The sequence below is a fragment of the Streptomyces sp. NRRL F-5123 genome, assembly GCF_000721495.1.
Taxonomy (GTDB): domain Bacteria; phylum Actinomycetota; class Actinomycetes; order Streptomycetales; family Streptomycetaceae; genus Actinacidiphila.
Genome location: NZ_JOHY01000016.1, coordinates 57,672 through 110,255, shown reverse-complemented (window position 1 = coordinate 110,255; position 52,584 = coordinate 57,672). Strand labels below are relative to the sequence as shown.

The 52,584-nt window shown below is 74.6% G+C and carries 46 protein-coding genes and 1 riboswitch; of the genes, 37 read left to right on the top strand and 9 right to left on the bottom strand.

Annotated elements, in window-relative coordinates:
- Positions 1-386: hypothetical protein (locus IH54_RS0117155; protein ID WP_031517654.1), on the bottom strand; the 386-nt coding region annotated here is incomplete at its 3' end.
- A 154-nt stretch (positions 387-540) separates the two neighbouring features.
- Between IH54_RS0117155 and def the strand changes: the two genes are divergently transcribed.
- The 11 genes from def (at position 541) to IH54_RS0117100 (ending at position 11,846) form a co-directional block, all read left to right on the top strand.
- The gene (gene def / locus IH54_RS0117150; protein ID WP_031517651.1) at positions 541-1,086 is read left to right on the top strand and encodes a peptide deformylase; all 546 of its coding nucleotides are present in this window, start codon (positions 541-543) and stop codon (positions 1,084-1,086) included.
- A gap of 22 nt (positions 1,087-1,108) precedes the next feature.
- On the top strand, positions 1,109-2,041 hold the full coding sequence (fmt, locus tag IH54_RS0117145; protein ID WP_031517649.1) for a methionyl-tRNA formyltransferase: 933 nt from the start codon (positions 1,109-1,111) through the stop codon (positions 2,039-2,041).
- Positions 2,042-2,103: 62 nt separating this feature from the next.
- Positions 2,104-3,546 carry an RsmB/NOP family class I SAM-dependent RNA methyltransferase gene (locus IH54_RS0117140; RefSeq protein ID WP_031517647.1) on the top strand — a complete coding sequence of 481 codons (1,443 nt, stop codon included), beginning with the start codon at positions 2,104-2,106 and terminating at the stop codon, positions 3,544-3,546.
- A 203-nt stretch (positions 3,547-3,749) separates the two neighbouring features.
- Positions 3,750-4,475, top strand: coding sequence for a ribulose-phosphate 3-epimerase (rpe, locus tag IH54_RS0117135; RefSeq protein WP_052397545.1), 726 nt, complete (start codon positions 3,750-3,752; stop codon positions 4,473-4,475).
- 177 nt (positions 4,476-4,652) lie between these two features.
- Positions 4,653-5,639 carry a sugar-binding transcriptional regulator gene (locus tag IH54_RS0117130; protein ID WP_031517643.1) on the top strand — a complete coding sequence of 329 codons (987 nt, stop codon included), beginning with the start codon at positions 4,653-4,655 and terminating at the stop codon, positions 5,637-5,639.
- A gap of 74 nt (positions 5,640-5,713) precedes the next feature.
- Entirely contained in the window at positions 5,714-6,049 is a 336-nt protein-coding gene (locus IH54_RS0117125; RefSeq protein ID WP_052397553.1) for a barstar family protein, read from the top strand.
- A gap of 25 nt (positions 6,050-6,074) precedes the next feature.
- Positions 6,075-7,523 (top strand): GuaB1 family IMP dehydrogenase-related protein, encoded by a 1,449-nt coding sequence (locus IH54_RS0117120; RefSeq protein WP_199923404.1) that lies wholly within the window; start codon positions 6,075-6,077, stop codon positions 7,521-7,523.
- A 21-nt stretch (positions 7,524-7,544) separates the two neighbouring features.
- Positions 7,545-8,000 (top strand): Lrp/AsnC family transcriptional regulator, encoded by a 456-nt coding sequence (locus IH54_RS0117115; RefSeq protein ID WP_031517638.1) that lies wholly within the window; start codon positions 7,545-7,547, stop codon positions 7,998-8,000.
- Positions 8,001-8,159: 159 nt separating this feature from the next.
- The gene (locus tag IH54_RS0117110; RefSeq protein ID WP_031517637.1) at positions 8,160-9,101 is read left to right on the top strand and encodes a PRC and DUF2382 domain-containing protein; all 942 of its coding nucleotides are present in this window, start codon (positions 8,160-8,162) and stop codon (positions 9,099-9,101) included.
- A gap of 253 nt (positions 9,102-9,354) precedes the next feature.
- Positions 9,355-10,143: a carbon-nitrogen hydrolase family protein gene (locus IH54_RS0117105; protein WP_031517636.1), complete on the top strand. Its 789-nt coding sequence runs from the start codon at positions 9,355-9,357 to the stop codon at positions 10,141-10,143.
- The gene (locus IH54_RS0117100) at positions 10,140-11,846 is read left to right on the top strand and encodes a flavin monoamine oxidase family protein (protein WP_031517635.1); all 1,707 of its coding nucleotides are present in this window, start codon (positions 10,140-10,142) and stop codon (positions 11,844-11,846) included. The genes IH54_RS0117105 and IH54_RS0117100 overlap by 4 nt, the downstream gene beginning before the upstream one ends.
- Here IH54_RS0117100 and IH54_RS0117095 read toward each other — a convergent pair.
- Together IH54_RS0117095 and IH54_RS0117090 are read right to left on the bottom strand one after the other, a co-directional pair.
- Positions 11,807-12,517: a DUF5995 family protein gene (locus IH54_RS0117095; RefSeq protein ID WP_052397552.1), complete on the bottom strand. Its 711-nt coding sequence runs from the start codon at positions 12,515-12,517 to the stop codon at positions 11,807-11,809. The two genes, IH54_RS0117100 and IH54_RS0117095, sit on opposite strands and share 40 nt — an antisense overlap.
- 84 nt (positions 12,518-12,601) lie before the next feature.
- A complete protein-coding gene (locus tag IH54_RS0117090; protein WP_031517630.1) occupies positions 12,602-13,465 on the bottom strand; it encodes an NAD-dependent epimerase/dehydratase family protein in 864 nt (287 codons plus the stop codon).
- Positions 13,466-13,615: 150 nt separating this feature from the next.
- Here IH54_RS0117090 and IH54_RS0117085 point away from each other — a divergent pair, with 150 nt between their 5' ends.
- Complete coding sequence (locus IH54_RS0117085) at positions 13,616-14,458, top strand: helix-turn-helix transcriptional regulator (RefSeq protein WP_031517629.1); 843 nt, start codon at positions 13,616-13,618, stop codon at positions 14,456-14,458.
- 374 nt (positions 14,459-14,832) lie between these two features.
- Positions 14,833-16,218: a uracil-xanthine permease family protein gene (locus tag IH54_RS0117080; protein ID WP_031517627.1), complete on the top strand. Its 1,386-nt coding sequence runs from the start codon at positions 14,833-14,835 to the stop codon at positions 16,216-16,218.
- Positions 16,219-16,266: 48 nt separating this feature from the next.
- Here the strand turns inward: IH54_RS0117080 and IH54_RS0117075 are convergent, their stop codons facing one another.
- Entirely contained in the window at positions 16,267-17,499 is a 1,233-nt protein-coding gene (locus IH54_RS0117075; RefSeq protein ID WP_031517625.1) for an MFS transporter, read from the bottom strand.
- A gap of 72 nt (positions 17,500-17,571) precedes the next feature.
- Here IH54_RS0117075 and IH54_RS0117070 point away from each other — a divergent pair, with 72 nt between their 5' ends.
- The 11 genes from IH54_RS0117070 (at position 17,572) to IH54_RS0117020 (ending at position 27,860) form a co-directional block, all read left to right on the top strand.
- Positions 17,572-18,750 (top strand): ROK family transcriptional regulator, encoded by a 1,179-nt coding sequence (locus IH54_RS0117070; RefSeq protein ID WP_031517623.1) that lies wholly within the window; start codon positions 17,572-17,574, stop codon positions 18,748-18,750.
- A 190-nt stretch (positions 18,751-18,940) separates the two neighbouring features.
- A riboswitch (FMN riboswitch) is annotated at positions 18,941-19,071 on the top strand.
- Between the two features lie 129 nt (positions 19,072-19,200).
- Complete coding sequence (ribD, locus tag IH54_RS0117065; protein WP_031517622.1) at positions 19,201-20,307, top strand: bifunctional diaminohydroxyphosphoribosylaminopyrimidine deaminase/5-amino-6-(5-phosphoribosylamino)uracil reductase RibD; 1,107 nt, start codon at positions 19,201-19,203, stop codon at positions 20,305-20,307.
- Position 20,308: 1 nt separating this feature from the next.
- On the top strand, positions 20,309-20,935 hold the full coding sequence (locus tag IH54_RS0117060; RefSeq protein WP_031517620.1) for a riboflavin synthase: 627 nt from the start codon (positions 20,309-20,311) through the stop codon (positions 20,933-20,935).
- On the top strand, positions 20,932-21,606 hold the full coding sequence (locus tag IH54_RS0117055) for a nicotinamide mononucleotide transporter family protein (RefSeq protein WP_031517618.1): 675 nt from the start codon (positions 20,932-20,934) through the stop codon (positions 21,604-21,606). The genes IH54_RS0117060 and IH54_RS0117055 overlap by 4 nt, the downstream gene beginning before the upstream one ends.
- Entirely contained in the window at positions 21,603-22,934 is a 1,332-nt protein-coding gene (locus IH54_RS0117050; protein WP_031517616.1) for a bifunctional 3,4-dihydroxy-2-butanone-4-phosphate synthase/GTP cyclohydrolase II, read from the top strand. Before IH54_RS0117055 ends, IH54_RS0117050 begins: the two co-directional genes overlap by 4 nt.
- Positions 22,931-23,416, top strand: a complete 486-nt coding sequence (gene ribH / locus IH54_RS0117045) for a 6,7-dimethyl-8-ribityllumazine synthase (RefSeq protein WP_031517614.1) — start codon at positions 22,931-22,933, stop codon at positions 23,414-23,416. Before IH54_RS0117050 ends, ribH begins: the two co-directional genes overlap by 4 nt.
- 33 nt (positions 23,417-23,449) lie before the next feature.
- Positions 23,450-23,722, top strand: a complete 273-nt coding sequence (locus IH54_RS0117040) for a phosphoribosyl-ATP diphosphatase (RefSeq protein ID WP_031517613.1) — start codon at positions 23,450-23,452, stop codon at positions 23,720-23,722.
- Positions 23,723-23,862: 140 nt separating this feature from the next.
- Entirely contained in the window at positions 23,863-24,711 is an 849-nt protein-coding gene (gene hisG, locus IH54_RS0117035) for an ATP phosphoribosyltransferase (protein ID WP_031517611.1), read from the top strand.
- Positions 24,708-25,229, top strand: a complete 522-nt coding sequence (locus IH54_RS0117030; RefSeq protein ID WP_078862283.1) for a PH domain-containing protein — start codon at positions 24,708-24,710, stop codon at positions 25,227-25,229. The genes hisG and IH54_RS0117030 overlap by 4 nt, the downstream gene beginning before the upstream one ends.
- Positions 25,230-25,458: 229 nt before the next feature.
- On the top strand, positions 25,459-26,802 hold the full coding sequence (locus IH54_RS0117025; RefSeq protein WP_031517609.1) for a hemolysin family protein: 1,344 nt from the start codon (positions 25,459-25,461) through the stop codon (positions 26,800-26,802).
- Positions 26,803-26,810: 8 nt separating this feature from the next.
- Positions 26,811-27,860, top strand: a complete 1,050-nt coding sequence (locus IH54_RS0117020; RefSeq protein ID WP_420711771.1) for a hemolysin family protein — start codon at positions 26,811-26,813, stop codon at positions 27,858-27,860.
- Between the two features lie 18 nt (positions 27,861-27,878).
- On the opposite strand, the gene IH54_RS0117015 is transcribed toward IH54_RS0117020, so the two are convergent.
- Together IH54_RS0117015 and IH54_RS0117010 are read right to left on the bottom strand one after the other, a co-directional pair.
- Complete coding sequence (locus IH54_RS0117015) at positions 27,879-29,792, bottom strand: AAA family ATPase (RefSeq protein WP_031517604.1); 1,914 nt, start codon at positions 29,790-29,792, stop codon at positions 27,879-27,881.
- Positions 29,793-30,625: 833 nt separating this feature from the next.
- Positions 30,626-31,234 carry a uridine kinase family protein gene (locus tag IH54_RS0117010; protein WP_031517602.1) on the bottom strand — a complete coding sequence of 203 codons (609 nt, stop codon included), beginning with the start codon at positions 31,232-31,234 and terminating at the stop codon, positions 30,626-30,628.
- Positions 31,235-31,337: 103 nt separating this feature from the next.
- Here IH54_RS0117010 and IH54_RS0117005 point away from each other — a divergent pair, with 103 nt between their 5' ends.
- The 6 genes from IH54_RS0117005 (at position 31,338) to IH54_RS0116980 (ending at position 40,209) form a co-directional block, all read left to right on the top strand.
- Positions 31,338-32,471 carry a M24 family metallopeptidase gene (locus IH54_RS0117005; RefSeq protein ID WP_031517600.1) on the top strand — a complete coding sequence of 378 codons (1,134 nt, stop codon included), beginning with the start codon at positions 31,338-31,340 and terminating at the stop codon, positions 32,469-32,471.
- Between the two features lie 187 nt (positions 32,472-32,658).
- Complete coding sequence (locus IH54_RS0117000; RefSeq protein WP_031517598.1) at positions 32,659-34,065, top strand: peptidase C39 family protein; 1,407 nt, start codon at positions 32,659-32,661, stop codon at positions 34,063-34,065.
- 206 nt (positions 34,066-34,271) lie between these two features.
- Positions 34,272-35,519: a carbohydrate-binding protein gene (locus IH54_RS0116995; protein WP_031517596.1), complete on the top strand. Its 1,248-nt coding sequence runs from the start codon at positions 34,272-34,274 to the stop codon at positions 35,517-35,519.
- 303 nt (positions 35,520-35,822) lie between these two features.
- Complete coding sequence (locus IH54_RS0116990; protein WP_031517594.1) at positions 35,823-36,638, top strand: SAM-dependent methyltransferase; 816 nt, start codon at positions 35,823-35,825, stop codon at positions 36,636-36,638.
- Between the two features lie 2 nt (positions 36,639-36,640).
- Positions 36,641-38,857, top strand: coding sequence for a putative bifunctional diguanylate cyclase/phosphodiesterase (locus IH54_RS0116985; protein WP_031517592.1), 2,217 nt, complete (start codon positions 36,641-36,643; stop codon positions 38,855-38,857).
- A gap of 95 nt (positions 38,858-38,952) precedes the next feature.
- Complete coding sequence (locus tag IH54_RS0116980; RefSeq protein WP_031517589.1) at positions 38,953-40,209, top strand: SLC13 family permease; 1,257 nt, start codon at positions 38,953-38,955, stop codon at positions 40,207-40,209.
- Positions 40,210-40,221: 12 nt separating this feature from the next.
- On the opposite strand, the gene IH54_RS47720 is transcribed toward IH54_RS0116980, so the two are convergent.
- A complete protein-coding gene (locus IH54_RS47720) occupies positions 40,222-41,895 on the bottom strand; it encodes a serine/threonine-protein kinase (RefSeq protein WP_052397543.1) in 1,674 nt (557 codons plus the stop codon).
- Between the two features lie 258 nt (positions 41,896-42,153).
- Here IH54_RS47720 and IH54_RS0116970 point away from each other — a divergent pair, with 258 nt between their 5' ends.
- Positions 42,154-43,329 (top strand): acyl-CoA dehydrogenase family protein, encoded by a 1,176-nt coding sequence (locus IH54_RS0116970; RefSeq protein ID WP_031517586.1) that lies wholly within the window; start codon positions 42,154-42,156, stop codon positions 43,327-43,329.
- A 75-nt stretch (positions 43,330-43,404) separates the two neighbouring features.
- Here the strand turns inward: IH54_RS0116970 and IH54_RS0116965 are convergent, their stop codons facing one another.
- Positions 43,405-43,899 carry a hypothetical protein gene (locus tag IH54_RS0116965; protein WP_078862280.1) on the bottom strand — a complete coding sequence of 165 codons (495 nt, stop codon included), beginning with the start codon at positions 43,897-43,899 and terminating at the stop codon, positions 43,405-43,407.
- 289 nt (positions 43,900-44,188) lie between these two features.
- Between IH54_RS0116965 and IH54_RS0116960 the strand changes: the two genes are divergently transcribed.
- The 5 genes from IH54_RS0116960 (at position 44,189) to IH54_RS0116940 (ending at position 50,898) form a co-directional block, all read left to right on the top strand.
- Positions 44,189-45,430: an FAD-binding protein gene (locus IH54_RS0116960; protein WP_031517582.1), complete on the top strand. Its 1,242-nt coding sequence runs from the start codon at positions 44,189-44,191 to the stop codon at positions 45,428-45,430.
- 35 nt (positions 45,431-45,465) lie between these two features.
- Entirely contained in the window at positions 45,466-45,906 is a 441-nt protein-coding gene (locus tag IH54_RS0116955) for an Lrp/AsnC family transcriptional regulator (protein ID WP_031517581.1), read from the top strand.
- A gap of 57 nt (positions 45,907-45,963) precedes the next feature.
- Entirely contained in the window at positions 45,964-47,616 is a 1,653-nt protein-coding gene (locus tag IH54_RS0116950; RefSeq protein ID WP_031517580.1) for an amidohydrolase, read from the top strand.
- A gap of 574 nt (positions 47,617-48,190) precedes the next feature.
- Positions 48,191-50,011 (top strand): apolipoprotein N-acyltransferase, encoded by a 1,821-nt coding sequence (lnt, locus tag IH54_RS0116945; RefSeq protein ID WP_043181244.1) that lies wholly within the window; start codon positions 48,191-48,193, stop codon positions 50,009-50,011.
- The gene (locus IH54_RS0116940) at positions 50,008-50,898 is read left to right on the top strand and encodes a polyprenol monophosphomannose synthase (RefSeq protein WP_052397542.1); all 891 of its coding nucleotides are present in this window, start codon (positions 50,008-50,010) and stop codon (positions 50,896-50,898) included. Before lnt ends, IH54_RS0116940 begins: the two co-directional genes overlap by 4 nt.
- A 50-nt stretch (positions 50,899-50,948) precedes the next feature.
- Here IH54_RS0116940 and IH54_RS0116935 read toward each other — a convergent pair whose 3' ends face one another.
- Positions 50,949-51,737: a DUF1345 domain-containing protein gene (locus IH54_RS0116935; protein ID WP_234343566.1), complete on the bottom strand. Its 789-nt coding sequence runs from the start codon at positions 51,735-51,737 to the stop codon at positions 50,949-50,951.
- Between the two features lie 90 nt (positions 51,738-51,827).
- Between IH54_RS0116935 and fxsA the strand changes: the two genes are divergently transcribed.
- Positions 51,828-52,430 carry an FxsA family membrane protein gene (gene fxsA / locus IH54_RS0116930; protein ID WP_078862278.1) on the top strand — a complete coding sequence of 201 codons (603 nt, stop codon included), beginning with the start codon at positions 51,828-51,830 and terminating at the stop codon, positions 52,428-52,430.
- Positions 52,431-52,584 lie beyond the last annotated feature (154 nt).

Sequence of the window (52,584 nt, the reverse complement as noted above, 5' to 3'; positions counted from 1 at the left end):
GGGAGGGGGGAGTCCTCCGGGAGCGGGGGAGGGGCGGGAGGGCGGCGGCCTCCGTAGCGGCGGTGGACCGCTTGTTTGGTCACCCCCAGGGCGGAGCCCACCGCGTCCCAGGAGAAGCCGAGGGAGCGGTCGAACTCGACCGCCGCGGTCACGAGGGTCTCGACGCTGTCCCGGAGCTCCTGCGCGAGCCGCACCGTGGGGGCGGGCGCGCGGCCGTAGACGACGAAGCCGGCGGTGGGGCCGCCGCGCCGCGGGCGGTAGACGTTGCCCAGCTGGGCGGTGAGCGTCCGCAGCGCGTCCGCCTGGCGGCGGACCCTCTCGATGTCCCGCACGAGCAGGTGCAGGCTGGCCCGCGCCTGGGCGTCAGGGGTTGCGTGGTCGGGCATCAACAGGCCTCTCCAACCGACGGTGACGGTTCGAACTCTCTTGACCAACGCGCCACCGGCCTCGGGAGTCACGCCCTGGGGGCGTGCGGTGGGTCGCGCACCCCCGGGGATCTAGAATTGGCAGCCGTTCCCCGTCCGGCAGGAGAGGCCCCGCGTGACCGTCAAGCCCATCCGCCTGTTCGGCGATCCGGTGCTGCGTCAGGTGGCGCAGCCGGTGACGGCGTTCGACGCGGAATTGCGCACTTTGGTGCGGGATCTGACCGAGACGATGCAGGCCGCGCCCGGCGCGGGGCTTGCGGCGCCGCAACTGGGCGTGCCGCTGCGGGTGTTCACGTACTTCGTGGACGGCGAGCTGGGGCATCTGGTCAATCCGGAGCTGTCGCTGGGCGAGGAGGTGCAGGACGGCCCGGAGGGCTGCCTGTCGATTCCCGGGCTCACGTACGACTGCCGGCGCGCCCTGGAGGTGGTGGCCCGGGGGCTGGACATGTACGGGGAGCCGCTGGAGATCCGCGGGACGCAGCGGCTCGCCCGCTGCATCCAGCACGAGACCGACCATCTGGACGGCATCCTGTTCGTCGACCGGCTGGACGCCGAGCAGCAGGCGGCGGCGATGCGGGCGATCCGCGAGGCCGAGTGGGCGGGGCAGATCCCGCCCGAGGTCAGGGTGTCGCCGCACGACACCTTCGGCCGAGGCCGGTAACCGAGAGAGGCACACCCGCACGATGAAGCTCGTCTTCGCCGGCACCCCCGAGGTCGCCGTACCCGCGCTCGACGCCCTGATCGCCGCCGGGCGGCACGAGGTCGCCGCCGTCGTGACACGGCCGGACGCGGTCGCCGGGCGCGGCCGCAAGCTCGTGGCCAGCCCGGTCGCGCAGCGCGCCGAGGAGGCCGGGATCGAGGTGCTCAAGCCCGGCAGGCCGCGGGAGCCCGAATTCCTGGAGCGGCTGCGGGAGATCGCCCCGGACTGCTGCCCGGTCGTCGCGTACGGGGCGCTGCTGCCCCGGGTCGCGCTGGACGTGCCGCGGCACGGCTGGGTCAACCTGCACTTCTCGCTGCTGCCGGCCTGGCGCGGCGCCGCTCCCGTGCAGCACGCGGTGATGGCCGGTGACGAGATGACCGGCGCCTCCACCTTCCTGATCGAGGAGGGCCTGGACTCCGGGCCGGTCTACGGGGTCGTCACGGAGGCCGTCCGCGCCAAGGACACCAGCGGGGATCTGCTGGGCCGGCTCGCGGTCAGCGGCGCCGGGCTGCTCGTCGCCACGATGGACGGCATCGAGGACGGCTCGCTCGTCGCGCGCGAGCAGCCCGCCGACGGGGTCACCCTCGCGCCGAAGCTCACCGTCGATAACGCCGAGGTGGACTGGTCCGCGCCCGCGCTGCGGGTCGACCGGCTCGTCAGGGGCTGCACCCCGGCCCCGGGCGCCTGGACGCTGATCGGCGGCGAGCGGCTCAAGCTCGGCCCCGTCACCCCCGCGCCCGAGCGCACCGACCTCGCGCCCGGCGAGCTGGCCGTCGCCAAGAACGCCGTGCACGTCGGGACGGGCAGCCACGCGGTCCAGCTGGGCGAGGTGCAGGCGCAGGGCAAGAAGCGGATGCCCGCCGCCGACTGGGCCCGCGGCGTCCAGCCGCCCGCCGGTACGGTCCTCGGCCGCTGACCGTACGGCGTAAGCTTGCGAGGTTCGACGACAAGACGACAAACGTGACGAAACAGAGCGCAGTGAACGGCAGACACCAGCAGCGCCGCCCGCAGGGCACCCCCCACCGGCGCCCGCAGCGCGACCCCGTACGGGTCCTCGCGTTCGAGGCGCTGCGCGCCGTCGACGAGCGGGACGCGTACGCCAACCTGGTCCTTCCGGGGCTGCTGCGCACCGCCGAGCGGGAGGCGGCCGACGAGGGCCGCTCCTTCGACCGGCGGGACGCCGCGCTGGCCACCGAGCTGGTCTACGGCACGCTGCGCAACCAGGGCACGTACGACGCCGTGATCGCCGCCTGTGTCGACCGGCCGCTGCGCGAGGTCGACCCGCCGGTGCTCGACGTGCTCTCGCTCGGCGCGCACCAGCTGCTCGCGACCCGCATCCCGCCGCACGCCGCGGTCTCCGCGACCGTCGACCTCGCCCGCGTCGTGCTGGGGGAGGGCCGCGCGCGGTTCGTCAACGCGGTGCTGCGCAAGGTCGCCGCGCACGACCTCGACGGCTGGCTGGAGCGCGTCGCGCCGCGTTACGAGGACGACGCCGAGGGGCACCTCGCCGTCGTCCACTCGCACCCGCGGTGGATCGTCTCCGCCCTGTGGGACGCGCTCGGCGGCGGCCGGACCGGTGTCGAGGAGCTGCTCGCCGCCGACAACGCGCGGCCCGAGGTCACCCTCGTCGCCCGCCCCGGCCGCGCCACCGCCGCGGACGTCGCCGCCTCGCTGCCGGACGGTTCCACCGAGCCCGGCCGCTGGTCCCCCTACGCCGTGCGCCTCACCGAGGGCGGCGACCCCGCCGCGGTGCCGGCCGTGGCCGAGGGCCGGGCCGGCGTCCAGGACGAGGGCAGCCAGCTCGTCGCCGCCGCCCTTGCCGCCGTGCCCGTCGAGGGGCGCGACGAGCGCTGGCTCGACGGCTGCGCGGGCCCCGGCGGCAAGGCCGCGCTGCTCGCGGGGCTCGCCGCGGGGCGCGGCGCGCGGCTCGTCGCCGTCGAGAAGCAGCCGCACCGCGCGCGGCTCGTCGGCCGCGCGCTGGCCGGCAACCCCGGGCCGTACCAGGTCCTCGTCGCCGACGGCACACGCCCGGTGTGGGCCCCCGGCTCCTTCGACCGGGTCCTCGTCGACGTCCCCTGCACCGGCCTCGGCGCCCTCCGCCGCCGCCCCGAGGCACGCTGGCGGCGCCGGGCGGAGGACGTCCGCGGCTTCGGCCCCCTCCAGCGCGGCCTCCTCACGGAGGCGGTGGCCGCCACCCGCACCGGCGGTGTCGTGGGCTACGCCACGTGCTCGCCGCATCTCGCGGAGACGCGGGAGGTCGTGGACGACGTCCTCGCCCGCGTCCCGGGCCTCGAACTCCTCGACGCCCGGCCCTTCCTCCCCGGCGTCCCCGACCTCGGGCCCGGCCCGACCGTGCAGCTGTGGCCGCACCTGCACGGCACGGACGCGATGTTCCTGGCACTGCTGCGCCGCACGTCCTGACCTTGCCCCCCGGGCACCGCCCTGCGCACAAGGGCGCCCCGGGCGGGAAGGCAGCCACGCGCGGTCGCCCCGGGCCGAGGGCCGGTTCGCGCACGGTACACCGGTGTTCGGACCGCGCCCGCCCGCCGAGGCGGAGGCGTGCCCCGCGCGGGCGGGCCCGTACCGGGTTTTCGCAGTGCTCGGCGATCTGGTTTGCTGGGGCCATGAGCGTGCAGATCAGCCCCAGCATCCTGTCCGCGGACTTCGCCCGGCTGGCCGACGAGGCCAAGGCGGTCGAGGGTGCCGACTGGCTCCATGTCGACGTGATGGACAACCACTTCGTGCCGAACCTGACGCTGGGTCTACCGGTGGTGGAGTCGCTGCGCAAGGCGACCGGGACCCCGCTGGACTGCCATCTGATGATCGAGGACCCGGACCGCTGGGCGCCCGCGTACGTCGAGGCCGGCGCCTCGTCGGTGACCTTCCACGTCGAGGCCGCGGCCGCGCCCGTCCGCATCGCCCGGGAGATCCGTGCCAAGGGCGCGCGGGCGTCGATGGCGCTGCGGCCCGCGACGCCGATCGAGCCGTACGAGGACCTGCTGCCGGAACTCGACATGCTGCTGGTCATGACCGTGGAGCCGGGCTTCGGCGGGCAGAGCTTCCTGGACATCATGCTGCCCAAGATCCGCCGCACCCGGCAGCTGATCGACAAGCACGGCCTGGAGATCTGGCTCCAGGTGGACGGCGGGGTGTCCGCCGAGACCATCGAGCGCTGCGCGGAGGCCGGCGCCGACAACTTCGTGGCGGGCAACGCGGTGTACGGCGCGGGCGACCCGGCGGCGGCGGTGCGGGCGCTGCGGGAGCAGGCCCGGAAGGCTGAGGCCCGGACTTCTGCGGTGGCCGGCCGAGGAGCGAGGCCGTCCGCGGAGGACGGGAGCACCTCCCGCTGAAGGCCGGGGGAGAGCAGGGGACCGACTGACGACGCCACCGGCGCACCGGCACCGATCCTCCGGCCGCCGGGTGCTACGCGCCCGTAACCCCCGGCGTCTGCGAGGATGGCGACGAAGCCGGACCGGCCGGGCGACTGGGGAGAGACGGACGTGAGCACAGGCCGCGCGCACGCGCGCATGGGCCCAGGGGAGATGGTCCAGGCGGCGGCGATGGCGCGTCGCTTCTACCTGGAGGGGAAGTCCAAGATCCAGATCGCCGAGGAGTTCGGCGTGAGCCGCTTCAAGGTGGCCCGGGTCCTGGAGACCGCGCTGGAACGCGAGCTGGTGCGGATCGAGATCCGGGTCCCGGCCGAGCTGGACGCCGAACGCTCCGACGCACTGCGCGCGCACTACGGGCTGCGGCACGCGGTCGTCGTGCAGACCCCGCCGGACCAGGCCGACGCCCCCGACCCGGAGAACCTGGGCGCGGTCGCCGCCGGCCTGCTCGGCGAGCTGGTCACCGACGGCGACGTGCTGGGCCTGGCCTGGGGCCGCTCCATCATCACCATGGCCAACGCGATCGACCGCCTCGCGCCCTGCACCGTCGTCCAGCTCACCGGCGTCTACGACGTCGGCACCGCCGAGCGCGGCTCGGTCGAGGCGGTACGCACCGCGGCGGCCGTCTCCGGCGGCGAGGCGCACCCGCTGTACGCGCCGATGGTGCTCGGTGACCCGGCCACCGCCGCCGCGCTGCGCGGCCAGAGCGGTATCGCCGCGGTCATGGGCCACTACGACAAGGTGACCGTCGCGGTGGTGTCCGTCGGCTCGTGGGAGGCGGGGGTCTCCACGGTCCACGACGCGCTCACCGACGCGGAGCGCGAGCACTACGCCGGGCTCGGGGTGGCCGCCGAGATGTCCTCGCACCTCTTCGACGCGGCCGGCCGCCGGGTGGGCCGCGACCTGGGGGAGCGCTGCATCACGATCGGCGCCGACCGGCTGCGCCGCATCCCCGAGGTGGTGGCCATCGCGGGCGGTACGCGCAAGGCCGCCGCGATCGACGCGGTGCTGCGCTCGGGCCTGGTCACCAGCCTGGTCACCGACATCGCCGCCGCCGACCGGCTGCTGGGCGGCACCCGCCCCGCGGAGCGCCCGGCACTGGAGCGGGCAGATCCCGACGAGCGCTGACGAGCGCCGACGACCGTACCCGACCGGCGCGCCGGTGCCGCGTGCACCGGCACCTGCTGTGGCAGCATCGGCGCATGCTCGTGCTCGACCTGACCGGCGTCGGCGACCGGCAGGCGTTCATGGACCGGTGCACCGCCGACCTGGGCCTGCCGGAGTGGTTCTGCCGTACCTGGGACTCGCTCGCCGACTGCCTCACCGACCTGTCGTGGTGGCCCGCCGGACCGGACGGGCGGCGGCTGGAGGTCCGCGGCTGGGCGGGCTTCGCGCAGGCGCTGCCGCGCGAGTGGCGGATCGTGCGGGACATCCTGCGGGACGCCGAGCTGTTCTGGCGGGACACCGACACCGAGCTGCGGGTGGTCCTGGAGGAAGACACGAAGGAGGACGGCCAAGAGCCGGACGTTCATCCGTAGGCGTTGCCACCCCGCGCATGCAAATATGAAGTACGTGCGTTTCCTCAATGATGTTCAGCCTCCGTACGACCTGACGTACGACGACGTCTTCATGGTGCCCAGCCGCAGCGCGGTGGGCTCCCGGCAGGGTGTGGACCTTCGGGCGCCCGACGGGACCGGTACCACGATTCCGCTGGTGGTCGCCAACATGACCGCCGTCGCCGGCCGCCGGATGGCCGAGACGATGGCCCGCCGCGGCGGGCTCGCGGTCATCCCGCAGGACATTCCGATCGACGTCGTCGCCGACGTGGTCGGCTACGTCAAACAGCGCCACCTGGTGCTGGACACCCCGATCACCCTGGCCCCCGGCCAGACCGTCGCCGATGCCCTGTCGCTGCTGCCCAAGCGGGCGCACGGCGCGGGCGTGGTCGTCGAGGACGGCCGCCCGGTCGGCGTCGTGACCGAGTCGGACCTGACGGGCGTGGACCGCTTCACCCAGCTGTCCGAGGTGATGTCCGCCGACCTGCTGGTGCTGGACGCCGGCATAGACCCGCGGGACGCCTTCAACCGGCTGGAGGAGGCCCACCGCAAGCTCGCGCCCGCCGTGGACGCCGACGGCCGGCTCGCCGGCATCCTCACCCGGACCGCGGCGCTGCGCGCCACGCTCTACCAGCCCGCCGTCGACGCCGAGGGCAGGCTGCGGATCGCCGCGGCCGTCGGCATCAACGGGGACGTGGCGGGCAAGGCCGCGCAGCTGCTCAAGGCGGGGGTGGACACCCTCGTGGTGGACACCGCGCACGGCCACCAGGAGTCGATGCTCGCCGCGGTCCGCGCGGTGCGCGCGCTCGACCCGCGGGTGCCGGTCGTCGCGGGCAACGTGGTGTCCGCCGAGGGCACCCGCGACCTCATCGAGGCGGGCGCCGACATCGTCAAGGTCGGCGTCGGCCCCGGCGCGATGTGCACCACCCGGATGATGACCGGGGTGGGCCGCCCGCAGTTCTCCGCCGTCCTGGAGTGCGCCGCCGAGGCGCGCCGGCACGGCAAGCACGTGTGGGCCGACGGCGGCGTGCGCCACCCGCGGGACGTCGCGATGGCGCTCGCGGCAGGTGCCTCCAACGTCATGGTCGGCTCCTGGTTCGCCGGGACGTACGAGTCGCCCGGCGACCTCCAGCAGGCCGCGGACGGCCGGCTCTACAAGGAGTCCTTCGGCATGGCCTCGGCCCGCGCGGTCCGTAACCGCACCGCCGAGGAGTCGGCGTACGACCGGGCGCGCAAGGGGCTGTTCGAGGAGGGCATCTCCACTTCGCGGATGTACCTCGACCCGGCGCGGCCCGGCGTGGAGGACCTGGTCGACTCGATCATCGCCGGGGTCCGCAGCGCGTGCACGTACGCGGGCGCGGCCTCGCTCGCGGAGTTCGGGCGCAACGCGATCGTCGGCATCCAGAGCGCCGCGGGATACGCCGAGGGCAAGCCCTTGCACGCCAGCTGGCAGTAGCCGGCGGTAGCGTCGGGCCTCGTGCCGCTGAACGAACTCGACGAACGCATCGTCCACGCGCTGGCCGCCGACGCCCGCCGCACCTACGCCGACATCGGCGCCGAGGTGGGCCTGTCGGCCCCCGCCGTCAAGCGCCGGGTCGACCGGCTGCGGGCGGCGGGGGCGATCACCGGCTTCACGGTGCGCGTGGACCCGGCCGCGCTCGGCTGGCAGACCGAGGCCCTCGTGGAGCTGTACTGCCGCCACAACACCTCGCCCGACGACATCCGGCGCGGCCTGTCCCGCTACCCGGAGGTGGCGTCCGCCTCGACCGTGACCGGCGAGGCGGACGCGGTCGTGCAGGTCTTCGCCGCCGACGTGCGGCATTTCGAGCAGGTGCTGGAGCGCATCGCCGGCGAGCCCTTCGTGACCAGGACCAAGTCGGTGCTGGTGCTCTCGCCGCTGCTGCGCCGCTACGGGGCGGGCAGCCCAGGCTGACCCGCCCCGCCCCGGTTCTGACCCGCCCGGTACGGACCGCCGCCGGGCCCGCCGCGCGGTCCGTTGTGGAAAATGTCTGGTTCGACAGGTTTTGCCGGATCCTCCCGGGTAATCCGTCCAGTGACCGTTCCCAGGTCACGGCAGCCCGTAGGAGGCGACATGATCACGCGCGAACAGATACCCCAGGTGGTGGGCCATCCGGTCCATGACGCCGAGGGCAAGAAGGTCGGCGACGCCAAGCACATGTACCTGGACGACAACACCGGAAGTCCCGAATGGGTGACGGTCAAGACCGGGTTCTTCGGCAGCAACGAGACCTTCGTACCGACCCGTTCCGCGCGGCTTGTCCAGGACCACCTGGAGGTGCCGTACACCCGGGAGAAGATCAAGGACGCACCCAACGTGGACGTCGACTCCGGCGGCCACCTGTCGGTGGAGGAGGAGCAGCACCTCTACCGCTACTACGGCATCGAGCGCGGCGGCGGCACGGGCGAGTCCGCCGGCACCTCGGGCAAGGCCGCTGCCGCCGGCGGGGCGGCGGGCGCCGCCGCGGGCACGAAGCGCTCCGCGCGGGACACCGGGGCCGACACCTCCGGCGGGATGGACCGTAAGTCCGCGGCCGCCGCCGGCGCGGGCGCCGGCACGGGCACCTCCGGGATGCCCGGCCGCACGGGCGCGCCGGAGCGCGGCACCGCGGCAGCTGCCGAGGGCGAGGCCATGACCCGCTCCGAGGAGGAGTTGCACGTCAAGGTCGAACGCCACGCCTCGGGCAAGGCCAGGCTGCGCAAGTTCGTCGAGGTCGAGGAGGTCGAGCAGACCGTCCCCGTACGCCACGAGGAGGTCAAGGTCGAGCGCGAGCCGCTGAGCGCCGCCGACCGTGAGGCCCTGCGCTCCGGCGCCGAGATCGGCGAGGCCGAACGCTACGTGACCCTGCACGAGGAGAGCCCCGTCGTCGAGACGGAGGTCGTCGCCAAGGAGCGGGTCAGGATGCGGGTCGAGGAGCACGTCGAGCAGAAGAAGGTGCACGGGCGCGTGCGGAAGGAAAAGATCGAGACGGACATGGAGTCCCCCTCGGATCCCCTCCCGGGCGACACCCGCTGACCGCCTTCCCTGCGGTCCCCCCGCCCGGTCTCCGGCCCCCGGAGGCCGGGCGCCCTGCTGCGTAGGGAGGGCCAACCACGCGCCCGTGGTGGTCCGGGCCCTCCGCAGGAGCACCGCGCAACAGATCACCGGCACCGCGGCGAAAGCCGCAACAGATCGTGCACCGGAGCGCAAGGGATAGCTCTTGAGTGCGCCGCAACCGCTGCGTAGCGTCAATGCATACGGGGTGACCTGCGGAAAGAAGGAGTGCGGGGTGCGGATCGCGCTGGCTCAGGGGGTGGGGCCCGGCGGGGCGGCGTTCGAGGCGGCGGCGCGCGAGGCGGCTCGCGGCGGGGCGCGGCTCATGGTCGCGCCCGAGCTGTCCTGGACCGGCTACGTGCTGGGCCCGCGGGCGGCGCAGCTGGCGGAGTCCGCGGACGGGCCCGCCGCGGAGTGCGCCGCCCGCGTCGCGGCGAGGTACGGCCTCGCCGTGGTGTACGGCTGGCCCGAGCGCGACGGGGACGCCGTCCGCAACACCGTCCGGCTCGTCGGGCCCGACGGCACCGCGCGGGCCACGTACCGCAAGACGCATCTGTACGGCGAGGGCGAGCGCGCCGCCTTCGCGCCCGGCGCGGAGCCGGTCGTGCAGGCCGAGCTGGACGGCCTCGTGATCGGCCTGCTCGTCTGCTACGACGTGGAATTCCCGGAAGCGGTGCGCGCGCACGCCCTGGCCGGCACCGACGTGCTGGCGGTGCCCACCGCGCTGATGCGCCCCTACGAGGCGGTGCCGCGGCTGCTCGTACCGGCGAGGGCGTACGAGAACGGGCTGTTCGTCGCGTACGCCAACCGCTGCGGCCCGGAGAGCGGGTACGACTTCGCCGGGCTGAGCTGCCTCGCCGGGCCCGACGGCGAGGTCGCCGCGCGGGCCGGGGCGGGGCCCGGCGTGCTGTTCGGCGACGCCGACCCGGCGCGGATCGCCGAGGCGCGGGCGGCCACGCCGTACCTCGACGACCGCCGGCCCGACCTCTACCGCACCCTCACCGCCAGGAGCCCCCGCACATGACGTCCGTGCCCACCGCCGTCCACGACGAGCAGCACATCGCGGCGCGGACCCAGCCGCCCGTCACGATGTCCGGCCCCGACTTCCCCTTCCCCTACGACGACTTCCTCGCCCACCCGGCGGGGATCGGCGCGGTGCCGCCCACCGAGCACGGCACCGAGGTCGCCGTCGTCGGCGGCGGGCTGTCCGGGATCGTGGCCGCGTACGAGCTGCTGGCCATGGGCCTGCGGCCGGTGGTCTACGAGGCCGACCGGATCGGCGGGCGGCTGCGCACGGTCGGCTTCGACGGCTGCGACCCTGGACTGACCGCGGAGATGGGCGCGATGCGCTTCCCGCCGTCCTCCACCGCCTTCTGGCACTACGCGGACCTGGCGGGCCTGAGCAGCTCGCCCTTCCCCAACCCGCTGGCGCCCGTGACCCCGTCGACCGTCGTCGACCTCAAGGGTGAGACGCACTACGCCACGTCGCCTGCGGACCTGCCCGAGGTCTACCACCAGGTGATGCACGCCTGGAACGCCTGCCTGGAGGAGGGCGCCGACTTCTCCGCGATGCAGCGCGCGCTGCGCGAGCGGGACGTCGCGGAGATCCGCCGGATATGGTCCGCGCTCGTGGAGCGGCTGGACAACCAGACCTTCTACGGCTTCCTGTGCGACTCGCCCGCCTTCCGCTCCTTCCGGCACCGGGAGATCTTCGGGCAGGTCGGCTTCGGCACCGGCGGCTGGGACACCGACTTCCCCAACTCGATCCTGGAGATCCTGCGGGTCGTCTACACCGGCGCCGACGACGACCACCGCAGCATCGACGGCGGCAGCAGGCAACTGCCGCTGCGGCTGTGGGAGAAGGCCCCCGACAAGGCCGTCCACTGGCCCCGCGGCACCTCGCTCGCCTCGCTGCACGACGGCGGGAACCCGCGCCCCGCGGTCACCGGGCTGCACCGCACGGCGGGCAACCGCATCACCGTCACCGACGCCACCGGCGACATCCGCTCGTACAAGGCGGTGGTCTTCACCGCGCAGAGCTGGATGCTGCTGTCCAAGATCGCCTGCGACGACGCGCTCTTCCCGATCGACCACTGGACGGCGATGGAGCGCACCCACTACATGGCGTCCAGCAAGCTCTTCGTCCCCGTGGACCGGCCGTTCTGGCGGGACAAGGACCCGCGCACCGGGCGGGACGTGATGTCGATGACGCTCACCGACCGGATGACCCGCGGCACCTATCTGCTGGAGCAGGGGCCGGACCGGCCGGCCGCGATCTGCCTGTCGTACACGTGGAGCGACGACAGCCTCAAGTGGCTGCCGCTGAGCGCGCACGAGCGCATGGAGGTCATGCTCGGCTCGCTCGCCGAGATCTACCCGGGCGTCGACATCAGGAAGCACGTCATCGGCAACCCGGTGACCGTCTCCTGGGAGAACGAGCCGTACTTCATGGGCGCCTTCAAGGCGAACCTGCCCGGCCACTACCGCTACCAGCGGCGGCTGTTCACGCACTTCGTGCAGGACGCGCTGCCCGCCGACCGGCGCGGCCTCTTCCTCGCGGGCGACGACATCTCGTGGACGGCCGGGTGGGCCGAGGGCGCTGTGCAGACCGCGCTCAACGCGGTGTGGGGCGTCATGCACCACCTCGGCGGCGGCACCGACCTGCTCAACCCCGGGCCCGGCGACCGCTACGACGAGCTGGCGCCGGTGCTGCTGCCCGAGGACTGACGCGGGCAGCCGACCGGTGTCAGCAGCAGCCGGCCGACCAGGCCCACGCCCGCGTCCAGCCGGCTCACGCACTCGTCGTACGCGGCCGGGGAGCCGCGCAGCGCCCACAGCAGCCGGGCCGCCGCCCAGGCCGCGTCCCTGGCACGGGCCAGCGACCAGGACCCCACGACGTGGGTGAGCGGGTCGGCGGCCTCCAGCAGGTCCGGGCCGGGCATCAGCTCCTCGCGGACGCGCTCCTCGATCGCGGTGAGCACCTCGCCGATCCGGTCGAAGTCCGCTTCGAGCGTGGCGAGTCCGGACCCGGTGGCGCGGCAGGTGTCCAGCACCGCGAGCGCCAGGTCGTGACCCACATGGGCGTTGACGCCGGCCAGCGCGAACTGCAGCGGCCGGACCCCGGGGTGGGCGCGCATCGCGAACAGCGGGCGCCAGCAGGCGGGCGGCCGGCGGCCCGCCGCGTCGTCCTCGACCGCCGCGAGGAAGCGCCCGGCGAACCGCACCGCGAGCCGGGCCGCCACCGCCCGGTCGGCGAAGTCGCCGCCCGCGAGCCGCCGTTCGACCTCCTCGGTCACGGAGGCGTAGACCCGGGTGAAGACGGCGACGCCGTCCCCGTACGGCAGGCCCGTGTCGGTGGCCCGCATACGCTCCAGCACGGCGGCTACGTCGGTCGTCATGCGCCCCAGTCTGTCCGCCGGCACCTCCCCCGCCGCGCGCCGCACCGCGGCACGGGCGCCCGCCACCCGTGCGGGTGGCACCCCCTACAGCACGCCCGCGTCGCGGGCGGTCCACACCGAGGGGAAGAGCGGGCGGTAGCCCAGCTCGTCGCGGATGCGGAGGGTGGAGACGACGCCCTCCCAGGGGTGCTCCAGCGGGCGGTCCGCGCTGCCCGCGGGGACGGGTAGGCCGTTCAGCCAGTGCAGTTCGGCCGCGGAGACCGGGGCGTCGTCGGCGACGTTGTAGACGCGGCCGGCGGCCCCTGGCGCGTACAGCACCCGCAGGATGCCCTGCGCCACGTCGGCGTGGTGGACCATCTGGAGCCGCATGTGCGCCGCCCAGCCGCCGGCCCAGCGCATCACGTCCGCCAGGTGCGGGTCGCCCTCGCCGTAGACGAAGGCGAGCCGTGCCACCCGCACGTCCAGGCCGCTCTCCCGGTGCAGCGCCAGCAGCCGGTCCTCGGCCTCCTTCTTCGCCGCCGGGTAGGCGCCCCACATCGGCCCGCCGGGGACCGTGCCGTCGTCCTCGACCGACGGCCTGCCGTGCCCCGTGCCGTACACCAGGTTGGTGCTGACCTGGACGAAGCGGGTCACGCCCGAGCCGGCCGCGGCCTCGCCCAGGGCGACCGCGGCGTCCCGGTTGACCGCCCAGCACTCGTCGTCCGGCACCCCGCGGAAGGCCGCGGCGACGTTCACGACCGCGTCGGCGCCCTCCAGCGCCCTGGCGAGGTCCGCGGGATCGCGCAGGTCGCCCGCCAGCAGCTCCGCGCCCGCCCGGGCCAGCGGCTCGGCCCGCGCCTCGTCGCGGACCAGCACGCGTACGGCGTCCTGCGGGCCGGTGCGCTGCAGCAGCCGCGGAACGAAGCGGCGGCCGACCTGGCCGGTGGCGCCGGTGACCAGAATCCTCATGACGTCCTCCTGGGATCGGTGCGCGGCGGGCAGGACGTGCCCGCCGGCGCCCTCCACCCTGCGGCGGCGCCCGCCGGACCGGCAGAGACCTGCTGATCCGGGGAGTGGCACTCCCTGGATAGCCCGCGCCGCCGGCCGCATGCTGGAGGGGTGGACCGACCAGAACTCGCCGACTTCCTGCGCCGCAGCCGCGCCCGCCTGACCCCCGCGGACGTGGGCCTCACCGGCGGCGCCCGCCGCCGCACCCCGGGACTGCGCCGGGAGGAGGTCGCCCAGCTGGCGTGCATGTCGGTGGACTACTACACCCGGCTGGAGCAGTCCCGTGGCCCGCATCCGTCGCGGCAGATGCTCACCACCCTGGCCCGCGCGCTGCGGCTGACCGCCGACGAGCGCGACCACCTGTTCCACCTGTGCGGGGAGGAGCCGCCGCGGGAGACCGCCGGCAGCGGGCACGTACGCCCCGGGCTGCTGCTGGTCCTGGACCGGCTGCACGACACGCCCGCCCAGGTCGTCAGCGACATCGGCGACGTCCTGGCGCAGAACGCGATGTCGGTCGCGCTCAGCGGCGACGCGTCGGCCCGGCCGCCCGCGATGCGCAACATGATGCGCCGGATGTTCACCGACCCGTCCGCCGCCGCGATCTTCCCGGCGGAGGACCGCGAGCCCCTCGCCCGCGCGAGCGTGGCCAACCTGCGCGCGGTGCTCGCCGCCCGCCCCGACGATCCGCGCGCCGCCGCGCTGGTGGCCGAACTGCGGGCGGTCAGTGAGGAGTTCTCCCGGCTGTGGGACGAGCACCAGGTCGCCGTCCGGCGCTCCGACGCCAAGCGCTTCCTGCACCCGGTGGTCGGGGAGCTGACGCTGGACTGCGAGGTGCTGCTGAGCGCCGGGCACGACCAGCAGCTCATCGTCTACACCGCTCGGCCGGGCAGTGAGTCGTACGAGCGGCTACAGCTTCTGCGGGTGGTCGGACTGCAGGATCTGACGGCCCGCTGATCGTACTGCTGTTCTCCCGTGGGACGGCCTGACAGCCGGTCAACTCCCTTGTGGGGGAGGGAAGGTGAATGCGCGCCTGTGCCATGGCGTAATCCCGCGGAATGAATTGCCCGTTGCGGACTCCCTTCGGAGCGGCAGGCGCCGGTAACGTGGAGATCGGTTCGGCGGGCGCGATTCCCCCGTGCGCGTCCGCCGAACCACTGTCCTGCCGCTGCGTGACCATCCCGCGCGGCAGGCACATCCCCTCCCCGGCGGCGTGTGCGCCGACCGTATGAACCCCGCGCACCGGCCGACCTTCCGCGCCCGTGCCGCCCGTGCCGCGCCGCTTACGTTGAGGACGCAAGCGGCGGGGCCGGCGGCGAGGAGCGGGGCACATGGTGCGCGGAGTGGGCTGGACGGTGCACGGCGACGGCCGCAGCCCGCGTCCCGGGGAGGTGGTCAGGCCCGGCGAACGCCTCAGCTGGGGGCGCACGGTGGGGCTGGGCGCGCAGCACGTCGTCGCGATGTTCGGCGCGACGTTCGTCGCCCCCGTCCTGATGGGCCTGGACCCCAACCTGGCCGTGCTGATGTCGGGCGTGGCCACCGTGCTGTTCCTGCTCGCGACCGCCGGGCGCGTCCCCAGCTACCTCGGCAGCAGCCTGTCCTTCGTGGGCGTGGCCGCCACCATCCGCGCGCAGGGCGGCGACAGCGCGACGCTCACCGGCGCGCTGCTGGTCACCGGTGCGGTGCTGTGCGCGTGCGGGCTCGCGGTACGCGCACTCGGGCCGGGCGTCGTGCACGCCGTGCTGCCGCCGGCGGTGACCGGCGCCGTGGTGCTGCTCATCGGCTTCAACCTCGCGCCGGTCGCGGCCGGCACGTACTGGCCGCAGGACCAGTGGACCGCGCTGCTGACGCTGCTGTTCACCGGCTTCGCGCTGGTGGGGCTGCGCGGCTTCGCGGGACGGATCGCGATCTTCCTGGGGCTGCTGTTCGGCTACGGGATCTCGTGGCTCTTCGACCGCGTCTTCGGCCGGATCGGCGTCAGGCACACCCCCGCCGGGCACACCGGCGGCCACTGGCGGCTGGACCTGCACGAGGTCGGCCACGCCGCGTGGTTCGGGTGGCCGAGCACCCACGCGCCCTCCTTCGACGGCTCCGCGGTGCTCGTCGCGCTGCCGGTGGTGATCGCGCTCGTCGCGGAGAACGCCGGTCACGTCAAGGCCGTCGGCGAGATGACCGGCGACCGGCTGGACTCCGTGCTCGGCACCGCGATCGCCGCCGACGGCGGCACCACCGTGCTCTCCAGCGCCTTCGGCGGCCCGGCCACCACCACCTACGCCGAGAACATCGGCGTGATGGCCGCGACCCGCGTCTACTCCACCGCCGCCTACTGGGCGGCCGCGTGCTTCGCGATCCTCTTCGGGCTGTGCCCCAAGTTCGGCGCCGTCGTCGCGGCGATCCCCGGCGGGGTGCTCGGCGGCATCACCGTCATCCTCTACGGCATGATCGGCCTGCTCGGCGCCCGCATCTGGGTCGAGAACCGGGTCGACCTGGCCAACCCGGTCAACCTGGTGCCGATCGCGGGCGGCGTCGTCGCGGGCATCGGCGACGTCACCTTGAAGATCACCGACACTTTTTCGCTCAGCGGCATCGCGCTGGGCACCGTTCTGGTGCTGGCCGGCTACCACGCGCTGCGCCTGGTCGCGCCCGCGTACCGGCGCAACGGCTCCCCCGGGGGCGGCGGGTCCGCCGGGGGAGAGGGTACGCCGGGGGGCGGATGACACCGGACCGGCTCCCACTCCGGTCGGGGCCGCCGCCCCCCGGCGGGATCAGTCGGCCGCCGTCATCGACGTGGCCGGTTCCGGGGCGCCGCCCGCCACCTCGCGGCTCGCGCCGCCGTGCGTCCCGACCACTCCCGCGCCGAGCACCAGGCCCAGCGTCAGGACGGTGACCAGGCCGAAGGAGACGGTCAGCGACGACGCCCCGGCGATGCCGCCGATCGCGGCGGGCGCGACCAGGCCGGAGGTGTACGTGACGGTCGCGACGCCCGCGATCGTCCGGGCGGGGTTCGTCCCGCTGCGCCCGGCGGCCGCGAAGCACAGCGGCACCACGACCGAGATCCCCACGCCGATCAGCGCGAATCCCGCGATGCCGGGGGCCGGGGCGTGGGCGAACACCACCAGCAGGCCGCCCGCGGTGGCGATCACGCCGCCCACCCGGATCGCCAGGACGGCGCCGAGCCGGCGTACCGCGATGTCGCCCAGCAGCCGGGCGGTCGCCATCGTGCAGGAGAAGGCGGTGTAGGCGAGCGCGGCCACCGCGGGCGAGGCGTGCGCGATGTCGCGCAGGAAGACCGCGCACCAGTCGGCGGTGCCGCCCTCGGCGAAGACGCCGCAGAAGCCGATCGCGCCGATCACCAGCGCGGACCTGGGCGGCAGCGCGAAACGCGGCGGCGCGTCCTCGTCGGCCGCCGGGTGCAGGTCGGGCACCTGCGAGCACAGCAGCAGCGCGACGGCCACCAGCACCGCGGAGACCACGCCCAGGTGGATCCGACCGTCCAGGTGGGCGTGCGCGGCGGGCACGCCCACGGCGGCGCCGACCAGGGTGCCGACGCTCCACATGCCGTGCAGGCCGGACATGATCGACTTGCCCTTGTGCTCCTCGACGGAGACGCCGACCGCGTTCATCACGACGTCCGCCATGCCGGCGCTCGCGCCGAACGCCAGCAGCGCCAGGCACAGGAAGGGCAGCCCGGGGGCGAACGGCGGCAGCACGAGGACCGCGCACCACAGCGCGAGCAGCATCCGCAGCGCGGCGCGCGAGCCCAGCCGGTGCATCAGCCGTCCGGCCAGCGGCATCATCAGCACGGAGCCGATCGCCGGGCACACCAGCGCGACGCCCAGCTCGCCCGCGCCGAGGTCCAGATGGTCCTTGATCCACGGGATGCGGGTCGCGAAGGTGCCCTGCACGGCGCCGTGCACCGCGAAGACCGTGGCGATCGCCAGATGGGAGCGGCGCACCCGGGCGGGTGTCCAGCTGGTGTCGGAGGTGCGCGTCGTCATGGCGGCTAAACTATCAGGAAGCCTGCCTGAAAGTTAAGTCCCGGGCAGCCACGGTCTGGAAGGATCGCCCGCATGACCGCCACCCGCGCGCACCCGGCCAGGAACGCGTCACCGCGTACGGCCAGAGCCATCAACGACCGGCTCGCCCTGCGCCTGCTCCAGCAGGAAGGGCCGCTGACCGCCGCGCAGTTGAAGGAGCTGACCGGGCTGTCCCGGCCCAGCGTCGCCGACCTCGTCGAACGCCTCCAGGAGTCCGGCCTGATCGAGGTCGTCGGGGAGTCCGGCGCCGCCCGCCGCGGCCCCAACGCGCGCGTCTACGGCATCGTCGCGGACCGCGCGCACGTCGCCGGACTCGATGTGCGGACCGACAGCGTCGGCGTGGAGATCGCCGACCTCCTCGGCCACACCGTCACCCGGGCCTCGCTGACCGTCGCGCCGGACGCCGACCCGGCCGCCACCGTCGAGCGCGGCGTGCAGCTGCTGCTCGGCGCCGCCGCCGGCACCGCCCTGCACACCGTCGCGTGCGGCGCGCCCGGCCTGGTCAACCCGGTCACCGGGCGGCTCGCCGTCACCGGCGAACTGCCCACCTGGCACGGCGACCTCGTCGACGAGGTCCGCCGCAGGAGCGGTGTGCCGGTGCTGCTGGAGAACGAGGTCAACCTCGCGGCGGTCGCCGAGCAGCGGGTGCGCGGCGGCGCACCGGACGAGACCTTCGTGCTGCTCTGGATCGGCGGCGGCGTCGGCGCCGCCCTCGTCCTCGACGGGCGGCTGCGGCGCGGCTTCTCCGGCGGGGCCGGGGAGGTGGGCTTCCTGCCGGTGTCCACGACCGGCCGGCTGCCCACCGCCACCAACTGCGACGACGGCTTCCACGGGCTCACCGGCAGCCGCGCGGTGTGCGCGCTGGCCCGCGAGCACGGCATCCGCACCGCCGCCCTCGCCGACGCGGCCGCCGCCGCGGCCGCGGTGCGGGCCGGGACCCCCGGCTTCCTCGACGAGCTGGCCGCGCGGATCGCGGTGGGCGCCTCCGCGATCTGCGCGGTCCTCGACCCCGGGCTGCTGGTGCTGGCCGGCGAGGTGGGCGCGGCGGGCGGCCAGGACCTCGCGGGCCGCGTCGGTGACCGGCTGGCCCGGCTGTCCCCGCTGCGGACCGCGGTGGTGCCCACCGCGATCCCCTCCGGCCCCATCCTGCGCGGCGCGGTCATCACGGCGATGGATTCGGCGCAGGAGGCGGTCTTCGCGCCCGCGGGCTGAGATTCGGGTTCCGGGCCGTCCTCGTGCGGGCGGGTGGACCCGCAGGCGGCGGCCCCGGCCGGCACGGCCGCGCGCCCGCGCCCGGCGGCAGCAGTGGCGGAGCACACACCCGCCGGGGGAGAGCGGCGGGGAAACGCCCTGGAGCCGTGCCGGTCCGGCGTGGCAGACTGGGGAACGTACTTAGTGACGTACGCGCACTCCGGGGTCGGTGCAATTCCGAACCGGCGGTTACAGTCCGCGACCCGTCCGCATCCAGCGGACGGTTGACCAGGTGAAATTCCTGGACCGACGGTGAAAGTCCGGATGGGAGGCAGTGCGCGGCGGGCGTTCACGACGGTGCGCCGCCACGGCGGCAGGTCGGATCGATCTGCCGGGCCGCAGGGTGGGGTGTCCGGGTGTGTGCGCGCGTTGAAGCCCCGGAGTCCGTGCCCGATGCGGCAGGAGGACCCGGTGGCCACCACCACGGAAACCGACGCGATGCGCAGAGCCGTCGCGCTCTCCGCACGCGCCGTCGGCGCGACCGCCCCCAACCCCGTCGTCGGCTGTGTGATCCTCGACGCCGCGGGCAGGCCCGCGGGTGAGGGCTGGCACCGCAGGGCCGGCGGCCCGCACGCCGAGATCCATGCGCTGGACGCGGCCGGCGCCGCGGCCCGCGGCGGCACCGCCGTCGTCACCCTCGAACCCTGCAACCACACCGGCCGGACCGGCCCCTGCGCCCAGGCGCTCGTCGCCGCCGGGATCTCCCGCGTCGTCTACGCCGTCGCCGACCCCAGCCCGGCCGCGTCCGGCGGGGCCGCGACCCTGCGGGCCGCGGGCGTGGACGTCGAGGGCGGGCTGCTCGCCGCCGAGGCCGAGGCCGTCAACACCGCCTGGCTCACCTCGGTGCGCCGCGGCCGCCCGTACGTGCTGTGGAAGTACGCGGCAACGCTCGACGGCCGGATCGCCGCCGCGGACGGCAGCAGCCGCTGGATCACCTCCGAGGAGTCCCGCGCCGACGTGCACCGGCTGCGCGCCCAGGCCGACGCGGTCGTCGTCGGCTCCGGCACACTGCTCGCCGACGACCCGCACCTCGCGGTGCGCGGCACCGACGGCGCGGTGCAGCCGCTGCGGGTCGTCGTCGACACCCGGGCGCGCATCCGCCCCACCGCGCGCGTCCTGGACGGCGCCGCGCCCACCCTCGTCGCCGTCGCCAAGGATGCCGACACCGCCCACCTCGACAGCCAGGACCTCGTCCGGCTGCCCTACGCACCCGGGCCCGCCGGCGGCCCCCGCGGTCTGGACGTGACCGCGCTGCTCGCCGAGCTGCACGCCCGCGGCATCCGCTCCGTCCTGCTGGAGGGCGGCCCCACGCTCGCCGGGGCCTTCGTGGCGGCCGGCGCCGTGGACACCGTCGTCGGCTACCTCGCGCCCGCCCTGCTGGGCTCGGGCCCGGGCGCCCTCGGCCCGGCAGGAATCAGCACCCTCGCGCAGGCGTTGCGGCTCGACGTGACCGACGTCGCCCGCCTCGGGCCCGACCTGCGTATCACCGCCGTCCCCACTGCTGCACAGGAGAAGTGACGTGTTCACCGGAATCGTCGAAGAACTGGGTGAGATCACCGCGGTCGAGGAGCAGTCCGACGCCGCCCGATTCACGGTCCGCGGGCCCGTCGTCACGGAGGGCGCGAAGCACGGCGACTCGATCGCCGTCAACGGGGTGTGCCTGACCGTCGTGGACCTCGGCGACGGCAGCTTCACCGCCGACGTCATGGACGAGACGCTCAAGCGCTCCAGCCTCGGCGCGCTGCGCCCGGGCAGCCGCGTCAACCTGGAGCGCCCGATGGCGCTCGGCGGCCGGCTCGGCGGGCACCTGGTGCAGGGCCATGTGGACGGCACCGGCACGGTCCTGGAGCGCACCCCGGGCGAGCACTGGGAGATCGTGAAGATCTCGCTGCCCGGCGACCTGGCGCGCTACGTCGTCGAGAAGGGCTCCATCACCGTGGACGGCATCAGCCTCACCGTCGTCGACGCGGCCGCCGACTTCTTCACCGTCAGCCTCATCCCGACCACCCTGGAGCTGACCACGCTCGGCGTGAAGCAGCCCGGCGACCCGGTCAACCTGGAGGTCGACGTCATCGCCAAGTACGTCGAGCGCATGATCAACGGGGCCGCCGCGGCGGCTCCCGGAGCCGCCGGAGATGCGCGATGAGCGCCCTGCACTGGCTCAACGGCGAGGCGTTCACCGCCTTCGACCAGCACGTCATGTGGTCCGACATGATCGGCAACCTGCTGGGCCTGGCCGCGCTCGCGCTCGGCTGGCGGCGGGCGATGCTGACCTGGCCCGTCCAGCTGCTGTCCGGAGTGGTGCTGGTGGCCGCGTTCTGGTCGGCGCACCTGGGCGGCGGGGTCGGCAAGCAGTTCGTGGTCGTCACGGTCGCGGTGTGGGGCTGGTTCCGCTGGCGCGGCGGCCGCACCGACGACGCCGGGCGGGTCGCGATCCGCTTCGCCACCTGGCGGGAGCGCGCCGTGCTGGCCGTCGCCACCGGCGCCGGCACCGCCGCGGTCGCCGGGCTCTTCCTGGCCTACCCGTCGCTGTCGTGGAACCCGTGGCCGGACGCGTACATCTTCACCGGCACGCTCGCCGCGATGTACGCCCAGGCGCGCGGCTGGGTCGAGTTCTGGTTCGCGTGGCTGGCCGTCGACCTCGTCGGGGTGCCGCTCAACTTCCACAGCGGCCTGCCTTTCTCGGGGCTGGTCTACATCGTCTACTTCGTCCTGGTCATCGCCGGGATGTACGCCTGGTGGCAGCAGACCCGCCGGCCCGACGCCGGCTCCCGGGTCCGACCGAGCAGCACCGTCGCGGAAGGAGTGACGGCATGAGCGCCGTGACCGCACTGCAGGACGACTGGTTCGACGACGAGGATCTGCGGCTGGACCCGGTGGAGCGGGCGATCGCGGACATCGCCGCGGGCCGCCCGGTCGTCGTGGTCGACGACGAGAACCGGGAGAACGAGGGCGATCTGGTCGTCGCCGCCGAGAAGATCACCCCCGAGATCGTCGCCTTCATGATGACCGAGTGCCGCGGGCTGATCTGCGTACCGCTGGAGGCGTCGGACCTGGACCGGCTGGAGCTGCCGCAGATGGTGGACTCCAACACCGAGTCCATGCGCACCGCCTTCACCGTCTCGGTCGACGCGGGGCCCGAACACGGGGTGACCACCGGCATCTCCGCCGCCGACCGGGCCGCCACCATCCGGCTGCTGGCCGAATCCACCAGCGTGCCCGGCGACTTCGTCCGTCCCGGCCACGTCTTCCCGCTGCGCGCCCGCAGCGGCGGCGTGCTCACCCGCGCCGGCCACACCGAGGCGGGCGTCGACCTGGCCCGGCTCGCCGGGCTGCGGCCGGCCGCGGCGATCGTGGAGATCGCCCGCGAGGACGGCACCATGGCCCGGCTGCCCGACCTGGTGCCCTTCGCCCGCAAGCACGGGCTGGCCGTCATCTCCATCGAGGACCTGATCGCCTACCGCCGCTCCGCCGAGCCGACCGTGCGCCGCGAGGCGTCCACGACGCTGCCCACCGCGTACGGCGACTTCCGCGCGTACGGCTACCGCAGCACCGCGGACGGCGTCGAGCACATCGCGCTGGTCGCCGGCGACATCGGCGAGGGGGACGACGGCACCGACGTGCTGGTGCGCGTCCACTCCGAGTGCCTGACCGGCGACGTCTTCGGCTCGCAGCGCTGCGACTGCGGCCCGCAGCTCCAGGCGGCGCTGCGCCGGGTCGCCGAGGAGGGCCGCGGTGTGGTGCTCTACCTGCGCGGGCACGAGGGCCGAGGCATCGGCCTGCTGTCCAAGCTGCGCGCGTACGAGCTCCAGGAGCGCGGCCGCGACACCCTGGACGCCAACCTCGAACTGGGCCTGCCCGCCGACGCGCGCGACTACGGCGCCGCCGCCCAGGTGCTCGCCGACCTCGGGGTGCGCTCGCTGCGGCTGATCACCAACAACCCCGCCAAGACCGGCGCGCTGGTCCGGCACGGCCTCGACGTCCTGGGACGCGAGCCGATGCCGGTCGGGGCCGGGGAGCACAATCTGCGGTACCTGCGGACCAAGCGCGACCGGATGGGGCACGACCTGCCCTGGCTGGACGCCGTGGCCCGCCCCCGCACCGTCGAGGCCGGCAACGGCACTGAGCACCGAGGAGACAAGTGAGCGGCAAGGGCGCCCCCGAGCTGACCGTCAAGAACTGCGGCGACCTGCGGGTGGCGGTGATCGCGGCCCAGTGGCACAGCCAGGTGATGGACGGCCTCGTGGACGGGGCGATGCGCGCCCTGCACGACCTCGGCATCGAGGAGCCGACGCTGCTGCGCGTGCCGGGCAGCTTCGAACTGCCCGTCGTCGCCAAGGCGACGGCCGCCCGCGGCTACGACGCGGTCGTGGCCCTCGGGGTCATCATCCGCGGCGGCACCCCGCACTTCGAGTACGTCTCGCAGGGCGTCACCGCCGGCCTCACCCAGGTGACCGTGGACACCGGGGTGCCGGTCGGCTTCGGCGTGCTGACCTGCGACACCGAGGAGCAGGCGCTGGACCGCGCCGGACTTCCCGGGTCGAACGAGGACAAGGGCCATGAAGCGGTCACCGCCGCGGTGGCCACCGCGACCGTGATCCGTTCACTATCCGAGCCGTGGCGCTGACCGGTCCGCGCTTCCCCGTAGGCTAGGACCACCATGGCCAACAAGACATTCGAGCAGCTCTTCACCGAGCTGCAGCACAAGGCCGCCACGGCCGACCCCAGCACGTCCCGCACCGCCGAGCTGGTCGGCAAGGGCGTGCACGCGATCGGCAAGAAGGTGGTCGAGGAGGCCGCCGAGGTGTGGATGGCAGCGGAGTACGAGGGCGCCGCCGCCACGGCCGAGGAGATCTCCCAACTGCTCTACCACGTCCAGGTGATGATGGTCGCCCGCGGCATCTCGCTGGACGACGTGTACGCGCATCTGTGAGCGGTGCGGCCCGCGCCACCCCCGCGGGCCGCACGCGCGGCGCGCCGCGCCCGCGTCACCGCACGTACCCCCCTGCCCCGCCCTGCTCCACTCCTGCTCCACCCCCCTGAGACCGCTCCCGAGCGAAGGAACCCCACCCCATGCTGCGCATCGCCGTCCCCAACAAGGGCTCGCTGTCCGGACCCGCGGCGGCCATGCTCCATGAGGCCGGCTACCGGCAGCGCAAGGAGTCCAAGGAGCTGGTGCTGTTCGACAGCGCCAACGACGTGGAGTTCTTCTACCTGCGCCCGCGCGACATCGCCATCTACGTCGCCTCCGGCCGGCTCGACATCGGCATCACGGGCCGCGACCTGCTGCTCGACTCAGGCGCCAGCGCCGAGGAGATCCTGCAGCTCGGCTTCGCCCGCTCCACCTTCCGCTACGCCGCCCGCCCCGGCACCGCGGCCGGCGTCGCCGACCTCGGCGGCATGACGGTCGCGACGTCCTACGAGGGCGTCGTCGAGAAGCACCTCGCCGACAACGGCGTGGCCGCCACCGTCGTCCACCTGGACGGCGCCGTGGAGACCGCGATCCAGCTCGGCGTCGCCCAGGTCATCGCGGACGTCGTGGAGACCGGCACCTCGCTGCGCAACGCCGGCCTGGAGACCTTCGGCGAGCCGATCATGGCCTCCGAGGCGGTCGTCATCCGCCCGGTCGGCGTGCCCGCCGGCGACCCCAAGGTGCAGAAGTTCCTGCGCCGCCTGCAGGGCGTCCTGGTCGCCCGGCGCTACGTGATGATGGACTACGACATTCGCGCCGAGCACGTCGACCAGGCCGTGGCCCTCACCCCGGGCCTGGAGTCGCCGACCGTCTCCCCGCTGCACCACGAGGGCTGGGTCGCGGTGCGGGCCATGGTCCCCACCGACGACGCCCAGCGGATCATGGACGAGCTGTACGACCTCGGTGCCCGCGCGATCCTGACCACCGGCATCCACGCCGCCCGGCTGTGACCGCCCCCGACGGGGGCGCGGACCGGGGGCAGGCCCGCGCCCCCGCCGGCGCCGTCGCGCTGCTGCCGGTCACCTTCCGGCCGCTGCTCACCCGTGTGGTGCTCCTCACGGTCGGCGTACTGCTGCTCGCCACGCTCAGCACCCTGGCGGTGCTCATGCCGTCCGAGGGCGCCTCGCCGTGGACCACCGGCGACCGGGTCGGCATCGCCGTCCTCGGGGTCCTCGCGCTGGGCGTGCTCGCGCTCCTCAGCCGCCCCAGGGCGGTCGCCGACCACGGCGGCCTCACCGTCGTCAACGTGATCGTCCGGCGGCGGCTGGCCTGGGCCGAGATCCTCGGCGTACGGCTGCGCCCGGGCGACGCCTGGGTGCATCTGGACCTCGCCGACGGCACCACGCTCGCCGTCATGGGCATCCAGCCCGGTATCGCCCGCCGCCAGGCCCTCGTCGACGCCCGGCTGCTGCGTGAGCTGGTCACCGCGCTGGGCGAGGCACCCGGCGACGGGCGTGACGCGAGGTGACCCGGTGCCCGGTGTCCGCCCGGCCTGCGGTGAAGCCGTCGTGAAGGCACCGCCCGCCGTCCTTCGCGGTCGGCGGGCCGTTGACTACTCTGGAGCAGGGCCGTGCGTCACGCGCGCGGCCCGCCGACCTGCCATCCCGACCGAGGAGTGACACCCACACCCCGATGGACGCACCGTCCGGTAGTACCAGCGCCGCCCCTCCGCCACGAAAACCCGGAGCGGCGGCCTCATGAGCACGTCACTGCTGCTGCTCGCAGCGGCCTTCGTCCTGATCATCGCCAACGGTTTCTTCGTCGCCGCCGAATTCGGCCTGGTGACCGTGGAGCGCCCCGCCGCCGAACGCGCCGCGGCCGAGGGCGACCGGCGCGCGGCCGGCGTCGTCGCGGCGCTGCGCAAGCTGTCCTTCCAACTGTCCGGCACCCAGCTCGGCATCACCATCACCTCGCTGGTCGTCGGCATGCTCGCCGAACCCGCCCTCGCCGATCTGCTCACCGGCCCGATCCGGGCCGCCGGCATACCGCACGGCGCCGCCCCCGGCATCGCCGTCGTGGCCGGCATGATGGCCGCCTCCGCGGTGCAGATGGTGATCGGCGAGCTGGTCCCCAAGAACTGGGCGGTCTCCCGGCCGCTCGCCGTCGCCCGCATGGTCGCCGGACCGCAGCGGGCCTTCTCCCGCGCCTTCCGGCCCGTCATCGAGCTGCTCAACGGCGCCGCCAACCGCCTGGTGCGGATGCTCGGCGTGGAGCCCGCCGACGAGCTGGGCTCCGCCCGCACCCCCACCGAACTGGTCTCGCTGGCCCGGCACTCCGCGCGGGCCGGCGCGCTCGAACAGGACACCGCCGACCTGTTCGTCCGCACCCTCTCGCTCGGCGACCTCATCGCCGAGAACGTCATGACCCCCCGGGTGCGGGTGAGCGCCCTGGAGGACACCGCGACCGCCGCGGACGTGCTCAACCTCACCCGTGCCACCGGCCTGTCCCGCTTCCCCGTCTACCGCGACCGGCTCGACGACATCGTCGGCATGGTGCACCTCAAGGACGCCCTCGCGGTGCCCGCCGAGCTGCGCGACCGCACCGCCGTCAGCCGCATCGCGGTCGTCCCGCTGCTTGTGCCCGAGACACTCGCCGCGCAGCCGCTGCTGGAACTGCTGCGCAGCCAGCAGCCCATCGCGGTGGTCGTCGACGAGTACGGCGGCACTGCCGGGGTCGTCACCCTGGAGGACATCGTCGAGGAGCTGGTCGGCGAGGTCCGCGACGAGCACGACGCCGTCGACCTGCCCGAACTGGCGCAGGCCCCGCCGGAGGACGGCCGCCCCGCGTGGGACGCCGACGGCGGCTGCCGGGTCGACACGCTGGCCAGGATCGGCCTGGAGGCGCCCGAGGGCCCGTACGAGACCGTCGCCGGGCTGGTCGCCGACCTGCTCGGGCGGATCCCCGCGGTGGGCGACACCGCGGACCTGCCCGGCTGGCGGCTGCGCGTCGCCGAGGTCGGCCACCACCGCGCCGAGCGGGTCCGCATCCTGCGCACCGCGCCCGCGCCGGACGCGGCGGAAGAGGCGGGTGAGGGCCGGTGAACGCGCTGATGCTGTTCTTCGCACTGCTGCTGGTGCTCGCCAACGGCTTCTTCGTCGGCGCCGAGTTCGCCCTGGTCTCGGTCCGCCGCAGCCAGATCGAACCGCTCGCCGCGACCCACCGCGGGGCCCGTACCGTGCTGTACGGGCTGGAGAACCTGCCGCAGATGATGGCCGCCGCGCAGTTCGGCGTCACCGTCTGCTCGCTGACCCTCGGCGCGGTCGCCGAGCCGACCGTCGCCCATCTGCTGGAGCCGGTCTTCTCCGCCGCCCGCATGCCCGAGGACCTGGTCCACCCGGTCGGCTACGTGCTCGCGCTGGCCTTCGTGGTCTTCCTGCACCTGGTCATCGGCGAGCTGGTGCCGAAGAACCTGGCGATGGCGGACCCGGAGAAGACCGCGCTGTGGCTCAGCCCCGGGCTCGTCGGCTTCGCCCGGGTCTTCTCGCCGGTCATCGTGGTGCTCGGGGCCGGCGCGCGGCTCATCCTGCGCGCCTTCCGCGTCGAGCCCAAGGACGAGGTCGAGTCCGTCTTCACCAGCGCCGAGCTGACGGTGCTGGTCGAGGACGCCCGGCGGGCCGGGCTGCTGGACTCCGACGAGCAGGAGCGGCTGGAGGACGCCCTGGAGCTGGGCAGCCGCCCGGTCACCGAGGTGCTGCTCACCCCCGACGAGCTGATCACCCTGGCCCCCACGGCAACCGCCCGGGAGGTCGAGGAGCTGACCGTGCGGACCGGCTACTCGCGCTTCCCGGTCGCCGCCGAGTCCGGTACGGGCTACCTCGGCTACCTGCACGTCAAGGACGTCCTGGACCTGGAGGACCAGGACCGCCCGGTGCCGCGCCGGCTGTGGCGGCCCATCACCACGCTGCGGGCCGACCTGCCGCTGGACGACGCGCTCACCTCGATGCGGCGGGCCGCCTCGCACCTCGCGGCCGTCGCGGAGCCGGACGGGCGGGTGCTGGGCCTCGTGGCGCTGGAGGACGTGCTGGAGATGCTGGTGGGCGAGGTGCGGGACCCCTCGCACCCGGCGCACCGCCCGATGCCGGGCCAGCTCGTCCGCTGACCCCGCCGTCCGGCCCCGCTACTCGGCGGGGTCGGACGGCGGCGGCGGGACGCCGGGGCCGCGGCCCGACAGCACCTCGCCGTACGCCTGCATCAGGTCCGGCAGCCGCAGCGTCGCCAGCTCGTCGCGGGTCGGCGTCGCCGGGTACTCCGACAGCCGCAGGTCGCGGTACGCGCAGCTCTTCTCGTACAGGGTGCGCAGCAGCCGGCCGTTGCCCAGCTCGTCGATCCAGCCCTGCTCCACGACGTGGCCGCTGATCGCGCGCAGCTCGTCGATCGCCTCGTCGTCCCAGTGGTCCCCGTTCTCGGCGGCCAGCACCTCGCCGATCCGGGTCAGCTCGCCCGGGCGGTAGCTCGGGAAGTCCACCCGGGTGGTGAAGCGCGACCCGAGGCCGGGGTTGGCGGCGAGCAGCCGGTCCATGCCCTCGGGATAGCCCGCGAGGATCACCACCAGCCGGTCGCGGTTGTCCTCGGCGCGCTTGAGCAGCACCTGGAGCGCCTCGTCGCCGTACGCGTCGCCCTTGCTGTAGCCGGAGTTGGACAGCGCGTACGCCTCGTCGACGAACAGCACGCCGCCCAGCGCCGAGTCGATCAGCTCATTGGCCTTGACCGCGGTCTGGCCCAGGAACTCGCCGACCAGATCGGACCGCTGGGCCTCCACCAGGTGGTCGCCGCCGAGCAGGCCCAGCGCGTAGAACACCCGGCCCAGTATCCGGGCCACCGTGGTCTTGCCCGTCCCCGAGGGGCCGGAGAAGACGAAGTGCCGTTTCGGGGGCTGCACCGGCAGCCCCTGCCCGGCCCGCAGCCGGGCCATCCGCAACTGCGCCGACAGCGCCCGCACCTGGCGCTTGACCGGCTCCAGGCCCACCATCCGGTCCAGCTCCGCGAGCGCCTGGGCCAGCAGCGCCGGGTCCGAGCCGCCGAGCGGCAGCGGGACCTGCGCGCCCCCCGCCAGCGGGGCGGCGCCGCGGTCGCGCGGGTCCTCCTCCAGCGGGCCCGGCGGGGCGAGCAGCACGTCGTCCACCTCGGCCGGCTCCGGGCCGGCGGGCGGGCGGCCCTCGCCCGGGTCCGCGTACAGCCCGGCCTCCAGGTCCGTGCCGCCCTCCGGCACCGCCTGCCCGCCGGCCAGCGACACCGCGGTGGCCAGGCCCGCGCTCTCGTCGAGGCCGTCGTCCGTCTCGTGTATCGCGGCCAGCCGCGCGGCGGTGTCCATGAACGCCGGGTCCACCCGGTGCACCGCCCGGTAGAGCGGTACGGCCGCGGCGGTACGGCCGGTGCCCTCGTACGCCCGGGCCAGCCAGTAGCGCAGCTCCTTGCGCTGCGGCTGCTCGCTGCGGCACCGCATCAGGGCCGCGGACAGCAGCGGTTCCGCCTGCCCGCACATCTCCAGGCGCACCCGCGCCATCCCGCCGAACAGGCCCGCCTCGATACCCAGCAGCTGGTCGCCCAGCAGCGGTTCCGTGTGCCGGACCAGATGCTCCCAGTCCTTGACCAGATACGCCCGGCAGGCGTGCAGGAAGCGCACCTGGGGGTCGGTGTCGACCGGCGGGCAGTCCGCGAGCGCGCGGTCCAGCTCGGCGACGTGCCGACCGTCCAGCCAGTGGCTCGCGTGCGCGAGCAGCAGGTCGCGGCTGGTCTCCAGCACAGGCTGCACCCACCAGCCGAGCCAGTACCAGGAGTTCAGCGTACGGCGGTGCGCGGCGCGCTGCTCGCCGAAGCGGTCGCGGTGCCGGTACATCTGGAGCAGGGCGGTCGCGGTGTCCGCGCGCAGCGCGTGCAGGCCGAGCCAGGCGTCGGCCATCCCCGGGTCCAGCCGGACGGCGGTCCTGAACTCCTCCTCGGCCTGGGCGTAGGCGCCCACCGTGTACGCGTCGATGCCGCGCAGCCAGGCGAGATCGGCAGGGCCGCCCGCGCGGTCGGTGCCGAAGTCCATGTGGTCCCCACCCTCGTTGCCCCGCGCCCCTCGCCGACGGCTCCCGCCGCCAACCGGTAGGCGACGGGCGGAAGTTGAAGCATGTGGTGGCTCCCCAGGACACCACCGCGACCTTTCCGCATCGTACCCGCGAAGCGGGCGGGGCCGTAGTGTGCGTGTCCCCTGCGGGGTTGCTCCCGGGTGGCTGCGCCTTGCGCTGGGGCTTCCCGCTTCCCCCGGCGGGGGGCACGCGCTCCCCGGGCGGGGGCGCGGGCCGGTGGCGCTCCGGGGGCGTGGTGGGGTGCGCTGTGCGACCTTGCGGTGGGTGGGGGGTTCCTCGCGCAGTTCCTCGCGCCCCTTGGCTTGCCCGGCGGGCGCTTTCCCTCCGGTGGGTGGGGTCGGGGGCCGCCACGGGGCACCTCCTCGGAATGCGCGTTCGCCCTCGTACCGAGTTGGTGAACTACTCCCAGCGCATTCCTGCGGGGGCACCCCGCACCGTCCCCCTCCGGGCCGGTTCGGCGGCTGCCTGCCGGTGGGGGTCTCGTTTTTGGGGCACGGGTGCGTGGGAGAGCACCCGTTTTCAGGGGCGCGGGGAACTGCGCGCTCAGCCCCCACCGGCGGAAAGGCGAACTGCCACCCCACGTGGCAATCACCTAGGAGCGCGTGGGGGAGAACGGAGCGACCAGCCGCGACGGCGGGACGCTCGCGGACGTCACCGCACGGGGCAGCCCGTGGCGCACAAGGAAGGGCAGACGGAGCCCCCGGTCACGGGGGAACAACCGGGGGCTCCGTGCTACGGAAAGCGGCCTTCCGGGACCGCTTGGTTGAAAACGTAATTGCTCGCCGTCAAGCGGTCAAGCCGTCATCGCAGGTCCCCGCGCCGGGCCGGGGACGGCGCGGTAGCCGTCCCCCGTCTGACGGACCAGCAGGTCCGCGTACGGCCGCGTCGGGTCCGACGCGAAATGCGCGTCCTCCGCGGCGGACCACCCGGTCCAGAAGGGGGCGAGCGCGGGACCGTCCCGCCGCATCCCGCGCCCCCGCGCGGTCCCGCGGCCGACCTCCAGCCACAGCGTGAGCGCGAGGTGCGGGCGCAGGGCGCGGCGCCCGGCCCCGACGCCCTCGACGAGCACCACCGGCGCGGCCGGCACGTCGCGCCAGGACGCGAACCGCCGGGCCGTCCAGTCGTAGACCTCGTGCCGCGCGGCAAGCCCCGCGGCGAAGGGCCCGGCGATCTGCGCCCCGAAGCGCTCCTCCCAGCCGAACGGCTCCTCGTGCGTGGCGAGGTCGTCCGTGTGCACGACGGGCACCCCGCCCAGCTCGGCGGCGAGCCGCCCCGCCAGCGTGGTCTTGCCCGAGCCCGCGTGCCCGTCGACGGCGACCAGCCGGACCGGGCCGCAGGACGGCGCCAGCACGTCCAGCGCCGCGGCCAGCTCGCGCAGTGACAGGCCCTGTTCGTCGTCCATGCCCCAGGACCCTACGCACCCCGGCGGCACGCCGTGCCGGGCGGCGCGCGGCGTGCCGGAAATACCGGCGCCCGGAGCGGGACGGGCGTTTACCGTGGGCGGCGTGACCGTTACCGAGCAGAATGCCGACGCGCTCCACCCCGCCGAGCGCCTCACCCTCGCCAGGAAGGCCGCGGGCGACGCGGGCCTCGACGCGCTGCTGGTCTCGCCGGGTGCGGACCTGCGGTATCTGACCGGCTACCAGGCACTGCCGCTGGAGCGGCTGACGTGCCTGGTGGTGCCGGCCGAGGCAGACCCCTTCCTGGTGGTGCCGGCGCTGGAGCGCCCCGCCGCGGCGGCCTCGCCGGCCGGCGGCCTCGGCCTGGACATCACCGGCTTCGCCGAGACCGACGACGCGTACGCGATGATCGCCCGCCGGCTGCCCGCGGGCGTGAGCCGCTTCGCGGTCGACAACCACATGTGGGCGGAGAAGCTGCTGGCCTTCCAGGCGGCGCTGCCGGACGCCCAGGCGTGCCTGGCCGGCGACGTGCTGACGGAGCTGCGGGTGCGCAAGAGCCCCGCCGAGGTCGCCGCGCTGCGCCGTGCGGGAGCGGCGATCGACCGGGTGCACCGCAGGGTGGGGGAGTGGCTGCGCCCCGGCCGCACCGAGCGCGAGGTCGCCCGCGACATCGCCGACGCCATCATCGAGGCGGGCCACGTGACCGTGGACTTCGTCATCGTCGGCTCTGGCCCGAACAGCGCGAGCCCGCACCACGAGGTGTCGGACCGCGTCATCCGCGCCGGCGACCCGGTCGTGGTCGACATCGGCGGCACCACCGCGGAGGGCTACTGCTCCGACTCCACCCGCACCTACGCCGTCGGCGAGCCCCCGGCGGGCTTCCGCGAGCTGTACGCGGTGCTGCTGCGCGCGCAGACCACGCAGACCGAGGCGGTACGGCCCGGCGTCACCGCCGAGCAGCTGGACGCGGTGGGCCGCGACATCATCACCGCCGCCGGCTACGGCGAGCACTTCATCCACCGCACCGGGCACGGCATCGGCATGGAGTCGCACGAGGAGCCGTACATCGTGGCGGGCAGCAGCCGGGCGCTGGCGCCCGGCATGGCCTTCTCGATCGAGCCCGGCATCTATCTGCCCGACACCTACGGCGCGCGCATCGAGGACATCGCGGTGTGCACCGACGAGGGCGGCGAGCGGCTGAATCTGACCGGGCGCGACCTGGTGGTGCTGCCCGGCTGAGCGGCGGCCGGGCGCCACTGGAACAGACCAATGACGGTGCCGCCACGCGGCCGGAAAGCCTGGTGGAAGGGCGGGTCGTGCTGCCATGGTGGTGCGACCTGCCCGCCGGCGGCGCGCAGGGGTGCCCACGCCTGCCCGGGCACGCCCAGGAACGAGCAACGCCGAGGGAAACGAAGGGGATTCAGCCATGACCCGTAACGCGCCCCGCCGTACCGTCATCACCGCGGCGCTGGCCGCCGCGGCGGCCGCAGCCACCACTGCCGTCGCGCGGCCCGCGACGGCGGCGCCCGGCGCGGCGGCCGCGCCCGGCGCCGCGCAGCACGGGCACGGCGGCGCAGCCGTGCCCGACGACGCACCGGTCGACTACCACGGCTGGACGAGCTTCCCCGACTGGCTGTCCGGCACGCACTCCGGCACCCGCCCGGTGCCCGGCGCGCGGCCCGGCCTGGAGATCGGCCGGGCCACCGGCTCGCTGGACTACACCGACCCGCACACCGGCACCACCGCGACCTGGGAGTCCGCGTCGTGGACCTCGCCGGTGCGCGACGTCCCGCACCCGGCGAGCGAGCTGATCGCGTCCTGGAACGCGCACACCCCGGCGGGCACCTGGCTCCAGGTCGAGCTGCTGGGCACGTACACCGACGGCACGGCCACCCCGGCGTACGTCATGGGCCGCTGGACCGCGGGCGACGGGCCCGAGGACATCCGGCGCACCTCCGTCGACGATCAGACGGACGGCAGGAGCAGCATCTGGACCGACACCTTCTCCATCGACGACGCCGCCGCCGGCCCGCTGCTCGCGTCCTACCGGCTGCGCCTCACGCTCTTCCGCAAGCCCGGCAGCGAGCTGACCCCCAGGGTGTGGCGGCTCGGCGCGATGGCGTCGAACATCCCGGACCGCTTCACCGTGCCGGCCTCGGTGCCCGGGGCGGGCGCGGGCGTGGAGCTGGCGGTGCCCGCGTACTCGCAGAACATCCACAAGGGGCAGTACCCGGAGTACGACAACGGCGGCGAGGCGTGGTGCAGCCCGACGTCGTCGACGATGGTCATCGAGTACTGGGGCCGCGGCCCCACAGCGGAGCAGATGGCGTGGGTCGACCCGTCGTACGCCGACCCGCAGGTCGACCAGGGCGCCCGCTACACGTACGACTACCAGTACGAGGGGTGCGGCAACTGGCCCTTCAACGCGGCCTACGCGGCGACCTACCCGGACATGCAGGGGGTCATCACCCGGCTGCACTCCCTCAACGACGTGGAGACGCTCGTCGCCGCCGGCATCCCGGTGATAACGTCCCAGTCCTTCCTGGCCTCCGAGCTCGACGGCGCCGGCTACGGCACGTCCGGCCACCTGATGGCCCTGGTCGGCTTCACCGCGGAGGGCGACGTCGTCGCCAACGACCCCGCGAGCGACAGCGACGCGGTGGTCCGCAACGTCTACAAGCGGGCCCAGTTCGAGACGATCTGGCTCCGCACCAAGCGCATCAACGCCTCGGGCGGCACCAGCGGCGGCACCGGCGGCGTCTGCTACCTCTACTTCCCCGCCAAGCCCACCCCCCGCCAGCGCCGCGCCCTCGCCTCCGTCGGCGTCGTCTGACCCCCGGGGGCGGACACCCACCGTCCGCCCCCCGTCCCCCGTCCCCGGTGTCCCCAACTCCCGGCGCCGGGCGCCCACGTGCCGCTTCCGCCCCAAATTGGTCTCGACCAATTTGTGGGTTGCTCTAAAGGTCTGGACCAACTCATTGACGGGTTCGTGTCAGCGCTGGATTCTGCTGGCACGTTCCCCCACAGGAGGTTCCAGACGTGAAGCGTCTCCAAGCACTGGGTTCGGGCGTGGCCGCCGCCGCGCTCGCCGTGGCCGGGCTGGGTGCCGCAGCCACTGTCGGCGCCGGGCAGGCCAGCGGCGCCACCGCGGCGTCCACCGCCCTGGGCAGCCAGTGGTACGCCGCCGCCCCGTATCTGATGCCGACCGACAACAATCCGCCGGACGCGACCGCGATCATGGACGCCACCGGCCTGAAAGCCTTCCAGCTCGCCTTCATCCTGGCCCCCAACGGCGGCGGCTGTACGCCGACCTGGAGCGGTACGAGCGCGGTCTCGTCCGACACCGCGGTCGGCGGCGTCATCTCCGCGATCCGCGCCAAGGGCGGCGACGTCTCCGTCTCGATCGGCGGCTACGGCGGCACCAAGCTCGGCCAGGCCTGCTCCGACGCGGCCTCGACCGCCGCCGCCTACCAGCAGGTCATCAACAAGTACCAGCTCAAGGCGATGGACTTCGACCTGGAGGAGCCGGAGTACGAGAACACCGCCGCCGTCGCGCACGAGATCGGCGCGGCCAAGATCCTCCAGCAGAACAACCCCGGCCTCTACATCTCGGTGACCACCGCGGGCACCGCGGCCGGCACCGGCTGGTTCGGCCAGCAGATGCTCAACGAGGCCAAGTCGCAGGGCTTCACGCCCAACAACTTCTCCATCATGCCCTTCGACGGCGGCTTCAACGGCGCCGCCGCCCAGACCGCGGCGCTCACCGCCTTCAACGGCCTGCTGAAGACCACCTTCGGCTGGGACACTGCGACGGCGTACGCCCACGAGGGCTTCTCCGGCATGAACGGCCGCAGCGACGCGGGCGAGTACTTCTACCAGGCGGACTTCCAGACGGTGCTGGACTACGCGACCAGTCACGGCATGGCCCGCTTCACCTTCTGGTCCCTGAACCGGGACCGGCAGTGCACCCCGCCGGACAACCAGACCACCTCGGGCACGTGCAGCAGCGTGCCGCAGAGCGACTGGGAGTTCGCGAAGTTCTCGGTGAAGTTCGCCGGCGCCACCCCGCCCACCAACCCGCCGACGACGCCGCCGACCACCCCGCCGACCTCGCCCGGCGGTGGCGGCACCTGCACCGCCGCCCAGTGGAGCGCCTCCGCGGTCTACACGGGCGGCAACGAGGTGGCGCACAACGGCCACCTGTGGAAGGCCAAGTGGTGGACGACCAACGAGGAGCCCGGCACCACCGGCCAGTGGGGCGTGTGGCAGGACGAGGGCGCCTGCTGACCGGAGCGTGACCACACCCGGCCCGGAAAGATTGGCCGGAAATCGATGACGGGCCCACGGCGTGCAGCGCCGCGGGCCCGTCATCCGGACAGGGTCGGCACGCTTCCTCTGCGCGAATTCGCCGTGGCGCGTTTTCGCAGCTGCACATGCCGGTGGTTGTTGACCGAAAACGGACGTAGCGTCTCCGGTTGGCTGTTTCGCTCCGAACACACGATCAGTAGCCTCACAGGGACAAGCGGCCTCCCGTCCGCGGCAGTTGCTCCGGACGCGTCCACCCGGCCCCTCGACCTGGAGACTCCCACCGTGACTGAGCGACCCTCCTGGGCACCCCCCGGCATCGACATCAACGTGCCCAGCGTGTCGCGGGTGTACGACTACTTCCTCGGCGGGTCGCACAACTTCGAGGTGGACCGGGAAGCGGCCAGGAAGGCCATCGAGGCCATGCCGGGCATCCCCAGGCTCGGGCAGGCCAACCGGGCGATGATGCGCCGCGCGGTGCGCTACGCGGTCGGCCGGGGCATCACGCAGTTCCTCGACATCGGCTCGGGCATCCCGACCTTCGGCAACGTCCACGAGGTCGTGCACGCCCTGAACCCCGAGGCGAACGTCGTCTACGTCGACAACGACCCGGTCGCCGTCGAGCACAGCAAGGCGGTGCTCGACGGCAACAAGCACGCCGCGATCGCCGCCGCCGACCTGCGCGACCCGCGCGGCGTCCTGGACCACCCCGAGGTCCGGCGGCTGCTGGACCTCGACCGGCCGGTCGCGCTGCTGCTCGTCGCGGTGCTGCACTTCCTGTCCGAGGAGGAGGACGACGCGTACGGCGTGGTCGCCACCCTGCGCGACGCGCTCGCGCCCGGCAGCGTGCTGGTCGTCACCCACGGCACCCAGCAGACCGAGCTGAACGAGGACCAGGACGAGGCCGTGAAGGTCTACCGGCGCACCAGGACCCCGCTGATCCTGCGCTCGCCGGACGAGGTGGAACGCTTCTTCACCGGGTTCGAGCTGCTGGAGCCCGGCGTCGTCACCCTCCCGTACTGGCGCCCCGACGCCCCGCCGGGGGACGACATCGACCCCGCCGTGCTGGCCGGGTTGGCCGGTGTGGGGCTGAAGGCGTGACGCTGCGACCGGTCCTCGCCGGGTACGGACCGGGCCCGGCGACGGCGGTGGACGACGACAGCCTGGCGCGGTTCGCGGCGATCTGGAGCAGGGCCATCTACCCGGTGACGGCCACCTCGATGACCAAGGCGGAGTTCGAGGCGCATCTCCGGCCGCTGGCCGCCGTGCTGCGCGACGCCCTGCACGCCGAGCGCTTCGAGCCGCGCGCGGCGGTGTCGGTCGGCACCGGCCTGGTCGCCGCGCACTGCACCGACCCCGAGGCGCTGCCCAGCATCCTCGGCGTCATCGACGCCTACCTGGTCCTCTACTGCGGGCCCGGCGCCGAACTCGGACTGCCCGCCGACGAATGCCGGGCGCGCTGCTCGCGGCTCCAGCACGCCGTGGCCGTCGGCTTCGCCCACGCGCTGCGCGAACGCACCCTGCGCGAGCAGGAGTCCATCTCGCGCGCCGCCCTCAACGCCAAGAGCGAGGCGGAGAGCGCGCTCGCCGCGAGCGAGGCCCGCTTCCGGGCCGTCTTCGAGACCGCCGCCGTCGGCATCGGCATCGCCGACCTCGACGGCACCATCCTGGAGCTCAACGCGGCGCTGGTCCGGATGTTCGGCAGCGAGACCTTCATCCGGCAGCGCAGGACCGGCGACTGGCTGCACCCGGAGCACCCGGAGCACTGCGGGCACCCGGAGAACTCCGGCGACACCGAGAGCGTCAACCGCGAGTTGGTGCGCGGCGAGCGCGACCACTACCAGATCGAGAAGGCCTACCCGCGCGCCGACGGCTCGGTGCTGTGGGCCGACGTCCAGGTGTCGCTGCTGCGCGACGGCGCCGGGCAGCCGCGCTACCAGCTCGCGCTGCTCGACGACGTGACCGAGCGCCGCCGGCTGCTGGACCGGCTGCGCCACCAGGCCACCCACGACGCGCTCACCGGTCTGCCCAACCGGGCGCTGTTCTTCGAACGCCTCGACCAGGCCCTCGAAGAGCCCGCCGGCGCCGAGGCCCGCGGCGGCCGTGACATCGGAGTGTGCTACCTGGACCTCGACGGCTTCAAGGCCGTCAACGACAGCCTCGGCCACGCCGTCGGCGACCGGCTGCTGCTCGCCGTCGCCGACCGGCTGCGGGAGTGCGTCACCTCGCCGGACCAGCTCGTCGCCCGTATCGGCGGCGACGAGTTCGTGGCGCTCTACGCCGACCCGCCCGACCGGCGCGCCGTCACCGACCTGGCCGCGCGCATCCTGGGCGCGCTGTCCACCCCGGTGCTGCTGGACGACCGCCAGCTCCCGGTGCACGGCAGCGTCGGCATCGTGCACGGCCCGGTCGGCGGACGCGGCCCGGCCGACATCCTGCGCAGCGCCGACATCACGATGTACCGCGCGAAGGAGCGCGGCGGCAACCGCTACGAGGTCGCCGACGCGGACGCCGACGCCCGCGCCATCACCCGGCACGGCCTGACCAACCAGCTGCCCAGCGCGCTGCGGCACCACGAGTTCTTCGTGGAGTACCAGCCGCTCATCGCCCTGGAGGACAACACCGTGCTCGGCGCCGAGGCGCTCGTGCGGTGGAGCCATCCGGTGCACGGGGTCCTCGGCCCCGACCAGTTCATCCCGCTCGCCGAGAGCACCGGGCAGATCGTGCCGCTCGGCCGCTGGGTGCTGGAGCAGGCCGTCCGGCAGGCCCAGGAGTGGCGGCAGGACACACACTGCCCCGGGCCGCCGCCGCGGATCAACGTCAACCTCTCGCCCGTGCAGCTCGGTCACCGCGGCCTCGTCGCCGACGTCGCCGCGGTCCTCGACGAGAGCGGCCTGGAGCCGAGCGCGCTGTGCCTCGAAGTCACCGAGAGCGCCCTGATCGGCGCCGACAAGGACGCCCTCGAACCGCTGCGGCGGATCGCCGACCTCGGGGTCGCCATAGCGCTGGACGACTTCGGCACGGGCTACTCCAACCTCGCCTCGCTGCGCTGGCTCCCGGTCAGCGTGCTGAAGCTCGACCGCGCCTTCACCCTGGGGATGCGGCGCAGGCCCGCCGACCCGACGGAATGCAAGATCGTCGAGTGCATCGTCAGCCTCGCCCACGCCCTCGACCTCACCGTCACCGTCGAGGGGGTCGAGACCCGCGTCCAGGCCGACCACCTGCGCGCGCTCGGCTGCGACACCGCGCAGGGCTGGTACTACGGCAAGGCGGGACCCGCCGACCGGCTGCACAAGCTCACCCTCGCCGACACCGGCTGACACACCTGCCCGCACCACCGACGGCGCTGATCGGGCAGCGCCCGCCGCTGTGATGAAATCCCCTGGTACGCCGTCATCCGGACCGGGGAGTTCCACTGAGCACCGCAGCCGCAGAGACGCTGTCCGTGGCCGCGCTGCTGCTCGTCCTGGGCTTCGCCGTGCTGCGCCCGCACCGCTGGCCGGAGGCCGCCGTCGCGGTGCCCGCCGCCGCGCTGCTGACCGCCGTCGGGGCGGTGCCGCCGTCGGCCGCCTGGCACCAGATCCGCGAGCTGGCGCCCGTCGTCGGCTTCCTCGCCGCGGTGCTCGTGCTCGCCGAGCTGTGCGCCGACGACGGGCTCTTCACCGCCGCGGGCGACGCCATCTCGCAGGCCTGCCACGGGCGCCCGCAGCGGCTGCTCGCCGGGGTCTTCGCCGTCGCCGCGGTGGTGACCGCGGTGCTCAGCCTTGACGCCACGGTCGTGCTGCTCACCCCGGTCGTCATCGCGACGGCCGCGCGCGCCGGGGCCCGCGCCCGCCCGCACGTCTACGCGTGCGCGCACCTGGCCAACTCCGCCTCGCTGCTGCTGCCGGTGTCCAACCTGACCAACCTGCTGGCCTTCACCGCCGCGGGCATCACCTTCACCCGCTTCGCACTCCTCATGGCGGTGCCCTGGCTGCTGGCCATCGGCATCGAGTACGTCGTCTTCCGCCGCTTCTTCGCCGCCGACCTGGCCGTCGTCGAGCACCCGCCGGAGCGGGGCGAGCCGCCCGCCGTGCCCGTCTTCACCCTCGTGGTGCTCGGCCTGACGCTGGCCGGCTTCGCCCTCACCTCGCTCGCCGGGATCAACCCCGCCTGGGCCGCGCTGGCCGGCGCGCTGGTGCTGGGGGTGCGCGCCCTGCACCGCCGGCGGGCCACCGTGCCCGGTCTGGTCAAGGCGGCCGGGCCGCTGTTCTGCCTGTTCGTGCTCGCGCTCGGCGTCGTCGTCGAGGCGGTGGTGCGCAACGGCCTGTCCGACGCGGCCGACGCGGTGCTCCCGAACGGCGACAGCCTGCCCGCGCTGCTCGGGGTGGCCGCCTGCGCCGCCGTGCTGGCCAACCTGATCAACAACCTGCCGGCCACTCTCGCGCTGCTGCCGCTCGCCCAGTCCGGCGGCACGGGGCAGGTCCTCGCCGTGCTCATCGGCGTCAACCTCGGCCCCAACCTCAGCTACGCAGGGTCGCTGGCGACCCTGCTGTGGCGCCGCGTCCTGCACACCCACGGCGCCGACGCGAAGCTCGGCACCTTCACCCGGCTGGGGGCACTCACCGTGCCGCCCACGCTGGTCGCCGCGACCGCCGCGCTGTGGGCGGGCCTGCGGCTCACCGGCACCTGACCGGCAGCCGGCTCAATCCTTCTTCCGCAGGGTCGTCGGCGATCCGGGGGCCGTCGAGCCGGGCGCCAGCTGCAGATGCGTGGCGTCGGTCATGGAGAGGGTGTAGACGCGGCCGTCGGCGCAGTGCAGGTCCGAATCCGGGTCGGTGGGCACGCTGGTGACCGCCTGGAAGGTGATCATGTCGCCCTGCACCCCGGTGAGCCGGAGGTCCTCGGTGCAGCCGTTGTCCACGCCGGAGTCCGGCACAGGGATGTTGCTGACCTGCCGGCCCACGGTGCTGCCCCGCTTGCCGCCCCGCAGGGTGAGCGTGACCTTGACGGTGCTGCTGCCCTGCGAGTAGCTCCCCGGACCCTCGCCGTACCAGGTGCCGACCCAGGCCGTGGGCAGCTCGTTCGCCGCGGCGACCGGCGTGGACGGCCCGGACGACGAGGTGCCCGCGCCCTTGCCGCCCGTGTCGCCGCCGGAGCCGCCGTCGCCGCCCGATCCGGAGCCGCCCGCGTACTGGCTCAGCACCACGGCCAGGACCGCCGCCACCGCGACCACACCGCCGGCCGCCGCGAGCACGGGGCCGGAAAGACGCCGCCGCGCGGGCACGACGGGGGAGGAGGGGAAGCTGCCGTAGGGATGCTGCGGACCCGTCAGCTGCGGGCCCGTCAGCTGCGGGCCCGCCACCGGCGGATGCGCCACCGGCTGCGGGTGCGGCGGGGTGTGCGGGGCCGGGCGGGGCGGGTAGGCCGTGGTGGCCGGGCCGTACGGCGAGGGGCCGAGGTCCGCGGCGGGCGCCGCGCCCAGCGCCGCCCGGGTCTGCGCCTCCCTGGCCGCCAGGTCCGCCGCCAGCTCCGGCACGGCCGCGGGCCAGTCGCCGGTGGCACCGCCGCCGGGGAGCAGTTCGGCTGCTCCCCGGGCGTCGGGGCGGTCCGCCGGGCTCTTGGCCAGGCACGCGCGGACCATCGGCAGCAGCTCGGCGGGCACCCCGCCCAGGTCCGCGTCCTCGTGCACCACCCGGTAGAGCAGCGCCGGGGCGGAGACCTCCTCTCCGGGGTGCTGGAAGGGCCCGTGGCCGGTGGCCGCGTACACCAGCACCGATGCCAGCGCGAACAGGTCGCCGGGCTCGGCGGCCGAGCCCGCCGTGGCCTGCTCGGGCGCCATGTAGCCGGGGGAGCCGATCATCCCGCCGGTGCTGGTGTGCCGGGTGTCGTCCGCGGCCCGGGCGATCCCGAAGTCGATCAGCAGCGGCCGCCGCCCGGCCAGCAGCACGTTGGACGGCTTGACGTCGCGGTGGGCGAGGCCCGCCTCGTGGACGGTCCGCAGCGCCCCGCACAGCTCGGCGGCCAGCGCGACCACGCCCGTCGCGGGCAGCGGGCCGTGGGCGGCGACTCGGTCGGCGAGCGACGGCGCCGGTACGTACTCGGTCGCCAGCCACTGCGGGCCGCTGCCGGGCGGGCTGAAGTCGACCACCGCGACCGTCCACGGCGAGCGCACCCGGTCGGCGTTGCGGATCTCCTGGGCGAAACGGGCGCCGAAGCCGGAATCGAGCGCGAACTCCGGCCGCACGGTCTTGAGCGCGAGCGCCCTGCCCGCCGGGGTCCGCGCCAGGAACACCTGCCCCATCCCGCCCGCCCCGAGCCGCGCGAACAAGGGATAACCGCCGATCGACCGCGGGTCGCCGGCTTCCAGCCTCTCCATGCGCCGAGCGTACGACGGCGCGCCCGGCACGGCCCCGCCGTTCCGGAAAACCGCTGATCTTCGGCCGTTCCCGCCCTCCCGCGCGGCACACCGGTGACGTGCGCCGCCCCATCCGGCATACTCCGACGCGCCGGTCTCGTTGATCAGTCCGTGCCGTGATCCGGTACGGGAGGGCGACAGCCGGGTATGCCCATCGGACGGAACCGCCCACCCACGGCGGCCCGCCACGTAGCCCCCGACAGGGAGGAGCGCGCCGCCATGCAGAAACACGGTCCGCAGCCGGTGTCCCGCCAACTGCCCACCGAGGAGGCGCGCGACCTGCTCGCGCTCACCCGGGAAATGGCCCAGCGTGAGATCGCCCCCGCCGCCGCGGCGGAGGAGGAGGCGGGCCGCTTCCCGCGCGAGGTCTTCACCCTGATCGGCGAAGCCGGACTGCTCGGTCTGCCCTACCCGGAGGAGTACGGCGGCGGGGGCCAGCCCTACGAGGTCTACCTCCAGGTCCTGGAGGAGCTCGCGGCCGCGCGGCTCACGGTCGGTATGGGCGTCAGCGTCCACACCCTGTCCTGCCACGCCCTCGCCCACTACGGCACCAAGGACCAGCGCGCCGAGCACCTGCCGGCGATGCTCGGCGGCGGCCTGCTGGGCGCCTACTGCCTGTCCGAGCCCACCTCCGGCTCCGACGCCGCGGCCCTGCGCACCCGGGCGGTCCGGGACGGCGACGACTGGGTCCTCGACGGCACCAAGGCCTGGATCACGCACGGCGGCGTCGCCGACTTCTACACCGTGCTGGCCCGCAGCGGCGGCGAGGGCGCGCACGGCATCTCGGCGTACCTCGTCCCCGGCGACGCGCCGGGCCTGGCCGCGGCCCCGCCCGAGCGGAAGATGGGCCTGAAGGGTTCGCCGACCGCGCAGCTGCACCTCGACGGGGTGCGCGTCCCGGACGCCCGCCGCCTCGGCGAGCCCGGCCAGGGCTTCGCCGTCGCGCTCGCCGCCCTGGACTCCGGGCGGCTCGGCATCGCCGCGTGCGCCGTCGGGCTCGCGCAGGCCGCGCTGGACGCCGCGCTCGGCTACGTCCTGGAACGGCGGCAGTTCGACCGGCCGGTCGCCGACTTCCAGGGCCTGCGCTTCATGCTCGCCGACATGGCGACCGGCATCGAGGCCGGCCGCGCGCTCTACCTGGCCGCCGCGCGGCTGCGGGACGCCGGAGAGCCCTTCTCCGCGCAGGCCGCGATGGCCAAGCTCTTCTGCACCGACACCGCGATGCGGGTCACCACCGACGCCGTCCAGCTGCTCGGCGGATACGGCTACACCGCCGACTTCCCGCTGGAGCGCTACCTGCGGGAGGCGAAGGTGCTGCAGATCCTGGAGGGCACCAACCAGATCCAGCGGATGGTCGTCGCCCGCCACCTGGCAGGACCGGAATCCCGCCGCTGAGCCGCGCGGCCGGAACGGGAGACAGGGAGCGGCGGGGCCGGCGTCGGAAGGCGCCGGCCTGGCAGCCGGGCGGTCCTAGGCCGCCAGCCCCTGGGCGGGCAGGTGGACGGGGCGGGTCTCGGGGCCGCCGACGTGCGAGAAGGGCTGGGTGCGCCAGTCCAGACCGGCGGGCAGGGTGAGCAGCACGGCCAGGTCCGGCCGGCTGTCCCCGGTGCCGTCGCCGGCCACGGGGCCGGCCTCGGCGACCGCGCGGCCGGAGCCGTCGCAGACCGTCAGGCCGAAGGGATTCCACGGTGTCGGGCACAGCGCGTGCTGCGGAAGGCGGTCCTCGTCCGCGAGGACGGAGATGGGCCGCCCGCAGCCGGGGCAGGACAGCCGGACGACGTAGGCGGTGTCCTCGTCGAGGACGTCCTCGGCGCCGGCTTCCGACTCGGCCGCGAAGATGTCCATCAGGTCATCGGACGCATCGGCGTCCGGCAGGCCGGCGGCCGTGGTCAGGCCGCGTTCGTGGCCCTCCTCGAACGCGGGAGCGGTCCGGTCGCTGCGACTTCGGCGCACATGTTGACGCATGGTGCGTATCCCCCCTCGGGTGAGTACCCCTCCAACGGGTCGGCCGGGCGTCACGCCTCTGGCCATAGCGAGCACTTCCCGCCGCGCTACGCGGGTAACCGCGTCATAGCGGACGGACCGGTCCACCCGGTGTGTGCTTCGTCACATTCGCGGGGTTGGCCGGTTCATGCGCCCCCGCTGTGCGCCCGCGCACCCCCGTGAGCCCCCGCGCGGCGCCTTGCCAACCGTCCGGATACAGTGCCAACAGGCGAGGCCAGGACGGGTCCCGCGGGATCGGAAGCGTGACGTGATGCGAACCAACTGGGCGGGGAACCTGACCTTCTCGGCGGCCGAAGTACGACGCCCGGCCACCGTGGCGGAGCTGCGGTCCGCCGTCGCCGGCAGCCGCCGGGCCAAGGCGCTCGGCAGCGGCCACTCCTTCAGCGACATCGCCGACACCGACGGCACCCTCATCGACACCTCGGCGCTGCCGCCCGAGATCGACATCGACACCGCCGCCCGCACCGTGCGGGTCGCCGCCGGCGTGCGCTACGCCGACCTCGCCGCGCACCTGCACGCCCACGGCTGGGCGCTGCCCAACATGGCCTCGCTGCCGCACATCTCCGTCGCCGGCTCGGTCGCCACCGGCACCCACGGCTCCGGCGACGGCAACGGCTCGCTCGCCACCGCGGTCTCCGGGCTCGACCTCGTCACGTCCGACGGCGCCATCCACACCATGAGCCGCGCCGCCGACCCCGACACCTTCGACGGCGCCGTGGTCGCGCTCGGCGCGCTCGGCGTGGTCACCCACCTCACCCTCGACCTGCGGCCCGACTTCGCCGTACGCCAGCAGGTCCGCACCGGCCTCGACCTCGCCGACGCCGTCGAGCACTTCGACGCGATCACCTCGGCCGCGTACAGCGTCAGCCTCTTCACCGACTGGCGCGGCTCCCGCTTCACCCAGGTCTGGCTCAAGCAGCTCGCCGACGCCCCCGCCGCCGACTTCCCCTGGGCCGAGCCCGCCGGGACCAAGCTGCACCCGGTGCCCGGCGTCGACCCGGTGCACTGCACCGAGCAGTTCGACGTGCCGGGGCCCTGGCACGAGCGGCTGCCGCACTTCCGGCCCGGCTTCACGCCCAGCAACGGCGAGGAGATCCAGTCCGAGTACCTCGTGCCGCGCTCCCGGGCGACCGCCGCGCTCGGCGCGCTCGACGCGATGCGCGACACCATCGCGCCCGTGCTGCAGATCTGCGAGATCCGCACGATCGCGGCCGACCGGCTGTGGCTCAGCCCCGCGTACGGTCGCGACACCGTGGGCCTGCACTTCACCTGGGTCAAGGACGCCGCCGCCGTCCTGCGGGTGCTCGGCCCGCTGGAGGCCGCGCTCGCCCCCTACTCGGCCCGGCCGCACTGGGGCAAGCTCTTCACCACCGGCCCCGCCGAGGTCCGCGCCCGCTACCCGCGGATGGACGACTTCGCCGCGCTCGTCGCCGCGACCGACCCCGCGGGCACCTTCTCCAACGCCTTCCTCGACCGTATGCTCCGCGGATGACCGAAATCCCCGGCGGAACGGTAAGGTCGTCGGCTGTGGAAGAGCTGGACCGGCAGATCGTGGAACTGCTCATGGCCGACGGGCGCATGAGCTACACCGACCTCGGCAAGGCGACCGGTCTGTCCACGTCGGCGGTCCACCAGCGGGTCCGGCGGCTGGAGCAGCGCGGCGTGATCCGCGGGTACGCCGCGATCGTCGACGCGGAGGCCGTCGGGCTGCCGCTCACCGCCTTCATCTCCGTCAAGCCGTTCGACCACAGCGCGCCGGACGACATCCCCGAACGCCTCGCCGACGTCGCGGAGATCGAGGCGTGCCACTCCGTGGCGGGTGACGAGAACTACATACTCAAGGTGCGGGTGGGCACACCGAGCGAGCTGGAGCATCTGCTGGCCCGTGTCCGCACCCTCGCGGGTGTCTCGACCCGCACGACGGTCGTGCTCTCCACTCCGTACGAGTCCCGCCCTCCCCGTATGTAGCTCCGCGGGGCGCACCCCGCGGCCCGGGCAGCGGGGTGGACGGGGGAGACTGGGGGGATGCGCCCCGGTTCCACCACCCAGTCCCAGCCCAGCGGCATGCGCACCCTCATGCTGCGCGGCGGCTTCGTCTACAGCCCCGCGGACCCCTTCGCGACCGCGATGGTCGTCGAGGGGGACACCGTCGCCTGGGTCGGCGGCGAATCCGCCGCGGACTCCTTCGCCGACGGCGTGGACGAGGTCGTCCAGCTCGACGGCGCACTCGTCACCCCCGCCTTCACCGACGCGCACGTGCACGTCACCTCCACCGGCCTGGCCCTGACCGGGCTGGACCTCACGGGCAGCGGGAGCCTGCGGGAGGCCCTGGAGCGGGTCGCCGCGCACGCCGGCGCGCACCCGGCGGACCGGGTGCTGCTCGGGCACGGCTGGGACGAGACGGCATGGCCCGAGCGCCGGCCCCCCACCCGCGCGGAGCTGGACGCGGCGACGGGCGGCCGCCCGCTGTACCTGTCCCGCACGGACGTGCACTCCGCGGCCGTCACGAGCGCGCTCGCCGCCCTCGTGCCCGACCTCGCCGGCCGCGCGGGCCACGACCCGCAGGCGCCGCTGACGCGCGACGCGCACCACGCCGTACGCCGGGCCGCGTACGCCGCCGTGACGCCCGCGCAGCGCGACGCGGCCCAGCGGGCGGCGCTGCGGCACGCGGCGGCGCAGGGTATCGGCGCCCTGCACGAGTGCGCGGGCCCGGAGATCTCCTCGCAGGACGACCTGACGGCCCTGCTCGCGCTCGCCGCGCAGGGCGGGGTGCCGCGGGTGCTCGGCTACTGGGCCGAGCCGGTGACCGGCCCCGCGGACCTGGAGCGGCTGCGCGACCTCGGCGCGGCCGGCGCCGCGGGCGACCTGTTCGTGGACGGCTCCCTCGGCTCGCACACCGCCCACCTGCACACCCCCTACGCCGACGCGCCGGGCAGCACGGGCGTGGCGTACCTGGACGCCGGGACCGTCGCCCGGCACCTGCTGCTCTGCACGCGGGCCGGGGTACAGGCCGGCTTCCACGCGATCGGCGACGCCGCCGTGGACGCCGTCGTGGCGGGCGTGCGGGCCGCGGCCGCGGACGCGGGCCTCGACAGGGTGCGGGCGCTGCGGCACCGTGTGGAGCACGCCGAGCTGCTCTCCCCGGACGCGATCGCCGCCTTCGCCGAGTTCGGCCTCGTCGCGTCCGTGCAGCCCGCCTTCGACGCCACCTGGGGCGGTCCTGACGGCATGTACGCGCAGCGCCTCGGCGCCGAGCGCGCCGCGGCCCTCAACCCGCTCGCCGCGCTCAGCCGCGCGGGCGTGCCGCTCGCCCTCGGCTCGGACAGCCCGGTCACCCCGCTGGACCCGTGGGGCGCGGTGCGGGCCGCGGCCTTCCACCGCACCCCCGCGCACCGCATCTCCGCACGCGCCGCCTTCACCGCCCACACCCGCGGCGGATGGCGCGCGGCGGGCCGGGACGACGCGGGCGTGCTGGTGCCCGGCGCGCCCGCAGACTACGCCGTCTGGGGCGTCGGTGACCTGGTCGTCCAGGCGCCCGACGAGCGCGTCGCCAACTGGTCCACCGACCCGCGCTCGGGTGTGCCCGGGCTGCCGGACCTGACCCCGGGCCGCGAGCTGCCGGCCGCGCTGCGCACGGTCGTCGGCGGCCGTACGGTCCACGAGCGGCCGAACGGGTGAGCGCGGCGCCGTCCGGATGGGGCCGAACGGTGTGCCCTGGCCGGTCGGCGGCGTGTCGCACGGCCCCCGGCCGGTCCGCACTGACCTGCTGATTTGGCGAAACCGCGCAGGTCACAGGGCTGTTGACAGTTGCCCGCCGAGGGCGAGTAGGTTCGGCGAAGTCCACCACAGGACGCCGGACCGGGGGTACTCGCGAGGGCGTCGAACGCCGCTGGGCCGTGGGGCGTCGCGCCGCACGTGCACGCCGCCACTGGCAGCCAGGTCCAGCGCGCCCGACGCCGAACGCGGCTCGCCAGTGGGCCTCTCCGCCCGTGAGGGTACGGAGGGTGAGCACCGCCCGATCGGCAGGTGGGACCCGGGAAGGGCCCGGACGCCCAGTAGACAACGGCCTCGGCGGACGCGCAGCCAGCGCGCCCCGGGTCGGCCCGAAGGGTGTCCGGGCCCGTTCCGCAGCAGCGGGGCTTTGGACCTGACAGGTTGAGGTGGGAAGCTTTGCCCACCTGCGGCCCGCCCGGGCGCCATCCCGGGGTACGGTCGCCTCCACCACGTCTCCACCTGCAGGAAGGCCGCGATCGTGCGCCTGCGCCCCGAAGCCGCGAGCGCGGCGCCCCCGGCTGGACCCGGCGCGCCGGAACGCGACGACGCCCCGGCGCCGTCCTCCGCAGCCGAGCCCCCGCACAGCCCGGCAGCCGACGGCCGGCCGCCTGCTGCCGCCGCGGAGCGGCCCGTACCCGCCGCGGATCCGGCTGATACGGCCGCCGGCGGCGCGCCCCCGGCCGATGACGCCGGGCCCCGGCCCGACGCCCCCGCGCCCCGCGCCAACCGGCGGCGGCGGTTCGCCGCACTGGTCCGGCGGATGTGGCGCAGCAGCGCGGTCGCCGCGGCCGCGGGGCTCGCGCTGGCCGCCGCCTTCCCGCCGTACGACGTGTGGCCGCTGTCGCTCGCCGCCGTCGCCGCCTTCGCGCTGCTGATGCGCGGCCGGACGGTACGTCAGGGGGCCTGGCTGGGCTTCGCCTTCGGGCTGCCGTTCTTCATCTGGCTGCTCCAGTGGCTGCACACCGTCGGCTGGGACGCCGTGGTCGGGCTCGCGGCCATCGAGGCGTGCTTCCTCGCCGCGCTGGGCGCGTTCATGGTGCCGGCCGTGCGGCTGCCGGGCTGGCCGGTGTGGGCCGCGTGCCTGTGGGTGACCGAGGAGCTGGCCCGCGACCGGCTGCCCTTCGGCGGCTTCCCGTGGGGGCGGCTCGCGTTCGCCAACACCGGATCGCCCTTCACCCCGCTGGCCGCGCTCGGCGGCGCGCCGCTGGTGTCCTTCGCGGTGGCCCTGAGCGGCACGCTGCTGGCTGCCACGGCGCTCGCGCTGGTCCGGCTGCGTCCGGAGCCGCGCAGCGCCCGTACCGCGCTGTCCGCGGCCGGCGCGCTCGTGCTGTCCGCGGCGGTGCTCCTCGCCGGGCTGCTGGTGCCCGTGCCGACGGACGCCACCGACCATGTGCGCATCGCCGTCGTGCAGGGCAACGTGCAGCAGCCGGGCATGCACTTCCTGGGCCGCCCGATGATGATCCTGGACAACCACGTCAAGGCCACCCTCGCGCTCGCCGCCGACATCAAGGCGGGCAAGGTGCCCAAACCGGACCTGGTGCTGTGGCCGGAGAACTCCTCCGACCTCGACCCGTTCAGCCACCCGGCCGCGTACGACAAGATCACCGAGGCGGTGCAGGCGGTCGGCGTCCCCGTCCTGGTCGGGGTGCTGGTCGACGGCCCCGACGCGGACCACGTGCAGAACGAGGGCATCGTCTGGGACCCGGTGAAGGGGCCGGGCGCGCACTACACCAAGCAGCACCCGGTGCCGTTCGGGGAGTACGTGCCCTTCCGCGAGGAGCTGACCAAGGTCATCAGCCGGCTCGACGAGATCCCGCGCGACTTCTACCCCGGCAGGACCACCGGGGTGCTGCAGATCGGCCCGGCCCGGCTCGGCGACGTGATCTGCTTCGAGGTCGCCTACGACGGCATCGTGCGCGACACCGTGAACGCCGGCGCCCGGGCCGTCGTCGTCCAGACCAACAACGCCACCTACGGCGAGACCGGGCAGCCCGAGCAGCAGCTCGCGATGTCCAGGCTGCGCGCGATCGAGCACGGCAGGGCCGTCGTCACCGCCGCGACCAGCGGGATCAGCGCGATCGTCGCTCCTGATGGCAAGATCGAGCAGCGCAGCAAGGAATTCACGCAGACAGTGCTCAACGCCGACATCCCGCTGCGCGACGGCAAGACCCTCGCCGATCGCGTCGGTGCGGCACCCGAGTGGACTCTCGCTATGGTGGGGCTCCTGTCCTGTGCGGCTGCCGTCGCGCTCGGCAGGCGCGAGCGCACCCGCACGGCGAAAGGGCAAGAGCAGCAGTGAACGACGGCGAGCAGCGGACCTTCGGCCCGCTGGGCAAGGTCCTGGTCATCATCCCGACCTACAACGAGGCCGAGAACGTCGTGCCCATCGTGCGGCGGGTGCGGGCCGCGGTGCCGGAGGCCGAGATCCTCGTCGCCGACGACAACAGCCCCGACGGCACCGGCAAGCTCGCCGACGAGCTGTCCGCCGCCGACCCCGCGGTGCACGTCATGCACCGCAAGGGCAAGGAGGGCCTGGGCGCCGCCTACCTCGCGGGCTTCCGGTGGGGCATCGACCACGGGTTCGACGTCCTGGTCGAGATGGACGCCGACGGCTCCCACCAGCCCGAGGAGCTGCCGCGGCTGCTCACCGCGCTGAAGAGCGCCGACCTGGTGCTCGGCTCGCGCTGGATCCCCGGCGGCCGGGTCGTGAACTGGCCCAAGAGCCGCGAGTTCATCTCCCGCGGCGGTAGCACGTACTCCCGGCTGATGCTCGGGGTGACGCTGCGGGACGTGACGGGCGGCTACCGCGCCTTCCGCAAGGAGACGCTGTTGGGCCTGGGCATGGACGACGTGGCCTCCGCCGGGTACTGCTTCCAGGTCGACCTGGCCTGGCGCGCGGTCAAGGCGGGCTTCCACGTCATCGAGGTGCCGATCACCTTCGTCGAGCGGGAGCGCGGCGACAGCAAGATGAGCCGCAACATCGTCGCCGAAGCGTTCCTGCGGGTCACCGCGTGGGGCGTCAGCTCGCGCGCCGGGCAGCTCACCGGCCGCAAGGCCGACCCCGGCGCTCCGGCCGCCCCCGCCGAGCGGCCCGCGGAGGGCGCGGGCGCGGTCTCCGTGCCCGAGCAGGCGGCGCCCGCGGCGGCCGAGACCGCCGAGAGCCCTGCCGAGCGGGAGTCGCACTAGGGCGTGTCGGACACGGCCTGGCGCCGCCTTCGGCGGATCGCCGGGGATCGCTAGCGGAGGATGTTCACCGCCCGCGCGACCACCAGCACCACGGTCAGCAGCGACACCGCGGACTGCGCCAGCATCAGCGCCTTCGCCCACCGCGTCAGCGGCATGACGTCGGTCGGGCTGAAGGCGGTGGAGTTGGTGTACGACAGGTAGAGGTAGTCGAAGAAGGCCGGCTCCCAGTGCGCCGGCGCCATCTCCGGCATCTGCATCTGGACGAAGAGGAAGTCGGGCACGTCCCGCTCGCCCTGGGCACGGGCGGCGGGGCCGCCGCGGTCCAGCTCCCAGTACAGCAGCCCGAAGATCACGATGTTGATCAGCCAGATCGCCCCGCCGGTCAGCAGCAGCGGGCCCGCGGAGGCGCCCTCGGTGCCCCGTACGAGGCCCGCGACGAGCCGCACGGCCCCGTAGGCGTTCGCGCCGCCGATCGCGAGCGTGAGGGCCAGTTCCAGCGCGCGGTACGTCCGCGAGGCGCGCTCGATGCGGTGCGGGTTGCCGGCGATCAGCGCGACCAGCAGCGCCAGCTCCACGACCGGCATCAGCCACCGCGGGTGCACCATGAGCCGCGCGGGCAGCGCGAACTGGATCCCCACCACGGCCAGCACCGTCGACGTGGAGGCCCACCGCGGCTCCCCGCGGGTGGCTCTCCGCCAGGCCGGCGGACGCGGCGCCGCGGGCCCGTCCGCCGCGGGCCCCTCCTCGGGGGAGGGGCCCGCGGCGGCCCGGTCCGGCGGCGGTACGGGGGCGGGCGCCGGCTGCGGCTCGGGCTGCGCGCCGGGCGGGGTGTTCGTCACGCCGCACATCGTGGCGGCGCGGCGGCCACGCCGTCCATCGCGGGCGGGGGACCGACCCGGGCTTTACCTGCTCTTTGGCACACTTGAGCTATGACGACGAGTTCCTCGCGCCCCGTCCGACCGCAGCCCGGGCAGCAGCAGCCGCGGCAGCCGCGGCGGCGCTCACGCGCCCGCACCGTGGTGCCCCTGGTGGTGGCGGCCTGGGCCGTGCTGGAGATCTGGCTCATGACGGTGGTGGCGTCTGCCACCAGCGGCCTCGTCGTGCTGCTGTGCCTCGTCGCGGGCCTCGTACTGGGCGCCGCGGCCGTCAAGCGCGCCGGGCGCAGCGCCTGGCGGAATCTGACGGCCACCGTGCAGGTGCCCGGGGGCGGGCCGGGTGAGGGGGCGCCGGTGCCGCCGACCGGCAGCGGCGGGCGCACGGGCCTGCACATGCTCGGCGGGCTGCTGCTGATGATCCCCGGCTTCCTCTCCGACGCCGTGGGCCTGCTGCTGCTCTTCCCGCCGACCCGCAAGCTCGCCGGGGCGCTCGCCGAACGGCTGGCCCGCCGCTCGCTGCGGCGCCACCCGGACGCCGGGGCCGGCTCGATCAGCGACCTTTTCCAGCAGGCGCAGCAGGCCGGCGATCAGGCCCGGATGCGCCGCCCGGACGGCAAGGTCATCCAGGGCGAGGTCATCGACCACCACGACCGCTGAGCCGGACGCCCCCGGCGCGGGGCCGGGGGCGTGAGGGAGTGTGAGCAGACTCACCCGCGGGCTCGCCCGTACGCGGACATCGCGAACCGTACGCGCATCCCCGCGGGCTCGCGCGTACGCGGACACACGACCGCCCGGCCGGGGGACGCGGCGT

Coding starts and splice junctions, on each gene's coding strand:
- fmt (WP_031517649.1), top strand. CDS start 1,109: ATGAAGCTCGTCTTCGCCGGCACCCCCGAGGTCGCCGTACCCGCGCTC.
- rpe (WP_052397545.1), top strand. CDS start 3,750: ATGAGCGTGCAGATCAGCCCCAGCATCCTGTCCGCGGACTTCGCCCGG.
- IH54_RS0117130 (WP_031517643.1), top strand. CDS start 4,653: ATGGGCCCAGGGGAGATGGTCCAGGCGGCGGCGATGGCGCGTCGCTTC.
- IH54_RS0117125 (WP_052397553.1), top strand. CDS start 5,714: ATGCTCGTGCTCGACCTGACCGGCGTCGGCGACCGGCAGGCGTTCATG.
- IH54_RS0117120 (WP_199923404.1), top strand. CDS start 6,075: ATGAAGTACGTGCGTTTCCTCAATGATGTTCAGCCTCCGTACGACCTG.
- IH54_RS0117110 (WP_031517637.1), top strand. CDS start 8,160: ATGATCACGCGCGAACAGATACCCCAGGTGGTGGGCCATCCGGTCCAT.
- IH54_RS0117100 (WP_031517635.1), top strand. CDS start 10,140: ATGACGTCCGTGCCCACCGCCGTCCACGACGAGCAGCACATCGCGGCG.
- IH54_RS0117095 (WP_052397552.1), bottom strand. CDS start 12,517: ATGACGACCGACGTAGCCGCCGTGCTGGAGCGTATGCGGGCCACCGAC.
- IH54_RS0117090 (WP_031517630.1), bottom strand. CDS start 13,465: ATGAGGATTCTGGTCACCGGCGCCACCGGCCAGGTCGGCCGCCGCTTC.
- IH54_RS0117080 (WP_031517627.1), top strand. CDS start 14,833: ATGGTGCGCGGAGTGGGCTGGACGGTGCACGGCGACGGCCGCAGCCCG.
- IH54_RS0117075 (WP_031517625.1), bottom strand. CDS start 17,499: ATGACGACGCGCACCTCCGACACCAGCTGGACACCCGCCCGGGTGCGC.
- IH54_RS0117070 (WP_031517623.1), top strand. CDS start 17,572: ATGACCGCCACCCGCGCGCACCCGGCCAGGAACGCGTCACCGCGTACG.
- IH54_RS0117055 (WP_031517618.1), top strand. CDS start 20,932: ATGAGCGCCCTGCACTGGCTCAACGGCGAGGCGTTCACCGCCTTCGAC.
- IH54_RS0117050 (WP_031517616.1), top strand. CDS start 21,603: ATGAGCGCCGTGACCGCACTGCAGGACGACTGGTTCGACGACGAGGAT.
- IH54_RS0117040 (WP_031517613.1), top strand. CDS start 23,450: ATGGCCAACAAGACATTCGAGCAGCTCTTCACCGAGCTGCAGCACAAG.
- hisG (WP_031517611.1), top strand. CDS start 23,863: ATGCTGCGCATCGCCGTCCCCAACAAGGGCTCGCTGTCCGGACCCGCG.
- IH54_RS0117025 (WP_031517609.1), top strand. CDS start 25,459: ATGAGCACGTCACTGCTGCTGCTCGCAGCGGCCTTCGTCCTGATCATC.
- IH54_RS0117020 (WP_420711771.1), top strand. CDS start 26,811: ATGCTGTTCTTCGCACTGCTGCTGGTGCTCGCCAACGGCTTCTTCGTC.
- IH54_RS0117015 (WP_031517604.1), bottom strand. CDS start 29,792: ATGGACTTCGGCACCGACCGCGCGGGCGGCCCTGCCGATCTCGCCTGG.
- IH54_RS0117010 (WP_031517602.1), bottom strand. CDS start 31,234: ATGGACGACGAACAGGGCCTGTCACTGCGCGAGCTGGCCGCGGCGCTG.
- IH54_RS0117000 (WP_031517598.1), top strand. CDS start 32,659: ATGACCCGTAACGCGCCCCGCCGTACCGTCATCACCGCGGCGCTGGCC.
- IH54_RS47720 (WP_052397543.1), bottom strand. CDS start 41,895: ATGGAGAGGCTGGAAGCCGGCGACCCGCGGTCGATCGGCGGTTATCCC.
- IH54_RS0116970 (WP_031517586.1), top strand. CDS start 42,154: ATGCAGAAACACGGTCCGCAGCCGGTGTCCCGCCAACTGCCCACCGAG.
- IH54_RS0116965 (WP_078862280.1), bottom strand. CDS start 43,899: ATGCGTCAACATGTGCGCCGAAGTCGCAGCGACCGGACCGCTCCCGCG.
- IH54_RS0116960 (WP_031517582.1), top strand. CDS start 44,189: ATGCGAACCAACTGGGCGGGGAACCTGACCTTCTCGGCGGCCGAAGTA.
- IH54_RS0116950 (WP_031517580.1), top strand. CDS start 45,964: ATGCGCCCCGGTTCCACCACCCAGTCCCAGCCCAGCGGCATGCGCACC.
- fxsA (WP_078862278.1), top strand. CDS start 51,828: ATGACGACGAGTTCCTCGCGCCCCGTCCGACCGCAGCCCGGGCAGCAG.